The sequence below is a fragment of the Rhizobium sp. CNPSo 3670 genome (assembly GCF_057784555.1).
Genome location: NZ_JBXSOL010000019.1, coordinates 1 through 57,137 on the forward strand (window position 1 = coordinate 1; position 57,137 = coordinate 57,137).

General features: G+C 60.6%; 50 protein-coding genes and 3 pseudogenes (1 of these 53 running past the window's edge). 20 read left to right on the plus strand and 33 right to left on the minus strand.

Going from position 1 to position 57,137, the window contains the following annotated elements; genetic code table 11:
• Positions 1 to 83: 83 nt before the first annotated feature.
• The 4 genes from AC13QO_RS19745 to AC13QO_RS19760 all read right to left on the minus strand — a co-directional run bounded on the left by AC13QO_RS19745 (position 84) and on the right by AC13QO_RS19760 (position 4,266).
• Positions 84 to 1,109, minus strand: a complete 1,026-nt coding sequence (locus AC13QO_RS19745; RefSeq protein ID WP_488541585.1) for an ABC transporter ATP-binding protein — start codon at positions 1,107 to 1,109, stop codon at positions 84 to 86.
• Between the two features lie 11 nt (positions 1,110 to 1,120).
• The gene (locus AC13QO_RS19750; RefSeq protein WP_488541586.1) at positions 1,121 to 1,951 is read right to left on the minus strand and encodes a carbohydrate ABC transporter permease; all 831 of its coding nucleotides are present in this window, start codon (positions 1,949 to 1,951) and stop codon (positions 1,121 to 1,123) included.
• On the minus strand, positions 1,951 to 2,937 hold the full coding sequence (locus tag AC13QO_RS19755; protein WP_488541587.1) for a carbohydrate ABC transporter permease: 987 nt from the start codon (positions 2,935 to 2,937) through the stop codon (positions 1,951 to 1,953). Before AC13QO_RS19755 ends, AC13QO_RS19750 begins: the two co-directional genes overlap by 1 nt.
• Before the next feature lie 66 nt (positions 2,938 to 3,003).
• Positions 3,004 to 4,266 (minus strand): ABC transporter substrate-binding protein, encoded by a 1,263-nt coding sequence (locus tag AC13QO_RS19760; RefSeq protein WP_085781625.1) that lies wholly within the window; start codon positions 4,264 to 4,266, stop codon positions 3,004 to 3,006.
• 269 nt (positions 4,267 to 4,535) lie between these two features.
• On the opposite strand from AC13QO_RS19760, the gene AC13QO_RS19765 reads away from it, so the two are divergent.
• Positions 4,536 to 5,549, plus strand: coding sequence for a substrate-binding domain-containing protein (locus tag AC13QO_RS19765; RefSeq protein WP_488541588.1), 1,014 nt, complete (start codon positions 4,536 to 4,538; stop codon positions 5,547 to 5,549).
• Positions 5,550 to 5,593: 44 nt separating this feature from the next.
• Here AC13QO_RS19765 and repC read toward each other — a convergent pair whose 3' ends face one another.
• The 6 genes from repC to AC13QO_RS19795 all read right to left on the minus strand — a co-directional run bounded on the left by repC (position 5,594) and on the right by AC13QO_RS19795 (position 13,410).
• The gene (repC, locus tag AC13QO_RS19770; RefSeq protein WP_488541589.1) at positions 5,594 to 6,898 is read right to left on the minus strand and encodes a plasmid replication protein RepC; all 1,305 of its coding nucleotides are present in this window, start codon (positions 6,896 to 6,898) and stop codon (positions 5,594 to 5,596) included.
• Between the two features lie 154 nt (positions 6,899 to 7,052).
• Positions 7,053 to 8,054, minus strand: coding sequence for a plasmid partitioning protein RepB (repB, locus tag AC13QO_RS19775; protein ID WP_488541590.1), 1,002 nt, complete (start codon positions 8,052 to 8,054; stop codon positions 7,053 to 7,055).
• 1 nt (position 8,055) lies between these two features.
• Positions 8,056 to 9,249, minus strand: coding sequence for a plasmid partitioning protein RepA (gene repA, locus AC13QO_RS19780; RefSeq protein WP_085781629.1), 1,194 nt, complete (start codon positions 9,247 to 9,249; stop codon positions 8,056 to 8,058).
• A 519-nt stretch (positions 9,250 to 9,768) separates the two neighbouring features.
• Positions 9,769 to 10,794 carry an ABC transporter permease gene (locus tag AC13QO_RS19785; RefSeq protein ID WP_488541591.1) on the minus strand — a complete coding sequence of 342 codons (1,026 nt, stop codon included), beginning with the start codon at positions 10,792 to 10,794 and terminating at the stop codon, positions 9,769 to 9,771.
• Between the two features lie 38 nt (positions 10,795 to 10,832).
• Entirely contained in the window at positions 10,833 to 12,374 is a 1,542-nt protein-coding gene (locus AC13QO_RS19790; RefSeq protein WP_085781631.1) for a sugar ABC transporter ATP-binding protein, read from the minus strand.
• Between the two features lie 73 nt (positions 12,375 to 12,447).
• The gene (locus AC13QO_RS19795; protein WP_085781632.1) at positions 12,448 to 13,410 is read right to left on the minus strand and encodes a sugar-binding protein; all 963 of its coding nucleotides are present in this window, start codon (positions 13,408 to 13,410) and stop codon (positions 12,448 to 12,450) included.
• Positions 13,411 to 13,733: 323 nt separating this feature from the next.
• Between AC13QO_RS19795 and AC13QO_RS19800 the strand changes: the two genes are divergently transcribed.
• Positions 13,734 to 14,837: a LacI family DNA-binding transcriptional regulator gene (locus AC13QO_RS19800; protein ID WP_488541592.1), complete on the plus strand. Its 1,104-nt coding sequence runs from the start codon at positions 13,734 to 13,736 to the stop codon at positions 14,835 to 14,837.
• A 202-nt stretch (positions 14,838 to 15,039) separates the two neighbouring features.
• On the opposite strand, the pseudogene AC13QO_RS19805 reads toward AC13QO_RS19800, so the two are convergent.
• From AC13QO_RS19805 to AC13QO_RS19815, 3 genes and pseudogenes are all read right to left on the minus strand, one after another.
• Positions 15,040 to 15,443: pseudogene (locus AC13QO_RS19805) on the minus strand (type II toxin-antitoxin system VapC family toxin).
• Positions 15,440 to 15,673: an AbrB/MazE/SpoVT family DNA-binding domain-containing protein gene (locus AC13QO_RS19810; RefSeq protein WP_488541593.1), complete on the minus strand. Its 234-nt coding sequence runs from the start codon at positions 15,671 to 15,673 to the stop codon at positions 15,440 to 15,442. The pseudogene AC13QO_RS19805 and the gene AC13QO_RS19810 overlap by 4 nt, the downstream one beginning before the upstream one ends.
• A gap of 69 nt (positions 15,674 to 15,742) precedes the next feature.
• The gene (locus AC13QO_RS19815) at positions 15,743 to 16,495 is read right to left on the minus strand and encodes an SDR family oxidoreductase (protein WP_488541594.1); all 753 of its coding nucleotides are present in this window, start codon (positions 16,493 to 16,495) and stop codon (positions 15,743 to 15,745) included.
• Positions 16,496 to 16,830: 335 nt separating this feature from the next.
• Between AC13QO_RS19815 and AC13QO_RS19820 the strand changes: the two genes are divergently transcribed.
• The 7 genes from AC13QO_RS19820 (at position 16,831) to AC13QO_RS19850 (ending at position 24,233) form a co-directional block, all read left to right on the plus strand.
• Entirely contained in the window at positions 16,831 to 20,469 is a 3,639-nt protein-coding gene (locus tag AC13QO_RS19820) for a PAS domain-containing protein (protein ID WP_488541595.1), read from the plus strand.
• Positions 20,466 to 21,107, plus strand: a complete 642-nt coding sequence (locus AC13QO_RS19825) for a response regulator transcription factor (RefSeq protein ID WP_488541596.1) — start codon at positions 20,466 to 20,468, stop codon at positions 21,105 to 21,107. The genes AC13QO_RS19820 and AC13QO_RS19825 overlap by 4 nt, the downstream gene beginning before the upstream one ends.
• Positions 21,108 to 21,109: 2 nt before the next feature.
• Complete coding sequence (locus AC13QO_RS19830; RefSeq protein WP_085781637.1) at positions 21,110 to 21,487, plus strand: response regulator; 378 nt, start codon at positions 21,110 to 21,112, stop codon at positions 21,485 to 21,487.
• A 1-nt stretch (position 21,488) separates the two neighbouring features.
• Complete coding sequence (locus AC13QO_RS19835) at positions 21,489 to 22,181, plus strand: response regulator transcription factor (RefSeq protein WP_085781638.1); 693 nt, start codon at positions 21,489 to 21,491, stop codon at positions 22,179 to 22,181.
• A 181-nt stretch (positions 22,182 to 22,362) separates the two neighbouring features.
• The gene (locus AC13QO_RS19840; RefSeq protein WP_085781639.1) at positions 22,363 to 22,716 is read left to right on the plus strand and encodes an ArsR/SmtB family transcription factor; all 354 of its coding nucleotides are present in this window, start codon (positions 22,363 to 22,365) and stop codon (positions 22,714 to 22,716) included.
• 195 nt (positions 22,717 to 22,911) lie between these two features.
• On the plus strand, positions 22,912 to 23,577 hold the full coding sequence (locus AC13QO_RS19845) for a nitroreductase (protein WP_488541597.1): 666 nt from the start codon (positions 22,912 to 22,914) through the stop codon (positions 23,575 to 23,577).
• An 83-nt stretch (positions 23,578 to 23,660) separates the two neighbouring features.
• Complete coding sequence (locus AC13QO_RS19850) at positions 23,661 to 24,233, plus strand: NADPH-dependent FMN reductase (RefSeq protein ID WP_085781640.1); 573 nt, start codon at positions 23,661 to 23,663, stop codon at positions 24,231 to 24,233.
• A gap of 178 nt (positions 24,234 to 24,411) precedes the next feature.
• Here AC13QO_RS19850 and AC13QO_RS19855 read toward each other — a convergent pair whose 3' ends face one another.
• The 12 genes from AC13QO_RS19855 to AC13QO_RS19910 all read right to left on the minus strand — a co-directional run bounded on the left by AC13QO_RS19855 (position 24,412) and on the right by AC13QO_RS19910 (position 36,220).
• Positions 24,412 to 25,353, minus strand: coding sequence for an ABC transporter ATP-binding protein (locus tag AC13QO_RS19855; RefSeq protein WP_488541598.1), 942 nt, complete (start codon positions 25,351 to 25,353; stop codon positions 24,412 to 24,414).
• A gap of 22 nt (positions 25,354 to 25,375) precedes the next feature.
• A complete protein-coding gene (locus AC13QO_RS19860; RefSeq protein ID WP_488541599.1) occupies positions 25,376 to 26,011 on the minus strand; it encodes an ABC transporter permease in 636 nt (211 codons plus the stop codon).
• Positions 26,008 to 26,640 (minus strand): ABC transporter permease, encoded by a 633-nt coding sequence (locus AC13QO_RS19865; RefSeq protein ID WP_085781643.1) that lies wholly within the window; start codon positions 26,638 to 26,640, stop codon positions 26,008 to 26,010. Before AC13QO_RS19865 ends, AC13QO_RS19860 begins: the two co-directional genes overlap by 4 nt.
• Positions 26,641 to 26,677: 37 nt before the next feature.
• A complete protein-coding gene (locus AC13QO_RS19870; protein ID WP_488541600.1) occupies positions 26,678 to 27,496 on the minus strand; it encodes a phosphate/phosphite/phosphonate ABC transporter substrate-binding protein in 819 nt (272 codons plus the stop codon).
• Between the two features lie 5 nt (positions 27,497 to 27,501).
• Positions 27,502 to 28,506 carry an ornithine cyclodeaminase family protein gene (locus tag AC13QO_RS19875; RefSeq protein WP_085781645.1) on the minus strand — a complete coding sequence of 335 codons (1,005 nt, stop codon included), beginning with the start codon at positions 28,504 to 28,506 and terminating at the stop codon, positions 27,502 to 27,504.
• Between the two features lie 118 nt (positions 28,507 to 28,624).
• Positions 28,625 to 29,512 carry a glycine betaine ABC transporter substrate-binding protein gene (locus AC13QO_RS19880; RefSeq protein ID WP_085782052.1) on the minus strand — a complete coding sequence of 296 codons (888 nt, stop codon included), beginning with the start codon at positions 29,510 to 29,512 and terminating at the stop codon, positions 28,625 to 28,627.
• A gap of 114 nt (positions 29,513 to 29,626) precedes the next feature.
• Positions 29,627 to 31,132, minus strand: a complete 1,506-nt coding sequence (locus AC13QO_RS19885) for an HAL/PAL/TAL family ammonia-lyase (protein WP_085781646.1) — start codon at positions 31,130 to 31,132, stop codon at positions 29,627 to 29,629.
• Positions 31,129 to 31,896 (minus strand): histidine utilization transcriptional repressor HutC, encoded by a 768-nt coding sequence (gene hutC / locus AC13QO_RS19890; protein ID WP_085781647.1) that lies wholly within the window; start codon positions 31,894 to 31,896, stop codon positions 31,129 to 31,131. Before hutC ends, AC13QO_RS19885 begins: the two co-directional genes overlap by 4 nt.
• Complete coding sequence (locus AC13QO_RS19895; protein ID WP_488541601.1) at positions 31,893 to 32,744, minus strand: MaoC/PaaZ C-terminal domain-containing protein; 852 nt, start codon at positions 32,742 to 32,744, stop codon at positions 31,893 to 31,895. Before AC13QO_RS19895 ends, hutC begins: the two co-directional genes overlap by 4 nt.
• On the minus strand, positions 32,741 to 33,547 hold the full coding sequence (locus AC13QO_RS19900; RefSeq protein ID WP_488541602.1) for an SDR family NAD(P)-dependent oxidoreductase: 807 nt from the start codon (positions 33,545 to 33,547) through the stop codon (positions 32,741 to 32,743). Before AC13QO_RS19900 ends, AC13QO_RS19895 begins: the two co-directional genes overlap by 4 nt.
• Positions 33,544 to 35,094, minus strand: coding sequence for an acyl CoA:acetate/3-ketoacid CoA transferase (locus tag AC13QO_RS19905; protein WP_488541603.1), 1,551 nt, complete (start codon positions 35,092 to 35,094; stop codon positions 33,544 to 33,546). The genes AC13QO_RS19900 and AC13QO_RS19905 overlap by 4 nt, the downstream gene beginning before the upstream one ends.
• 100 nt (positions 35,095 to 35,194) lie before the next feature.
• Complete coding sequence (locus AC13QO_RS19910) at positions 35,195 to 36,220, minus strand: YeiH family protein (protein WP_488541604.1); 1,026 nt, start codon at positions 36,218 to 36,220, stop codon at positions 35,195 to 35,197.
• A 100-nt stretch (positions 36,221 to 36,320) separates the two neighbouring features.
• Here AC13QO_RS19910 and AC13QO_RS19915 point away from each other — a divergent pair, with 100 nt between their 5' ends.
• On the plus strand, positions 36,321 to 37,244 hold the full coding sequence (locus AC13QO_RS19915; RefSeq protein WP_488541605.1) for a LysR family transcriptional regulator: 924 nt from the start codon (positions 36,321 to 36,323) through the stop codon (positions 37,242 to 37,244).
• Between the two features lie 116 nt (positions 37,245 to 37,360).
• Here the strand turns inward: AC13QO_RS19915 and AC13QO_RS19920 are convergent, their stop codons facing one another.
• The 6 genes from AC13QO_RS19920 to AC13QO_RS19945 all read right to left on the minus strand — a co-directional run bounded on the left by AC13QO_RS19920 (position 37,361) and on the right by AC13QO_RS19945 (position 44,625).
• Positions 37,361 to 38,548: a galactarate dehydratase gene (locus AC13QO_RS19920; RefSeq protein ID WP_085781652.1), complete on the minus strand. Its 1,188-nt coding sequence runs from the start codon at positions 38,546 to 38,548 to the stop codon at positions 37,361 to 37,363.
• A 12-nt stretch (positions 38,549 to 38,560) separates the two neighbouring features.
• A complete protein-coding gene (locus AC13QO_RS19925) occupies positions 38,561 to 38,728 on the minus strand; it encodes a hypothetical protein (protein WP_488541606.1) in 168 nt (55 codons plus the stop codon).
• Positions 38,725 to 40,446 carry an ABC transporter ATP-binding protein gene (locus AC13QO_RS19930; protein ID WP_085781653.1) on the minus strand — a complete coding sequence of 574 codons (1,722 nt, stop codon included), beginning with the start codon at positions 40,444 to 40,446 and terminating at the stop codon, positions 38,725 to 38,727. The genes AC13QO_RS19925 and AC13QO_RS19930 overlap by 4 nt, the downstream gene beginning before the upstream one ends.
• A gap of 7 nt (positions 40,447 to 40,453) precedes the next feature.
• Entirely contained in the window at positions 40,454 to 41,575 is a 1,122-nt protein-coding gene (locus tag AC13QO_RS19935) for an ABC transporter permease (protein ID WP_085781654.1), read from the minus strand.
• A gap of 9 nt (positions 41,576 to 41,584) precedes the next feature.
• Positions 41,585 to 42,571, minus strand: a complete 987-nt coding sequence (locus tag AC13QO_RS19940) for an ABC transporter permease (protein WP_488541622.1) — start codon at positions 42,569 to 42,571, stop codon at positions 41,585 to 41,587.
• 116 nt (positions 42,572 to 42,687) lie between these two features.
• Positions 42,688 to 44,625, minus strand: a complete 1,938-nt coding sequence (locus AC13QO_RS19945) for an ABC transporter substrate-binding protein (RefSeq protein ID WP_488541607.1) — start codon at positions 44,623 to 44,625, stop codon at positions 42,688 to 42,690.
• A gap of 366 nt (positions 44,626 to 44,991) precedes the next feature.
• Between AC13QO_RS19945 and AC13QO_RS19950 the strand changes: the two genes are divergently transcribed.
• The 8 genes and pseudogenes from AC13QO_RS19950 to AC13QO_RS19985 all read left to right on the plus strand — a co-directional run bounded on the left by AC13QO_RS19950 (position 44,992) and on the right by AC13QO_RS19985 (position 52,511).
• Positions 44,992 to 45,705 carry a FadR/GntR family transcriptional regulator gene (locus tag AC13QO_RS19950; RefSeq protein ID WP_085781656.1) on the plus strand — a complete coding sequence of 238 codons (714 nt, stop codon included), beginning with the start codon at positions 44,992 to 44,994 and terminating at the stop codon, positions 45,703 to 45,705.
• A gap of 21 nt (positions 45,706 to 45,726) precedes the next feature.
• Positions 45,727 to 46,557, plus strand: a complete 831-nt coding sequence (locus AC13QO_RS19955; RefSeq protein ID WP_085781657.1) for an NAD-dependent epimerase/dehydratase family protein — start codon at positions 45,727 to 45,729, stop codon at positions 46,555 to 46,557.
• Complete coding sequence (locus tag AC13QO_RS19960) at positions 46,554 to 47,441, plus strand: SMP-30/gluconolactonase/LRE family protein (protein ID WP_085781658.1); 888 nt, start codon at positions 46,554 to 46,556, stop codon at positions 47,439 to 47,441. Before AC13QO_RS19955 ends, AC13QO_RS19960 begins: the two co-directional genes overlap by 4 nt.
• Positions 47,442 to 47,463: 22 nt before the next feature.
• Positions 47,464 to 48,408 carry a dihydrodipicolinate synthase family protein gene (locus AC13QO_RS19965; RefSeq protein WP_085781659.1) on the plus strand — a complete coding sequence of 315 codons (945 nt, stop codon included), beginning with the start codon at positions 47,464 to 47,466 and terminating at the stop codon, positions 48,406 to 48,408.
• A 115-nt stretch (positions 48,409 to 48,523) separates the two neighbouring features.
• Positions 48,524 to 48,654, plus strand: a pseudogene (locus AC13QO_RS19970) (ABC transporter ATP-binding protein); the annotation flags it as partial.
• A gap of 255 nt (positions 48,655 to 48,909) precedes the next feature.
• Complete coding sequence (locus AC13QO_RS19975) at positions 48,910 to 50,004, plus strand: hypothetical protein (RefSeq protein WP_085782055.1); 1,095 nt, start codon at positions 48,910 to 48,912, stop codon at positions 50,002 to 50,004.
• Positions 50,005 to 50,259: 255 nt separating this feature from the next.
• Positions 50,260 to 51,177, plus strand: coding sequence for a DMT family transporter (locus tag AC13QO_RS19980; protein ID WP_085782056.1), 918 nt, complete (start codon positions 50,260 to 50,262; stop codon positions 51,175 to 51,177).
• Positions 51,178 to 51,518: 341 nt separating this feature from the next.
• A pseudogene (locus AC13QO_RS19985) lies at positions 51,519 to 52,511 on the plus strand (Lnb N-terminal periplasmic domain-containing protein).
• A gap of 75 nt (positions 52,512 to 52,586) precedes the next feature.
• Here AC13QO_RS19985 and AC13QO_RS19990 read toward each other — a convergent pair.
• Positions 52,587 to 53,834, minus strand: coding sequence for a DUF763 domain-containing protein (locus AC13QO_RS19990; protein WP_097600576.1), 1,248 nt, complete (start codon positions 53,832 to 53,834; stop codon positions 52,587 to 52,589).
• 105 nt (positions 53,835 to 53,939) lie between these two features.
• Here AC13QO_RS19990 and AC13QO_RS19995 point away from each other — a divergent pair, with 105 nt between their 5' ends.
• A complete protein-coding gene (locus AC13QO_RS19995; RefSeq protein WP_085781661.1) occupies positions 53,940 to 55,475 on the plus strand; it encodes a phospholipase D-like domain-containing protein in 1,536 nt (511 codons plus the stop codon).
• Here AC13QO_RS19995 and AC13QO_RS20000 read toward each other — a convergent pair.
• Complete coding sequence (locus AC13QO_RS20000; protein ID WP_488541608.1) at positions 55,422 to 56,381, minus strand: lysylphosphatidylglycerol synthase domain-containing protein; 960 nt, start codon at positions 56,379 to 56,381, stop codon at positions 55,422 to 55,424. The two genes, AC13QO_RS19995 and AC13QO_RS20000, sit on opposite strands and share 54 nt — an antisense overlap.
• 116 nt (positions 56,382 to 56,497) lie before the next feature.
• Between AC13QO_RS20000 and AC13QO_RS20005 the strand changes: the two genes are divergently transcribed.
• Positions 56,498 to 57,137, plus strand: the 5' portion of a protein-coding gene (locus AC13QO_RS20005) for an endonuclease/exonuclease/phosphatase family protein (protein WP_085781663.1). 89 nt of this gene lie beyond the right edge of the window; the window shows 640 of its 729 coding nt (coding positions 1-640); the start codon lies at positions 56,498 to 56,500; its stop codon lies off the right edge, out of view.

Sequence of the window (57,137 nt, forward strand, 5' to 3'; positions counted from 1 at the left end):
GACAACGGTGCGTATGGTCACGTCGTTTTCTCCTTGTAGTTGACGCGGATCGAGCTTCGGGAAAGACATCGATGCCTGGAAGATCAGGCTGCCCGCATGGATTCACGTTCGAGCGCCCGGCCCGACCGGTCGAAACGGTGGATGTGCCCGGCAAGTGGCGCCAGGCCAAGCGTATGGCCCGGCTCATGACGGGCGACGCCGGCCTCCCGCACGACAAGCGGCTCATCCGCCCCAATATCCAGATAGACAAAGCTATCGGAGCCGAGGATTTCGGAATGGATGACCGTGCCTCTCCAAACCGGAGACTCGGGCGAGATGCGAACATGCTCTGCGCGCACGCCGATCGTATGGCTGTCATAGGGCTGTGCCAGCCCGCCCGACAGGAAATTCATTTTCGGCGAACCGATGAAGCCGGCGACGAAGACCGAGTTCGGGCTTTCGTAAAGTTCCAGCGGCGTGCCGATCTGCTCGACGACGCCGTCCCTCAGCACGCAGATTCGATCGGCCAGCGTCATGGCCTCGACCTGATCATGCGTCACATAGATCATCGTCGTACCGTGCATGCTGCGATGAAGCTTGGCGATCTCAAGCCTCGTCGCGACGCGAAGCGCCGCGTCGAGATTGGACAGCGGCTCGTCGAAGAGAAAGACCTTGGGATCGCGCACGATCGCCCGGCCGATTGCGACACGCTGACGCTGCCCGCCGGAAAGCTGTCGCGGCAAGCGGTCCAGATAGGATGAGAGCTGCAGCATGCCGGCCGCCTGCTCGACGCGCCGGCGGCATTCGTCTCTGTTGCTCCCGGAAAGCTTCATGCCGAACGCCATGTTGTCGAAGACCGTCATATGCGGGTAGAGCGCGTAGAACTGGAAGACCATGGCGATCCCTCTCTTCGACGGCGCGTGCCGGTTTACCGTCTCATTGTCGAAGGCGAGGGTTCCCGAGGTGATGTCCTCGAGCCCGGAGATAAGCCTGAGCAGCGTAGACTTGCCACATCCGGACGGCCCCACGAACACCATGAACTCGCCTCTGCGGATCTCCATCGTCACGCCCTTGATCACCTCGAAAGCGCCAAAGCTCTTGCGGATGTTCTCCAGTCGGATCTCTGCCATGTCCTTCTCCCTCAACCCTTGACGCCGCCGGCAGTCAGCCCCGAAATGATCCGGCGCTGGAATATCAAAACAAGCACGACAACCGGCACGGTGACGATCACCGAAGCCGCCATGATGTTGCCCCAGGGAATTTCGAACGCGCTGTTGCCCGAAAGCAGGGCGATGGCGACCGGCACCGTCCGTTGCGTATCGGACGATGTGAACGTCAGCGCGAAAAGAAACTCGTTCCAGGCGGCGATGAAAGCGAGCAGCCCTGTTGTCACCAGCGCCGGCCACATCAGCGGCATGAAGACCTGAGTGACGGTGACCCATGGCGAGGCGCCGTCGACGATCGCCGCCTCCTCGATCTCGATCGGCAATTCCCGCATGAAGGTCGTCAGCACCCAGACAGTGAATGGCAGCGTGAAAATCACGTAGGAAAAGATCAGCGCGAAGGGTGTGTTGAAGATGCCGATCCAGCGGATCAGTTCGAAGAGGCCTGCAAGCACGGCAATCTGAGGAAACATCGACACCGACAGGATGGTCAACATCAAGAGTGCCCGTCCGCGGAAGTGAACCCTGGCCAAAGCGAACGAAGCGGTGATCGAGAGCAGCAGCGATGCTGAAACCACGACGCAGGCAATCATCGCGGAATTCGCAAGGCTGCGAACGAAACTGCCCTGCCCCATGACGGAAGCATAGTTGCTGAAGGAGATCGAGGTCGGCCAATAATCGACTTGGAAAAGGGCCGTGCCGGTCTTCAGGCTGGTGAGGATCGCATAGTAGAACGGGAAAACCGCAATGATGACGATGATCGTAACGAGCAGGTAGAAAAGCGTGTTCCTGGTGATCGAAAGCAGCATCAGCGTTCCTCCCCGCCGAGCTTAACGCGGCCGAACCAGATATAGAGGACGGTGACAGAGGCGATGATAAGGAAAAGCACCGTCGAGGCGGTGGCGCCATAGGCGAACTTGTCGAAGTCGAACAGGTTCTCGCGCGCCATGACCGACATGGTCTTCGTTTGCGCATTGTTGGGCGTCAGAACATAGATCAGGTCGAAGATGCGCATCGCATCCAGCATCCGGAAGATCACGGCAACCATGATGGCAGGCCGGATCAGCGGCAGCGTCAGACGCCAGAAAACCTTGACCGGATTGACGCCGTCGATCTTGGCCGCTTCATAAATATCTCCCGGCACCATCTGCAGTCCGGCAAGGATCAGAAGCGCCATGAAGGGCGTCGTCTTCCAGACGTCGACGATCAGCACGGCGACCATCGCCGTTTCCGGATTTGCGGTCCAGGCGATCTTCTCGCTGATCAGGCCGAAGCCGAGCAAAATATCATTGAGAATTCCGAACTGATCATTGAGCATCCAGGCCCACATCTTGGCCGAGACGATGGTCGGAATCGCCCAGGGAATGAGGATTGCGGCCCTAACGATGCCACGCCCGACGAACTGCGCGTTGAGCACCAGCGCGACGATCAATCCGAGTATGGTCTCGATCGCGACCGAAAGGAGGGTGAATTTGGCAGTGTTCCAGACGGCAGTCCACCAGATCGGATCGGCCAGCAGGCCGCGATAGTTGGTCTTTCCGCTCTTCAGCGTCACCCACGACAAATAATTGGCAAAGCCGACAAACTCAGCATTGCCAAGGTCGTTGAGCGACGCATTCGTAAAGCTGAAATAGATGGTTCTGAACAGCGGCCAGCCCGCGACAACTGCCAGGATCAACAGCGTCGGCGCCAGAAAAATCCAGGCGGACCGGACGCGCTCGGATCGCAGCTCGGTAGAGGCTCTGAGCTTGGAAACCTTGGGTTCAATTGCTTGTGGAACTACGATTTCAGTCATGAAACGCCTTTCCGTTTAGCCCTCCGGAGACTGGACCGACGCCCTCTCGGCCGCCGGTCCCGCTACTCACCAGGCGTCGCCCTTAAGGGTCGTCAGGTCGGCTTCCAGGAGCTCGAGGTTCTCGGCGGCCGAGCCGCTGCCGGACAGCGTATTGTGCACTGCCGTCCAGAACTTGGAGGACACTTCGTTGTATTTCACCTTGGCTGTCGCCGAAGGACGCGGCACCGCATCTTGGAAGATGGGTTTCCAGTTGGGCATGAAGGGCTGCGCGGCGGCAATATCCTTGTCGTCATAAAGGTCGGTCAGTGTCGGCAGATTGGACAGCTCGATGGCGCGAGCCTTTTGCACGTCCTTCGACGCCAGGAATTTGACGAGCGCGATGGCTGCTTCCTGCTTTTCCGAATATTTCGACACCGCCAGGTTCCAGCCGCCGAGTGTCGAGGATGGCTTGTCGCCGGCGGCCGCAACCGGCAGCGTCATCACGTCGAACTTGCCCTTCACGGCGCTATCGGCGCCGTTGCCGAGGGAATAGGCATATGGCCAGTTGCGCATAAAGACAGCGTTACCGGTCTGCCAGACACCGCGCGATTCTTCTTCCTGATAGGCGAGCACGCCGGGCGGCGAAATCGTGCCGATCCATCCCTTGGCGCGTTCGAGCGCTGCCGCCGCCTTCTCGTTGTTGATCGAGATCGTGCCGTCCGGCTCGACGATCTGGCCGCCCCCCGACGACTTCACCCATTCCAGCGCGTTGCAGGTCAGCCCCTCATAGGAATTGCCCTGGAAGACGTAGCCCCAAAGGTCCTTCTGGCCGGCCTGACGCTCTTTATCCTGGACCTCCTTGGCGGTTGCGGCCATCTCGTCCCAGGTCTTCGGCGGCAGCTTGTCATATTTCTCGAGCAGGTCCTTTCGGTAAAACAGCGCCGGAGCATCGGTAAACAACGGCAGCGCCACGAGCCGGCCATTGACGGTCTGCGAAGCGATGATCGACGGGAAGAACTGGCCAGCCACATCTTTGGTGGCCTCCTTCAGATCAATGAACTGGTCGGCAAGCTGCGGCGCCCAGATGACATCGGTCTGATAGACGTCGATGTCCTTGTTCCCCGCGGCAAGCCACAAGCGATACTGCGAGAACTGTTCGCTGCTCGACGATGGCATGGTGACGAGCTTCACCTGATTGCCGGTCTCCTTCTCAAAAATCGCGAGCTGCTTGTTCAGGAATTCGACGTTTTTCCCGGTGGTGTTCGCGGCAAACGAAATTTCTGCGGCGTGGATGGGGCCGGCCGCGAGAGCAAGTCCAATCGCGGATAAGGCCAGAGCAAAGTTTTTCATAATCTCCTCCCAGAAATTGAAATCGATTTGGCAAACGCAACATCGCAGAAGGCTTTGATGACGTCAAGACACCAAAACCGGCTTCTGGAGGTTGTATTTGTATGATAATAATAGCCATGCTGCGCGGATAAGGGCGTATATCCGGCATCCGCAGCCGACATTTCAACGTCACATAATTGAAACCGTTTTCAATTTGAACTGAATCAGCACTTGCCCGTTGCGCATCATCAACGCATCGTCCATTGATTTCCCGGACAAAGAAGACATCGATGAAACTTCGTGAATTTGCAAAGCAGCTTGGGCTTTCTCCGACCACGGTCAGTCGCGCACTTAGCGGCTATCCGGAGGTGAGCGAAGCCACGCGCGCCCGGGTTGCGAGCGAAGCAATGCGGCTTGGCTATCGCCCCGATATCAATGCCGTGCGCCTGAAGACTGGAAGAGCCGGAGCGATCGGCGTCATGATGGGGCGTTCAGGAGAAATTCATTTTGCCGAATTCGTGTCGGGGATGGCGCAGCGCCTGGAAACGACCGATACGGATATTCTCATCACACCTATTACCGCGCATAATGACGAAGACGAGATCCAGGCGTACCGGCGCCTGGTCGAAAGCCGCCGGGTAGACGCGGTGATCATTCATTCGCCACGCCCCAGAGATCCGCGGATCGAAATGCTGAACAGCCTCGGCGTGCCTTTTCTGGTCCACGGCCGCTCGGAGACCGAGCACGTTCATGCCTGGCTCGATATCGACAATGAAAATGCCGTGCGCAGAGTGACCGAACACCTGCTCGATCTCGGGCACCGGCGCATCGGCATGATCAATGGCCTGCGTGGCAAAACCTATTCAATCCATCGCGAACAGGGTTTTCGGATAGCGCATCAGGAGCGTGGGCTCACCGCAGATCCCAGCCTGATGGTCTGCGATAAATTTTCCGACGAGAGCGGCTTTCGCCACGCCCGCTCTTTTCTGGAGAGCGCCAATGCCCCGAGCGCCATCGTTGCCGGTTCCACCATGACTGCGCTTGGTGTCTACCGTGCCGTCCGTTCGCTTGGGATGACGGTCGGACAGGACGTTTCCGTCATCGCCCATGACGACGTCTTCCCCTATCTGACGGCCGAGAATATGGTCCCGTCGCTTTCGACTACACGATCTTCCATGCGTGCTGCGGGCACACGCTGCGCCGAGCTGACACTACAGCTCATCGCTGGCCGCCCCGCAGACGAGATCCATGAATTGTGGCCCGTCGAATTGATCCTGCGGGAAAGTACCACGCCGCCGCGCTGACCGAGCAATCACTCGATGCACGACTGTGCTGCAGCCGAAGTCCATCAGCCGGCATCGCGCCGCACTCCACCATTTGCCCGCACCAGCGCCATCAGCATCGGACCGATCGCAAACTCGCCTCTCTCGGTCCTACGGGTGAGATCGCGGAGATAACCGCCGGGCGAATTGATGTGCCCGCCCCTTTCCAGAATGCAGGCGATCACCGTCGCGGCGTTTTCCGGCCCCATGCCGGCGCAGGCTTCCTCATAGGCCGAGGGGCTGACGCCGAGCATCGAGCGGACGACGACGGCCGCCGACATCAGGTCGCGCCAATTGCCGATCGTTCCACCCGGCCCATAATCGAGGATTTGCGGACAGGCCTGGAGGACGAGGCCTAACGGGAAGGATTTCAGCGTCTGTCCCGCCGCCGATTCAGCCGCGCCGGATTTCCTGCCGCTCATTGCGCCGGCCGATGCCGGATGTTTCAATCTTCGCTCGTCCTGCGGTCCGGCGACCGGGTCGTTATCGGTCGCCGGCTTCGCGCCCTGCTTCGTGTCGAAGCTTGGTTCAAGTTCAGAAGTGGAGTTGGGGTTTGAATTCTGTTTGTGGCGCTCAGTTTGAGACTCATTGGCGTCTAATTTTTGTAATTTTATATGTCTTTCCAGCAGGTTGACGGCTTCGTCGCGCAGCAGCCCCATCTCGTCGAGCAGTAAAGCCAATTCCTCGGCCCCCGCGACGCGTGGAATCCTGCGTACGAGACCGTGAAACATCAGCGACATCTGCTCCCAGTCGCCAGGCACACCTTCCTCGATCGCTGCTGCGATCAGCTTCGAGATATCCCGCCGGCACACGGTGAGGCGCTCCCTGGTCGCCCGGATGAGTTCTCGATCGGCAACCACCTCGGCGGCCAGGTTTTCGATTTCGACCGCGCGCGCCAGCAGTGGCGCGACGCTGAAGCCGAACGCCTCACCGATCTCCCCTTCCCTGTCGCGACGCGCATAGCGCTTTCCGTTCGGGCTGTCCTTGCGCAGGATCAGGCCAGCCTCGACCAGCACGGCAAGATGTCGCCGCAGCGTCGCCGGCGTCATACCCCGGGCGCGAAGCGAAAGCTGCGCATTCGAGGGAAAGACGATCAGGCCCTTCTCCTCGGAAATCTCGTCACCGGGATAGAAGGTGAGCAGCGCATCGAGCACCGTCAGCGCCCGATCGGTCACACCAAGCGCCGGCCGCGCCTCGCAAATCGCCCTGAACAGTTTCCACTTGCTACGTCTTATCCCGGGCTCGATGCTCTCGGCCAGTTGCTGGCTTGCCAGCATGCCAAGCGACATCGGCCGCCGCCCAAAGGGCGTCGTCACATATCCACTCTCCATTTGCCTTCACCTTCGTTCAGGCAAAAGAAAACAGTCCACCACTTTGGTGCCTAAGACGCTTGACTGTGATTCGTGGAAATGCGATTCTCGATGTGCTTAAGATCTGAGAAGGGCTTCCACGACGGCGTCGTTGGGGGCCTTTTTCTTTTGCGCGCTACGCTCCTCTGTGCTTTTTGAACTCCTGGAACAGAACCTGTAGCCGTTCCTGGACAAATTGGTCGAAACCGGGCGCAGTCTTGCCGTCGAAGACAAAGGTTGCGCCGGATGCTGTTTTTTTAACGGTCACCGGCACGCCGCTGACCTCGGATTTGACGACTGCCGGCTTCGATGCCGCGGCCTTTTTCTTTGCCAGAACGAATGCCCGGTGAAACCGCTCGTCGCTCGTCATCTTCCGCGCGTCGTCCGCGGACAACTCCGCGATGATCTTCTCGACATCGGCATTTTCGAGCTGCTCGCCGAGTTCCAGCCATCGCCGCCGGCCAATATCAGGCGCAGCACCTATGGCGTTGATGAGCGCCAACGGCACCTGCCGTATCACGATCAGCATCCTCGACAGCGCCGCCTTGTCGACGCTCAGCGCCGCCATGATGACGTCGCGGGCAAAGCCGCGTTCCTCGAGCCGCGACGCGAAGAGCGCGCGCTCGATATAGGAGAGATTGGTGCGGGCGCTGTTTTCCTGGCCTTGGCTGACGACCAGCTGGCCGTCGGTCAGGTCACGGACGACCGCGCGGACTCTGATGCCGATCTCTCTCGTGGCTGCCAGGCGGCGATGGCCATAGGCGACCTGATAGCGGCCTTTGGCTTCCGGATGCGGACGCACGAGGATCGGGACCTGCTGCCCATGCTCCCGGATCTGTTCGACCAGCTCGGCGAGCTCGCCAGCATCGAGCGCCAGGCGATCGCTGACGAAAGACGCGTCGATCAGGCCGGGATCGAGCTCGACGATCATCTGGCCCGCGGCAAGCTGCCGCTCCAGCTCGCTGGCGCGCTCCATCTTCTCGGTGATGTTGCCGAGTGTCTTGGTAATGCCGCCGACCGGCCCGCCACTGCGCTCCTGCGGCACGAAGCCGGCAATCGGACGATTTTCGCGCGGCGCGACCGCTTCCGCCCTTGCCGGGCTCGGTGCGGAAAATTCGATCAGGTTCTTGCGCGCCATCCTATCTCCTTCCCCAGGTGGAGCGAATATGCGCTTCGATCTCACCATTCACGAGGTTCAGCGACTCCAGCGCCCGATCATAGGTTCCGCGTGTGAATTGCGAGCGCTCGACTTCGTAGAGTGTCTGCTTGGTGACGCCTGCATCGGAAACGGCCGTCGATTTCACCATCGCGTTGTGGAGCATGCGATTGCCGAAGATCGCCCGCATGAAGCCGGTCATCTGGCTTTGCGGCCCGTCATTCGGTTCGAACCGCGTCACAAGATAGCGCATCCAGTCATAGCTGGTGCGCCCGCCGGCCTTCTCGACGACAGACATGAGTTCACTGGTCATCGTCAGGAACTGCGACATCGACATGACGTCGAGCATTTGCGGATGAACCGTGATCAGCACCGAGGTCGCGGCGCAGAGCGCCGACATTGTCAGGAAGCCGAGCTGCGGCGGGCAGTCGACGACGACGATGTCGTAAAGGCTCTCGATATCGGTCAGCACCTCGCCGATGCGGGCAAAGAACATCGTCTCGGCCCTACCCGATGTCATGGCCTTCGGTGTCTCGTGCTCGAATTCCATCAATTCGAGATTGCCGGGAATGAGATGCAGGTTCGGCGTATAGGTGGCGCGCACGATGTCGGCGATCGGGCGCGGATCGTCATAGCGGATCGCGCCGTAGATCGTTTCGCCCACACCGACGTCGAATTCCGGCTGATGGCCGAACAAAGCAGACAGGGACGCCTGCGGGTCGAGGTCAACGGCAAGGACGCGGTAGCCCCGGAGCGCCATGAATTGCGCGAAGTGGGCCGCGGTCGTGGTCTTGCCCGAGCCGCCCTTGAAATTCATCACGGAGACGATCTGGAGCTTTTCGCCCGGCCTGCGGGCCGGCACATATTTCGGCGTGCCGTTCCGCTCGTCGAGGACTCGGCGGATCCGGTCCATGTCGGTTGCGCTATAGAGCCGTCGACCGTTTGCCAGCGGATCCGGACCATGGCCATCAGCGGCCACCTGCCGGAGATAACCTTCGCCGATGCCGATGAAGGCCGCAGCCTCCGCCGGAGAAAATGTCCTGATCGTCTTCTGCGACAAAGGGGGAAAGATTTTCGCCTGATGCTGCTGAAGTTGATAGGACAACTCCTGCGCATCTGTTGCCAGAAGTGACGGGAGATGCTCTTGATCGTCTTGGAGAGCAAGCCTCGGCTGCATATTGGTTTTCCCAAATAACTGCGCAATTTTGAACGAAAGCGCCTCAGTTGCGCAGTTACTATATGCCGCGATTCGTGGCTGGATTACAAATGCTTAACCAAAACACGCATCAGAGCCACTAAAACCGGGCTCCGAAACCTGGAGGTTTGGCGGATCGGACGGCGGTGATTGGCACCGCTCGCGATGCCCACGGGCAAGGCCTTCATTCTCGTTATGAATCTGGAATTCATTGCGTTTTTGCGGCACGCTCCCGCGGCACAGACAGGCTCAAGGTAACCGTAGCCAGTCATCCGTCAGGTTTTGTTGCCGTTGATCAGCACGACACATCAAAGCGTCGTGCGGTTCGAGAATGCGTGGGCTTTCCGTCTTGCTGTTCGTACGGCAAACCGGCAATTTCACCGCGGCGATGGGCGATCGCTTTCGTCCAAATAGCGTCGGCCAACGCCACCTTTCGGCGGTATACCGATGGTCATGACACTATGTCCTTGATGAGCAGCCGACAATCCGCTTGGCTGCTTCTTAGTCCCGGTTAGCAACCACCGGCAAGCTTCCTTCGTTTGGAAGACGGGATTCAGTCTGCCGTGCGGCGGAGACGAGGCGTCGCTTTGCGCGGATCGAATGCCATTGTTGGTCGATCAGGACGCCGATGAGAATCACACCACCCATGACGGCGAAGTTCAGCGACGAGGGAATGCCGAGCAGGTTCACAAGGTTTTGCAACTCCTGCAGTAGGACGGTACCCAGCACGACCCCGACGATCGATCCCTCACCGCCACGGAGTGAAAAGCCGCCGAGCACGGCGGCGGCAATCGCGTAGAGCTCGTAGAACTGGCCATGGCTCGCCGGCGAGATCGAGCGCGTATACATGGCGAAATAGATCGCCGAAAGCGCCGTAAGCAGTCCGCAGATGACATAGGCCGTCATAACCAAACGGTCGGTCCGAATACCTGAATAGCGAGCAGCCTCTTCGTTCTTTCCAATCGCGTAAAGATAACGTCCGAAGACAGAGCGATGAAGCACCAGCCACATGGCTACGGCAATGACGACCATGGCAATGAAGGTGCTCGGAATGCCATAGAACCGCCCCGCGGTCAGAAACTCAAGCTGCGGAAAATTCTGACCGAAGGCAAATCCCGCCGTTCCGTCGGCCGTATAGAAGCGCGCCGCCCCGCGATAGATCAGGAGACCGCAGAGGGTGACGACGAAGGGCTGTAAGTTGAGCCGGGTGATGAGCCAACCGTGGACGGCGCCTATGACTGCGCCGAGCAAGAGAATGAGCGGTAACGCCAACGTCCAGGGCATATCTTGAACGGCAATGAAATCGACGAACAGTACGCCCAGAAGCGCTACGAGCGAGCCCACCGAAAGCTCGATACCGCCCGTAATAATGACAAAAGCTTGCCCCATCGATAGGATCCCGAACAGGCCGATCAGGTTGGCGGTGTTCGCAAGGTTGATCGGCAGCAAGAAGCGCGGGTTGATGATGGCGACGACGACGCCGACAACGATGATCAAAAGCAGCAGTCCAAGATCTTTCTTGATCATTCGAGACCCATCCCCGATACCCATAATGGCCGCAGCCGCTATTTTACGCTTTTGCCGACAGCAAGCAAAAGGACGCTTTCCTGACTGAATTCGTCCTCTTCGAGAATGCCGGCGATCTGGCCCTCGTGCATGACGGCGATGCGGTCAGAAACGCCAATCACCTCTTCCATGTCGCTGGAGATCATCAGGATCGCGACACCGGCATCGGCAAGCGCTCGCATCAGGCCGTAGATTTCATTCTTCGCGCCGATATCGATGCCGCGTGTCGGCTCATCGAAGATCATTACCCTCGGACTCATCGACAACCATTTAGCCAGAACCACCTTCTGCTGGTTGCCACCGGACAGAGTGCCGGTTCGCGTCGAAACGGAGGGCGCTTTGATACCGAGACGAACACGCTGCTTTTCAGCGGCCTCGATCTCCCGTTCAGCGGAGACCATGAAGCGACTTGAAATCCTGGGAAGATCGGCAAGGGTGATGTTCTGGGCGATCGGAAGATCAAGAAGAATGCCATTGCGCTTGCGATCCTCCGGCACCAGAAAGATGCCGCGGGCGACAGCGTCCCGAGCAGAACCGATCGCAATTTGGCGTCCGTCCTGCAGAATGGCTCCCCCGTAACTCCGGTCGATGCCGAAGAGTACCCTTGCAAGCTCGGTGCGGCCAGATCCGACGAGGCCTGCAAGCCCCAGGATTTCTCCGTACCTGATTTCCAGGTCAACGGGGCGGCTGGGATAGGCCTCGGTGCGCACACCATTTACCTTCAATGCGACCGGGCCTGGCGAACGCTGCGGTTTTGCCGTCCGGGCCGCGAGCAACCGGCCGATCATCAGCTTGACCATCTGATCATGGCCAATGTCCTTCTTGGCGAGCGTACCGACGAGCGTGCCATCGCGCAATACGACTACCCGGTCCGCTACGCGCTCAACCTCGTGGAGACGGTGCGAGATGAAGATCACACTGATACCATCCGCTTTCAGCGATTTGATGATGTTCAGGAGCCGCTCGGTTTCGGCCAGCGGCAGGCTGGACGTGGGTTCGTCGAAGATGACAAGCCTGGCCTTGATCGACAGTGCCTTGGCGATTTCCACCATCTGCTGTTCGGCGAGGGAAAGCGCCGCAACGGGTGTATCGGCGGAAAAATGTGCCCCTACACGCTTCAAGAGCGGGGTCACCATCTCGCGAAGCCGAGCGCGATCGACAAACTTGAAAGGTCCCGCTTTCAACGGCTCACGGCCCAGGAAGATATTGGCGGCGACGTCGAGATTGTCAAAAAGGTTGAGTTCTTGATGCACAAAAGCGATGCCGGATGCGATGCTCGTCTCCACGGTGAGGTGGCGAAGCTCTGCGCCATCGAGCAGGATCGTGCCCCGATCCGGAGCGATCACGCCGCCAAGAATATTCATCAGCGTCGATTTTCCGGCCCCGTTCTCGCCGACCAAGCCGATGACCTCTCCCGGCACGATGTCGAGCGACAACCCGTCAAGCGCCACGACGCCTGGAAAAGTCTTGCCAACGCCGGAAAGCGAAAGGAACGGCGTTGCAGGCGCGTCCGGTGACGGGATGTCTGAGCTATGATTCATTGCCTGTCCATGACTGCGGGTGCTGCGGCAAGAAACATTTCGCGGCGGGGAGTACCCCCGCCGCGAGAGGGAATTACTTTCCAGCCATGGCCTTCAGGTTAGCGGCATATTTATCGACGTCATCCTTGCCGATGATCACTGTCGGAATGATGATCAAGCCGTTGCTGGGAATACCGGACTTGTCGCCCTTGAGGTAGGCGGCCATCAGCTTCATCCCCTGATAAGCCCATTCGAATGGCTGCTGCACGACGGTTGCCGCGACCGTGCCTTCTTTGACGCCTCCGAGCGTGATCGGATCGTCGTCAAAGCCGACGACAGTGATCTGACCAAGCTTTCCGGCGTCGCGCAGCGCCTCATAGATGCGTGGCGTGTTATAAGAGTAGAAGCCGACCATGCAGGTCACGTCCGGGCTGGCCACCAGAGCATCCTCGACATTCTTTTTTGCGCGTGTCTGGTCGATATCGTCGCCGCGCACATCTGTCAGCTCGATCTTCGTGCCCTTAAGTCCGTCCTTCATACCCTGAATGCGTTCCTTGGCGTTATCGGCGCCGAGGAGCCCGACAAAACCGATGCACTTGCCGCCATCCGGCATTGCCTTCTTCGCGATTTCGGCTGCCTGCAGACCTGCGTCGATGTTGGATGAGCCGATATAAGCGACGCGGTTGGTCTGCGGCGCGTCGCTGTCGGTCGTGAAGAGAGCTGTTTGTGAGCCGATCTTGTTCAAGCCCTCGGTCTGGGTCTTGGGGTCGACTGCGGAAACCATGATCCCCTTGACGCCAGCACTGACAAGGTCTTCCATCAGGCGCTGCTGGATGGCTACCGATGCCTGCTCAGGGTACTTGAGCTCCAGTTGGTAGTCAGGCAATTCGGCCTGGGCTTTCTTCACGCCTGCTTCCGCGGCTTTCCAGAAGTCAGACGCTCCGTTGACAACGAAAGCAAGGGTCGGCTTATCGGCGGCATAAGATGCTGCAAGTGGCGCCGCGCTCACTATCAGCCCGGCAAGGAACAAGGCTGCATTCCATTTCAGCTGTTTCATGGCATACCTCCCGAGGGCCGCGGTCGCGCAGGCCCGTTTGCGATATACGGCCGGCCAAATGCGCGCCCCCTCCTAGGGCCGTCGCAGAGCGACTAGGCATTGTTTCCGATCGCCCCCTGACGGTATACAAGAATCTTAATTAGTAAATAGTATTATCAATGCGCATCAAAACATTTCATCCGGGAAGGGTTCGAATGAAGTTTTCCGCCAATGACGACCAAGAATTTCAACCCCTAACGTGATTGCCATCACTTTCGGACAAGTGCTAATATTTATTATCAAAAAATGCCTGTTACACTCAGAATCGGAGAGCGTTCCCGCGAATGCGTAAGCCCAGGACCCCAAAGAAGCCTGCAATAGAAAAGCCGGCCCGCGTGACGATGATGGACATAGCCGCGGCGGCCGGCTGCTCACAGGCGGCTGTTTCCTTCGTGCTCAACGACACGCCCGGCACCCGCATCTCACAGCAGACTCGCGACCGCGTATTGGAGGCGGCGCGCGCCCTAGGCTACATGGGGACAAGCTATACCATGAAGGCCTCTTATTCGGGCCTGGACAACGTGGTCGGTTTCGCCGTGGATCAGCTCGCTACCAGCCCGGAAGCAATTGTGGCGATTGAGGGCGCCCGCCAAGCCTCTTGGAACACGGGCAACGTGTTGTTGGTTACCCAGACGCTGGGTGATCCCGTCATGGAGCCAAAAGCAATCAGGGCCCTGACGAACGGGGGCATATCCGCACTCATATATATGACAATCTATACCAGAGAGGTCCAACTCCCCTCTTATGTCTGTGAACTCAACATCCCGACGGTATTGTTGAACTGCTACACGGCGGATCATGCCTTTCCAGCCGTAGTGCCAAGTGAAATCGCCGGAGGCCAGAGCTCCACCCGGCATCTGATCACGCACGGCCACCATCGCATCGGAACGATCACCGGCGAGATTTGGATGCAGGCTGCGCAAGACCGGCTGACGGGATACCGCCGTGCACTAGCGACCGCCGATATACCCTTCGATCCAGAATTGGTCGTTGAAGGCGACTGGTCGGCCGGTGCCGGCTACGCCGCTACGATGCAATTGCTTGCTTTGCAGGAACCCCCGACCGCGATTTTCTGCCAGAACGACCGCACTGCAGTGGGATGCTATGAAGCGCTCAAAGATGCCGGGCTTCGCATTCCCCAGGACATGTCGGTGGTCGGGTACGACGACGAAGAAATTTCGAGACATCTGGTACCGGCGTTGACCACTTCGGTCCTTCCGCACCTCGCCATGGGTCAGTGGGCGATTGAACATCTCAACCTGCAGACCATGCCCGGCAAGCGCTATCCAATTACGAAGCTCGAATGCTCGCTGGTCAATCGTCATTCCGTCGCTGCGCCGAGGGCCAAGGCGCGGCATATCTTCGATGGGGCACATGGCCCGCGATAGACTTGGGGCCGAGCCGGCGGGGCACTGCACGGCTGGAGCATGATCCCCGTCTCGGTCGGCATCACTCCCTAGTTATTCAATAGAACAGGATTCACCCTTTGGTGCGAAGACCAAACCGGCCGACAGTGTTGGAGCCGTCGCAAAAGCTTGAGCCGCCGCTGCAGGAGATTTGTTGAAATCTGCCGTCACGCAGGTCTTCGCCTCACGAACCGGGCGCTATCAATTTCAAGGAGGGGAAATAGCTGCGATAGCGGCCGCCATCTCGCGTCAGGAGCGGCAGCTGCTGCACGGCGGCATGAGCGCCGATGAAGAAATCGGCAAGCACGCCGGTACGCGTACCGCCTGCTTTGCGATATTGCGTGAAAACCTTGCCGGCGAGAAACAAAGCGGATCTCGGCATCGGCGTCATGTCGAGGGCGGCCTGTTCAACAAAGGCCTCCAGCGCCTCGATCCTCTCGTATCGAACCGCAAGTTCGGCATAGACTACATCGTTAATGAGCAGGGGCCCTCGATACTCGCGGCTTCGAGCTGCGCAACAGGCCAGTCCGACCATTCCGGGTCGTCGATTACGAGGTCCAGGAGCACATTGGTATCAACAAGGGTCACGTTTCGCCGCGCGTTAAAGCCATGATAGCGTTGGTATCGAGGCCCTTGCCGGCATGACCGCGCAGCATCTCGAAGCGGCTCGCCGGCCGTTTCTTGTCGGCACGCGTCAGGACCACACTGCCGTCGGCAGCACGATGAAAATCGACCTGGCTGCCAGGAACGATGCCAAGCATGTCCCGTACAGGCTTCGGAATGGTCACCTGCCCTTTCGCAGTAACGGTGGTGGTCATAGCGAACGCCTTCTGTAATACTCTCCAAGAAGCAGGTATTACTTCATTCAGCAAAATTCAAGAACGCCGCTAAGCCGCCATCGACTGGTAGAGCCACTCGGAGAGCTTCTGGGTCGCCACGCGCGCGCCGACATGAGGCAGCAACACGTCACCCGTCAGTTCGACCCCGAAATACGAGGTGGATGGATCGGTTATCACCTGTCGCTGGTCTTCATTCGCGGCGAGATAGATCCGGGCGATGTCATCGATGCCGAACTGTTCGGGGCCGCCGATCTCGATGATGTTGCCCAAGGGATTTCCTGTTGCCAGTTCCGCCAGGAATGCCGCGACTTCCCGAGCCGCGACCGGCCTCGCGGAGGCCGGAGGCAAACGAACAACGTTGCCCTCGGCGCCGATGTCGATCACGCCGTTGATGAATTCGTAGAACTGGGTCGAGCGGATGATCGTGTGGGGGCGAGTTGAAGCCCGAATGAGATTTTCCTGCACCGCCTTCGCGCGGAAATAATCGCTTTCGACGAGGCGCGGCGTGCCGACGACGGAGAGCGCGAGATAGTGCCGGACGCGGGCTTCCGCCGCCGCCGCGAGCAGGTTCTTCGTCGATGCCTTGAAAAAATCCAGCGCCGAACTGTCGCCGAAGGAGGCGGCATTGGTCACATCGACAACGACGTCGGCACATGTCATTGCCGCTTCCAGGCCCTTGCCAGTCACTGTATCGATGCCGAGCGACGGAGATGCGGCCGTGACGTCGTGGCCCGAGCGCCGCAGATCCGCCGCAAGTTGCGTTCCGATAAGGCCGCTTGCTCCCGCTACCACGATCTTCATGTCGGCCTCCTCTTTGCGTCATCCTCGTGCTTGCGCCGACGGAGAATGACCTGACCGCCGAGCGCATTCCATCATGCCTGAGGTCGAACGTCCGAGACGCAAGGCATAGTGAAGCCAGCCCAAAGTTTAGGATGCCTCATCGGAAACACCAAAGACTACGCCAGGGTCCGAAAAATCGGCTCTATTCCCGCGCAATGCATGGATTTCCATGAGTTGCGGTTGTGTTGCGGCAAGATTACGGTTTCAATATGAGCGCGCCGGCCCCGAAATGGAAAACACCTGCTGTAGGAAACACTGACGATCCCCAGGCTTTACCTGTCCGGCCGGAGCGGTTGATGGAGAGGGTCTGGTTGCACCGCCCGCCATTCCCGCGTCTGGGGCTTTTCTTCCTCGCCTATGTGCTCGCCTGCGGCTTCGCCCAATCTCTGGCGATCGTGCCTGGAACCGGCATTTCCATCTGGCCGGCGAGCGGGCTTTTCATCGCGACGCTTATTCTCAGTTCCGGATATAGCTGGCCCTGGTGGGTGCTGGGCGGCTGCCTGGCGGAGATGTTCAGCAATGGCCTGTGGTTTCACAGTCCACCGCTTGCCGCCTTCCTGATCTATCTCGGCAACGCTCTGGAAGCGGTGGCGGGCGCCTGGCTCGTGAACCGCGCTCTGCAGCGGCCGGTGCGGCTGGAAAGCCTGCAGGAAGTGCTCGCTTTCGTCGCGCTCGGCGCCGGGATTGCTCCGATCGTCAGCGCCACCATTGGAAGCGCAACGCTGGAGTGGTTTAGCATCCTCTCGCAATCCTTCGCGACGGCATGGCCTCTCTGGTGGATCGGCGATGCGACCGGCGTTCTCATCGTGGCGCCGCTGGCGCTCGTCGTGCTACACAGCTGGCGGGGCAGACTGCAGCTGTCGACCACGCAATGGATGGAGGCTTGCGTTCTCGGCCTCATCTTTCTCGCCATCGCCGCGCTTTCCCTGAGCGGCTACCTTCCGTTCGCCTATATCATCATGCCGCCTCTTCTGTGGGCGGCGGTCCGCTTCGAGTTCAAGGGCGCGGCAATATCGCTCGTGCTGCTGGCACTGATTACGGCGGTCTTCACGATAACCGGCGCCGGTCAATTCGCGGGCGATCCGGAGTCCCAGAAGCACAAGCAGATCATGCTGCAGCTTTTTCTGGCCATCTCGGCGCTTTCGGCGCTCATCGTCGCGGCCATATCCCGCCAGCATCAACTGGCGTCGCTTTCGTTGCGACAAAGCGTTGACGCATTGCGCGAACGGGAGAGCGAGCTATCGCAACTGGTGGACATGGTTCCGAGCCACGTCTGGCGTCTGACGCCCGCGGGCGAGCCGACCTTCTTCAACAAGCGCATGGTTGATTTCCTCGGCCTTGACGTGGCCGATGCCGACAAGCCGGATATGAGCCGGCTGGAAGCAGTCCTTCAAGCCATCATTCATCCCGATGACACCGCGGCGTTGAGAGAGTCGCTCAGCCATTGCCTCGTCACGGGCGAGAATTTCGCCATGCGGTATCGGCTGCGCCGCGCCGACGGCGTCTATCGCTGGATGTCGAGTCGCGCCGAGCCGATGCGCGATCAGGCGGGAAGCATCGTTCAGTGGTACGGGCTTTGTCACGATATCGACGATCAAGTCCATGCCGAAGAGACGCTGCGCCGGAGCGAACAGCAGTTGCAGCAGATGATCGACGCCGTTCCTGTCCGCATCTGGAGCGTGGAGCCGGCGGGCGGATCAATCTACTTCAACAAACGCTATCAGGATCACTTCCGCGCCGTCATCGCCGATTTCGACGCCGACGGCGAACCCCGCATCGACGAGTTGCTGCAGCAACTGATCCATCCCGATGAGGCGCCCGACGTTCAGCGCACGCTGCGCAAATGCTTCGAAAGCGGCAGCGGCACCGCCATGCGGTTTCGCTGGCTTGAAAAGGACGGCGTCTATCGCTGGGCGGAATGCAGGGTGGAGCCGCGGCGGGACGACGACGGCAAGGTCGTGCAATGGTACGGCGTTTCCCTCGATGTCGACGAAGAAGTGCGTGCGCTCGAGGCACTACGTGACCGCGAGCGCGAACTGTCACAGCTCGTCGACATGGTTCCGGTTCACATTGCCCGCATGGCGCCGAATGGCGAGCCAACCTTCTTCAGCAGGCGCACCCTGCAATCCATCGGGATGGATGATGTCGCAGCCTGGGACAAACCCGATCTCAGCCGTTTGGCGGTGCTCATCGGAGCAACCGTGCATCCCGACGATGGACCTCGCATGCGCGAGGTGCTCGGTCGTGCGCTCGCGACCGGCGAGCCCTATACGATAAAGTATCGCCGGCGCCACGCCGACGGTGCGTATCGGTGGATGGAGGGGCGCGCAGAGCCGTTGCGGGATCAAAATGGAACGATCGTGCAATGGTATGCCGCTGCGGTCGATATCGATGACGAGGTGCGAGCGCAACAGGCACTGCGCGAGCGGGAACGGGAGCTGTCGCAGCTCGTCGACATCGTCCCGAGCCTTCTCTGGCGCTTGAATGCGGATGGCGAGCCAACTTTCTTCAATAAGCGGCTGATCAATTTTCTCGGCCCGGACATTGCAAACCCAGAAAAGCCCGGCATGAACCGGCTGTCCGCCATAATAGAAGCCGCCATCCATCCCGACGATGCGGAGAGCCTTTCCGAGGCGCTGAAGCATTCCTTCGCCACCGGCGAGCGTTTCTCGAAGCAATATCGCCTGCGGCGCGCTGACGGCGTCTATCGCTGGGTCAGAGGCAGCGCCGAGCCGCTCAGGGACGAGAGCGGGCAGATCATTCAGTGGTATGGCCTGACGCATGACATCGACGATCAATTGCGCATCGAGCAAGAGTTGCGCGAGAGAGAGCGTTCGCTTTGGCAGATCGTTGAAACGCTGCCGGCAATGATCGATTGCGCGGCGCCGGATGGGGAGCCGGTCTATCGCAATCCTCAGCTGCGCGACTTCCTCGGATACAGGCTCGAAGCGCTTGATGGAACGGGAAAAAGCCGGCTGGACGGCACGCTCGATGCCGGCGTTCATCCCGACGACGTGGCAGGGGTCAAGGAGAACTACGCCCATTCATTGCGCACCGGTGAGCCCTATGCGCGCAGGCATCGCCTGCGGCGGTTCGATGGCGAATATCGCTGGGTCGAGACGCGCGCTGCGCCGATGCGCAATGCCGAAGGCGCCATCGTCCAATGGAATGTCATCTGCCTCGATATCGACGGCGAGGTTCGGGCGGAGGAAGATCTGCGTCAGGCGCGAGAGGGTCTCGCGCGAGCGAGCCAGGTCGCGAGCCTTGCCGAGCTTTCGGCCTCCATCGCCCACGAGGTGAACCAGCCGCTCGCTGCCGTCGTCGCAAACTCACACGCCTGCCAACGCTGGCTCATGGCCGAACCGCCGAACATGGAGCGTGCCCAAAGGACAATCGAGCGCATCATTCGGGACGCCAACTCGGCCGCGGATGTCGTCAGCCGCATCCGCGCCCTGTTCAAACAATCCGCAGACAGGAGGGTTCATACGACGATGCCAGACATCGTCAACGAAGGGCGCAACCTCATGGCTGACGAGATGGCGCGCCGTCACGCCCGCATGGTTTTGCAGATCGACGGCAACCTCCCGCCGATCTCCGTCGATCGCACCCAGATCCAACAGGTTCTGATCAATCTCATCCGTAATGGCATGGAGGCAATGGAGGCCATTGCCGGCGACAGGGTGATCGAGGTGCGCGTGCGTCACATCGGCAATGCCGTACAGACGGAAGTCAGCGATCATGGCCAGGGGATTGAGTTTCCCGAAAAAATGTTCGAGCCGTTCTTCACGACCAAGGAAGACGGCATGGGCATGGGCCTGGCGATCTGCCGCTCGATTGTCGAACTGCATGGTGGACGGTTGTGGGCGGAGCAGAACAATCCGCGCGGAGCAACGTTGATCTTCACATTGCCCATTGTAACACAGGTGGCGTCATGACGGCGGACGACCATATTGTCTTCATCGTCGATGACGATGAGCGCATTCGCGAGGCGCTCGGCGAGCTGCTGGACTCGCATGGCATACGCGCCATCGCCTTCGAGTCGGCCTGCAACTATGTGAAAGCGGACAAGCCGGATGTTCCCGCCTGCCTCATCCTCGATATCGAACTTCCCGATATCAACGGCCTCGACCTGCAGAGGCAGATAGCCGACGGCGATCATCCGCCGATCGTTTTCATCACCGGACATGGCGATATCCCCTCCTCCGTGCGCGCCATTAAGCGCGGCGCAGTGGATTTCCTGACGAAGCCGTTCAGCGACGAGCACCTGATGACGGCAATCCAGGCGGCGCTCGCCCAGGATCGGGAAAAGAGGACCGAGCGCGCCGAACTCGGCATGCTGAGGCAACACTATCTCGACCTGACACCGCGTGAACGCGAGGTGTTGCCGCTCGTCGTCAGCGGCCTTCTCAACAAGCAGGCGGCGGCAGAACTGGGGATCAGCGAAGTCACGCTGCAGATCCACAGAAGAAACGTGATGCAGAAGATGGCGGCGGCATCGCTCGCCGACCTCGTGCGCATCGCGGAGAAACTGGAAATACCGATAACCCACTCGCGCCGGGTGGGAGGGAATTGAACATGAACAAGACAAGACATGTCGTGGCAATTGTCGATGACGATCCAAGACTCCTTGAATCGATGAGCGACCTTCTGGAATCGGCGGGCTATGTCGCCCGCGGCTTCTCGTCGGCAGGCTCGCTGCTCGTCAACGGGCTGTCGGACCTCGATCTGCTCATCACCGATATCGGAATGCCCGGCATCGACGGCTTCGAACTCCGCGATCTCGTCAGGAAGTCACGCCCGGAGCTGCCGGTTTTCCTGATTACGGGCCGCCACGAGATCGCAGATCAGGGCCGCGCTCAAGGCGCCGGCGGATTCTTCCGCAAGCCATTCGATGCCCAGGCCCTGATCGCGGCCATCGCCAATGCCTTACACAAATCGAGAAATGGAGGGTGACATGAGGGTTGACCAGCCGTTTGTTCGTAGATCGGCGCCTTTGTCAGCGCAGCGTGAACGTGAAGAGGATCAGCCGCTCGTCATGATCGTGGACGACGACGCATCCATTCGCGAGGCGCTGTCGGAGCTGATCTTGTCGGCCGGTTTTCAGCCGGTCAGCTTTGCTTCGACGCGCGAACTGCTCGACGCGGATATATTGAACAGACCCGGCTGCCTGATCCTCGATGTGCGCATGCCGGGGGCAAGCGGTCTCCATCTGCAGAGCCATCTGGCCGAGAACGGCATTGCCAAGCCGATCATCTTCCTGACCGGCCATGGAGATATCCCGATGACCGTCCAGGCGATGAAAGCCGGCGCCGTGGATTTCCTCACCAAGCCGGCGCGGGACCAGACGCTACTTGATGCCGTAACCGCCGCCATTTCAATGGACGGCGAACGACGAGCGGAAGCGGCGATCGCCAATCGCAATATCGAACGGCTGGAGACGCTGACGCAGCGCGAACGGGAGGTTCTGCACGAAGTGGCACGCGGGCGCCTAAACAAGCAGATCGCCTTCGACCTTGGCATCAGCGAAGTGACGGTCAAGCTGCATCGCAGCAACGTCATGCACAAGATGGAGGCCGCCTCTATCGGCGAGCTGATCCGGGCCTGGGAAACATTGCCAGTGCAGATGCGTCAGGCGGGGGCGCGTTAGCTTTTAATCAAGGCGCCAAGAACGCCGGCTGTCCATTTGATGCACGCCGTATCCGATTCACGCCAAAAAAGACGATTCGGCGCCATCAATGGGTTTCGGCCCCGCACGCTTGCGTTATCTCTAAATTAAAGTTCGGGGATATGACACCGTACCGCTTCGGTTCCCCATAGGAGATCTCGCCTTGAACAATCAATCGTCCGTCGCGCCTTCCCCTAAAACCAATGCCTTCGACACCGAAGCAATCTTCCTGTCGGCCATCGGGAATTCCAAACGGCTTCACATTCTGCATCTGTTGAGCGAAGGAGAAATGTCCGTAACCGTACTGGCTGACGAAGTGGGATTGAGCCAATCTTCGACGTCTCAGCATCTGGCAATTCTTCGAGACCAGGAACTCGTGCAAACACGAAGGGCTGCGCAGACGATCTACTATTCACTTCAATCTGACGGGGTCAGGGCAATGCTCGATACGCTCGCGGACATCTTCGGATCGCATCGCCGTACGGCGGCAGAACGTGCCCGAGCCGTCCGCACCTGACGCCAATGGCGGAACGCTGATCTTGCCGCTCATGATTGGTCTCCAATTCTGCTGACATGCCCTTCGACCGCATCGATCGCTGATGTACGTTTGATATACGCCTCCTAGACCACGGTGTGATTACGCCTCCATTGCGAATGGAGATAATGAACCACATCGGGAACGGAACGAACGGCCTGGCGCATGGAGGCGATCATGGACGTATATGAGGCAGTCACAAGCCGACGGTCGGTGCGCGGATTTAAAGACCAGCCTGTGGCGATGGAAATACTTGAGCGGGTGCTGGCTGCCGCGGCATGGTCCCCGTCAGGATCGAACATCCAGCCGTGGAATACCTACGTGATGACCGGCGCGCCGCTGGCCGAACTCAAGACATCAGCCGTCGAGCGCGTGACGCATGGCGACGCATGGGACAAGCGGCAGTATGAGATGTACCCCTCCGTGCTGAAGCCCCCCTACGGCGAGCGCCGCTCCGCCTTCGGCAAGGAACGCTACAGCGCGCTCGGCATTGCGCGCGAGGACTGGGAGGCACGCCAGCGGGCAGCAATCGCCAACTGGAACTGCTTCGGCGCGCCAGTCGCTCTGTTTTGCTACATCGACCGCGATCTTGGCCTACCTCAATGGGCCGACGTCGGCATGTATCTGCAGACCGTCATGTTGCTGCTTCGCGCCGAAGGACTGCACAGTTGCCCGCAGATGGCATGGTCGCAGGTTCGCGGGACGGTCGCCGAGGTACTGTCGCCGCCCGATGGGCTGATCCTCTTCTGCGGCATGTCGATCGGCTACGAAGACCCTGCGGTAAGTTACGCCCGTACGGGCCGCGCCCCACTGGCCGAGACGGTCACGTTTATCGGCGAATAGTTGCTTGAACCCAAAGGACAGAGACCTCGTCGAGAATTCCGCGTATGATATGTCCTTTATCATGCGGGATACTGGAGAACGCCATGACCACGCATAAAGTAGGCTATCTTATCGGCAGCCTCGCCAAGGGTTCGATCAACCGCAAGCTCGCCAAGGCGTTGGTGCGCGTCGCCCCGCCGGAACTTGAAATGTCAGAGATATCCTTCAAGGACCTGCCACTCTACAGTTACGATTACGACGCCGATTACCCTCCGGCCGGCAGGGCATTCAAGGCGGCGATCGCGGCCGTCGACGCCGTGCTGTTCGTCACTCCCGAATACAATCGATCCATCCCCGGCGGGCTGAAAAACGCAATCGACTGGGCGAGCCGCCCCTACGGCACCAACTCGTTCACACGCAAGCCGTCTGCGGTGATCGGCACCTCGCCGGGCGCGATCGGCACAGCCGTCGCCCAGCAGAATCTGCGCAGCGTGCTTAGTTTTTGCAACTCTCCGCAGATGAATGCTCCGGAAGCCTACATTCAATTCACCCCGGGGCTGATCACCGATGACGGCGAGGTCACGAACGAGAGCACCGCCGATTTCCTGCGCACGTTCATGCGGGACTTCCATGCCTTCGTCGCAAGGGTTCGCTCAGTGCTGCCGAAAGACGCCTAGACAAGCGGAGAGTGAACGAGCGGAGTTGACGTCAATCGAGCCGGCACCGACAGCCTGAGACAGGCCATCGGCAAACCCTTTCCGCACGCGTGGGTAGCATTGGTGTATTGACCCTTCGGCAAGGGAGGTAGCCTTGTTCACGTCGAGCAAAGCGCTGCGGACTTTAGCCGGAATTGTTCTACAGCCGATTGGCGCGCAACAAGGTGGCTCGCGACAGATAGCCCGCAAGCGTTCCATCGGCTGACCTGACATGGAGGCCCGGCATCTCGCCGGAGAGGATGAGCGCCAAGGCATCGTGAACCGTGGCGTCAGCGGCGATCTCGGCATCGCCGTTGGACGGTTCCGGCGCTGTCATGATCGTCGATACGGCAATCAAGCTCAGCCTCTTTATGGCTCGGTCAGGGCCGAGGAAGTTCTCGACGAAGTCGTTGACGGGATGCGCAAGAATTTCCTGCGGGCTATCATATTGGAGAAGGCGGCCATCCCGCATGATCGCGATGCGATCGCCCATCTTGATGGCCTCGTCGAGGTCATGCGTGACGATGACGACGGTCTTCTTTACCTTCCTCAGAATATCGCGGAATTCGTCCTGAAGCCTAACACGGGTGATCGGATCGATCGCGCCGAACGGTTCGTCCATCAGCATGATTGCGGGGTCTGCTGCGAGCGCACGCGCGAAACCGACGCGCTGACGCTGCCCGCCCGACAATTCGTGCGGCAGGCGCTGCCGCATGACGGTCGGATCAAGGCCGACGAGATCCAGGAGCTCGTCGACGCGGCGATCGCTGCGCGCCCTGTCCCAACCGAGAAGCCGCGGGACGGTCGCGACATTGCGTGCGATCGACATATGCGGAAACAGACCGACCTGCTGGATGACATAGCCGATGCTGCGGCGGAGCTCCTTCTGATCGACCCGGGCTATATCTCTTCCGTCAACCAGCACGCGTCCCGCCGTCGGCGTTTCCAACTGATTGATCATCCGCATGGTCGTGGTCTTGCCGCAGCCAGAAGGACCAATCAGGGCAACCGTCGTGCCGGTCTCGATCAGCAGATCGAGATTGTCGACCGCATGCGGGCCGCTTCCGTCGTATTTCTTGGTAACATGATCGAGATGAATCATCCTGATATCCGCTTTCGGCCGCTCAGCGCCGTTGAGTGAAGAGGCGCTCCAGGGTGCCGAAGGCCAATTCCGCAAAGATTGCGAGCAGGGCTATTGGCACCGCTCCGACGAGAAGGCGCGGCATGTTCATGATCGCAATGCCGGCATTGATGAAATCGCCAAGCCCGCCGCCGCCGATAAAAGAGGCTAGCGCCGCCCCACCGATGACCTGGATGGCGCTCGTCCTGACGCCCGACAGAATCGCGGGAACGGCCAGGGGAAGTTCGATCTCCCACAGCATCTGCCCCGCGCTCATGCCCATTCCATCCGCCGCATCGATCACCGAGGCGTCGATCTCGCGGATGCCGATGATCGTGTTCAACAATAGCGGCGGCACGGCCAGGACGATGAGGGCGATCACGGACGGCAGCAATCCGATGCCGAGAAAGGGCATCGTCGCCGACAGGATCGCAAGGCTGGGGATGGAGCGCAAGGCGCCGGCAATATTGACCACCGCAAAGGCGGCGCGCGGTGCCCGTGCGACGACAAATCCGAGCGGCACCGCGATGACAAAGGCGGTGCCGAGCGATAGGACGCACATCAGAAGATGGCGATTGAAAGCAGTGAGGAAGATACCGGAATTGTTGAAGATCCAGCTGAATGCATCGATAACGATCATGCTACCTTCCCTCCGCTGCGCCGGCGCAGCAGCTTTTCGAGCGAGGCAAAACAGTAGTCGGCAAAGAGCGCCAGAAACGACGTCAGCAACCCGCCTGCGATTATCTTTTCAGGAAAGCGCTGGTCGATGCCTTCGAAAATTATGACGCCGAGCCCGCCGGCATTGATATAGGCGGCAACAGTCGCAATGCCGATGACCGTCACCATGGCGATGCGAAGCCCGCCGACGATATAGGGCACTGCCAGCGGCAGTTCGACTTCCCAGATCCGCCGCGCCGTGCCGTAGCCCATGCCATCGGCGGCCTCCAATATGTCACGCGGAATAGCCTGAAATCCCATGCCGATATTGCGGATCAGGATCATCAGCGAATAGGCGGCAAGACCGGTTATGGCGGGTGCCGCGCCGATGCCCATGATGGGAATGAGAAGCGCAAACAGCGCCAGGCTCGGCACCGCAAACAGGATACCAGTGAAGATGACGATCACGGCAAAGCTCCGCGGCCGCCTTGCCGCCCATATCCCGACGATCAGCGAGATCACCAGGGCAATGCCAACCGAGGAAAAAACGAGATAGAGGTGCTCCAACAGTGCTTCGAATAGCCGGTCGAGATGTTTAGGGACCCATTTCATCGTCGAGACCTCCGCATCGGGGCGCTCTTTCGCCTGTCTACCATGAGATCCCCAATCTGCGATCGGCGTCGTCTGCTCTCTGCGGCAGAATATCGTAGGCCGAGGGAACGACCGTTGAGAACCGCTTGAGGCCGAGCTGCACCAGAACCGCCGCTCCCTCAGCCGTTCCCTGCAATGTCACGAGGCTTTGCTGCAACGCTGCGGCGACGCCCGACGGCAATGTCTGCGAGGCAACCAGCAGCGGCGCCGGAAGCGGTTCGGTCGTCGCCAGAATACGCAGACCATCGATCGCATCGGGTTCGTGCATCCGCAACAATTGGAAGGCGTAAGCGTCGATCGCACCCGCATCGATCCTGCCGTCCTTGAGGGCGGCGACGATGCCCGACGGGTTGAGCAGCGGTCCGACCGTCATGCTCTGCTTCATTTTCCCGGCAAACCGGTCGGCAAGGAAAGAACGCGCTGCGTGATAGCCCGATTGGGAATCGCGCACAGTCCAGCCCCAGCGTGCCGCTGCGAGATCCTCCACAGCGTTTACCGGCCCGGTGGAGGCGACGAGAATGTGGCTGGCGTAGAGCGGCTGGTCCAAAGACCATGCCTCGCTCGAGACGGGTGCGGCAAGCACCGTCGGTCGCGCAGCCTCGGGCATGTGCGAAAACGGATAGCCGCACATGAAGACCGCTCCCATGTCCGGCCTCGCCCACAGCTCCGACAACGGTGCCGGTGCTGCGTGAGCGATGATCTCGAGTTCGATGCCGGACTGCAGACTGACCTGCGCAAACAGCGCATCCCACAGGCCGCGAATGCACGGACTGAGATTATACATTCTCGAACAGGCGATCGGCTTGGACAACACCATGGCAATTATGCGAACCGCAGCCGTTGGCCGATGTTCATCTCTCTTGCCTTGTCGACCATGGCGGCGCCGAGCGCCACATCGGTGGTGCTGAGGCCGCGGTGCCAGAACAGGATCGTCTCCTCATCGCTCTCGCGGCCGGGCTTCCTGCCGCAAATGATCTGGCCGATTTCGGCGTGCAGGTTCTCGGCCGTCACCTTGCCCTCGTCGACGTGACGGCGAAGCGCCCCGAAAGGCTTGCCGGGGCCGCATTGTCCCCAATCGTCGACGACGACCTTGTCCATGATGTCCGTGAGATCGAATTCGAGTGCGCTCATCGTGCCATAGGGCACAACGAATGCTCCCTTCTTGACCCATTCGGTCTTGAACAGCGGCGCCGGTTCCGGCAGGCGGCTGGCCTCGACCATGATGTCGGCGTCCTTGAGGCAATCCTCCCAATTGTCGGTAACGACGATCTTCTTGCCGAGATCGGCCTCAAGACGCTTGGCGAAGGCATTGCGGCTTTCCGGGCGGCGCGAATGCACGCGGATTTCCTCGAAGTCGAAGAGATGGTCGAGAAGTCGGACATTCCAGTAAGAGGTTCCGCGCGCACCGATATGACCGAGCACCCTGCTGTCCTTGCGAGCGAGATATTTCGCGCCAAGAGCGGTGACGGCGCCGGTGCGCATGTCGGTGATGGCAGTCGCGTCGATGATGGCCTTCGGCACACCCGTATTCGGGTCGAACAGGTTGAGGACCGCAAGCTCCGAAGGCAGGTCCACCTTGTAGTTGTCGACGAAGTCGCCGACGACTTTGACGCCGGCATAATTCAGCGCTTTGACATAGCCGCGAAGCACATTGAAATGGCCTTTGTCGGAGCTCTCCGGCACAAGATGAACCCGCGGCTCGATGACGGTTTCACCCCTGCCCTGCGCATCCAGCGCCTTCGACACCGCATCGAGAATCTCGTCATTGGTCAGCCCCAGCGCCTTGGCATCGAGGGCGTTGAGATAATCGATCCAGATTTCCTGCATTTCCCGCTTCTCCACATTCCTGCCCGCTGCCGACCGGACGGATTTTCGAACAACCCCTTGAAAGGATCGCCGCCCCAGACCGCGGCCGGATGGATATCCGGCCACGGGGGCATGACAATCATTTCGGCAGCAGGCCGTTTTCCTTCAAGAAGTCGACCGCCACGTCCTTGGCTTCCTCGTGATCGGTCTCGACCTTGGCATTGAGGACCCGCATTTTCTCATTGTCGAGATGGGAGCCAACCGCTTCCAGCAGTTCGGCAACCTTCGGGTTGGCCTTGAGCACGTCCTGGCGAACAACGGGCGCCACGTAGTAGGGCGGAAACAGACCTTTGTCGTCTGCCAGCGGCACGAGGTTCTTCGAGCCGATCTGCCAGTCGGTCGCTGCACCGTTGGCAACGTCGATGTCCTTTTGTTCCAGCGCGTCGTAACGAAGACCAAGCTTGGCGAACTGCTTGAACTCCTTGAACTCGGCGTCGTAGACGCGCTTCAGACCGGGCAGGCCGTCGGCGCGATCGGGAAATTCAGCACCGCCGCCGAAGACCAGTGTCTTGGAGACCTTGGCGAGATCCGACAGGCTCTTCAGATTGTTGGCCTGCGCCGTTTCCTGCCGGACGACGATGACATAGCCGTTGTTGATGCCGCTCGGCTTCAGCCATGTGAGGTTGAATTGCTTGGCGTAGAAGTCCTTGACCTGGGTGTAGACCTTGTCGGCATCGGTCGACATCTCGCCCTTGACGACAGACGCGAGCGCCGTCCCGGTATATTCCGGATAGAGATCGATCTCGCCGGCCACCAATGCCTGATGCGCAATCAGCGTGCCGCCGAGATTGATCTTGCGCTCGACCGTGAAGCCGGCGTTTTCCAGAACGGCTGAATACATTTCAGCGAGGATGAACTGCTCGGTGAAATTCTTGCTGCCGACCTTGATAGTCTCTGCGGATGCAGACTGGAACATGACGGCTGCGATGATGCCGGCTGCAAATATGCCCTTTGTCCAATTTTTCATAATCATTCCCTCTTGTTGACTTTTCAATGAACGAACCGGCGGCATCCCCAGAATAACCGTCGGCATGACCGGTCGGCGCCCTGCCCTTCTTGGTGGGGCAGTGGCGAACCGGGCTTATTGCGGGCCAAGCCCGATCAATGCGGCGATCGTCGCAAAATCCGGCCCCTGCGCGCGGTCCTCTTCAAGCGCCGGGACGTGGCTGCGGACGAATGCATAGGCCCCGGCCGATCCCTTGCCCAATTCGCCTGAGACGCCGCGCAGCTCGAGGGCCTGTGCCGAGGCAATCAGTTCGATGGCGACGAGATAACGCAGGCGCTCGACGATCGCCTGCGTCTTTGCCAAAACGCTCGGGGCCATCGACGCCTGATCTTCGACACCATCGGCGACCGGAAGGGGCGAGAGCGAAACTGGCATGGCGAGATGACGGATTTCGGCTTCCATGGCCGAGACGGTCTTTTGCACTGTCGCAAAACCGGTCCGGCTCTGGCCCATCGGGGTCAGGAAGCGTGGAAGGTCGGACATGCCAGGCGACATGATCTTCATGATCCGATAGGCGGTGCCTGCCGCACAATGCGCCATCGCCTGCCCCAGCCGTTCCCAGGCGAGGACAAAAGCGGTCATGTCGAAATTGCCATGCGCAAGAATGACGCCCTCTGAGGCGATGACGACAGGATTGTCGCTGGAGCTGACGAGATCTATCTCCGTCGCCTGCCTTGCCTCATCGATCGCATGCCTCAACGCACCCCAGACCTGCGGCGTGCAGCGGTAGCTCAATGGATCCTGGAGACGTCTTGCGGCATCGGCGGCGAGCAAGGAGCTTCCCGAAAGCAACTCCATCAGCTGAGCGGCGACGCGGCGCTGCCCGAAGGCCGGTCTCGCAGCCAGAGCGCGGTCGTCGAAGACGCTGACATTGGCCCTGAACGCTTCGAAATTAACGGCAATCGCCTTCAGAGACCAATCGAAAAGCCGCTCGATATCCTCAAGCGCCAAGCAGGCGAGGCCGATGGAGAGGCTGTTGGCCACGACAAGCGCATGCCCGTCCTTCGGCGCCAATTCGAGAGGTTTCAGGCCGGCCCTTTCCAGGGCGATGCCGGCCGGCAGCACTTCGCCGCCAAGCTCGATCTCGCCGAAGCCGAGAAGCGCCCGGCTCATATGGGCAAGCGGAGCCAAATCCGCAGCACCGATCGAGCCCAATGACGGGACGACAGGATGGACACCTGCGTTGATGGCGGCGATCAGACCACGGAACACGTTCAGCGAAATGCCGGAACCGCCCGCCGCCATGCCGACTGCCCTGACGGCCATCATCGCCCGCACGGATTCCTGGGCAAGCGGCTTTCCGACGCCGACCGCGCGGGCTTGCGGCACACGCATCTGAAACGCCACCAGATCTTCCGTTGCAAGTCGTGTATCGACCCCCGCTCCCAGTCCCGTCGTCAGGCCGTAAACCGGCAGATCCCTTTCCGTATAGCGATCGACGACGGCGCGCGCCGCCATAATCCGGGCCTCGACCTCGGCGGAGATTTCGATCCTGGCGTGACGACGGGCAATTGCCGCGATGTCCTCGACCGTCGGTGGCGACGCGCTGAAGGTGATCGATGGAGAATGGGTGGCGCTCACTGCTTCTCTCCGAGAATGGCGACGGGCTTCGAAGGACCCTTGGTGGACCGCGCTTCCAGCCGATATTGCGCGCCGGGATAGTATAACAGCGCGCAGGTCACGACGGCCTCGCCCGACCAGGTCCTTCGAAAGACGCGCAGGCAAGGGTGATCATTCTTCAGGCCAAGATATTTGCGGATCGTCGTGTCCGGTTTGACGGCCTGGACGATATGTTCGAACGCCGTTATCGGCGCCACCTTCGTCAGATATTCGTTCGGCGTCATGCTGCTGAAATCGGTCGAGAGATAGTCTGGCGCGACCAGCGGATTGACGTAGCGCTCCTCGACCTGAATGGGCTGGTCGTTTTCCAGGTGCACGATCAGCGAATGCATCACCTCAGCGCCGAGGGTCAGTTCGAGCGCGTCGGCAACATTGGCATCCGCCTTCATCAAACCGGCCTGGACAACCGCCGCCTTGTGCGTGTGACCCCGCTCCAGTATTTCGTCGGCTATGTTGCGAATTTGAAGCAGATCGACGTCAAGGTGCTTTGGCGACACGAAGGTTCCGATGCCGGCAGATCGCTTGAGGACACCCTCGAACATCAACTCCCGCAGCGCCCGGTTCGCCGTCATGCGGCTGACGCCGAATGCCGCCACCAGTTCGCTTTCGGAAGATACCCGGTCTCCCGGCTGCAGCTTGCCCTCGGCAATCTCGGCCAGGATCTGCTCCTTGATCCTGATATATTGGCGCGCCTCGCTGGCGGCCGGCTTGACCGCTTTCGTCATGACAGCCTCGCCATGCCATTGTCGAGGATGGTCACGCCCCGGGAAGCAACGATCCCCCGGAAGCGAATTTCAGCGTCGTTGCGCCACATCTGCAGGGTGATCGTTTCTCCGGGAAAGATCGCTGCGCTGAACCGCGCCGCGATCGCGCTCAAACCGGTAGCCATCCCTGGATCGATGGCGGCGATGATGGCGTAGCCCGCATAACCGAAGCTGCATAGCCCATGCAGGATCGGCCGATCGAAGCCGCTGCTGCCCGCTGCCCGTGGATCGACATGCAGCGGATTGCGATCGCCGTTCAGGCGATAAAGCAGCGCGGCGTTACCGGGGATGTCGACATTGAATTCGACGTCCGGCTCTCTGTCCGGGACTTTGGACAGAGGTTCAGGCGCCGATCCCGCCGAACCGCAGCCACCGTCGCCGCGGCAGGCGTTCGTCTGCACGATCGTCGCGATCGGCTCGTCACCGTCCACGGTTGCGATCATGCGCTCGAAGCTGACGAACATGGCTTTCTCAACGCCGCGATCGACCACTGACAAGACGCGCGACCGGGAGATCAGCGGCACATCGAGAGGGACCGGCCGGTGGATCGCCAGGCGATGTTCGGAATGCACCAGACGCGCCCAGTCGACACCCGTCTGCTGCATCCAGGGGCCCGGATGCGCCACGATATTGGCAAGCGTCGGTGCAGTGACCAGATCGCGTTCGTAGACGTAGTTCAACGCGTTTTCGTCGAGCGGGTTGGTGCCGTAGCCGACCGACAGGGCGTAGAGGATGGCATCCCTTGCGGTGACCACATGCGTCGCTTGCGGCACCGGGAAATCGAGAATGGATTGGGCCGACAGCGTCACGATGCGGCTCCGCTGGATGCCACGGGTTTGCGAATGCCACCGGACAGGCGGATGCCGCCGTCGACGGAAAGCAATTCGCCAGTGACGAAGTCTGCCCCCTGAACAAGCCAGACAATCGCGCCGGCAACGTCTTCCGGCGTTGCGACCCGGCCGAGCGGCGCGGATTCCGAAAATCGCTTGGCAATGGCGCCATAGGCATCCGGCCCGAGCGTATCGCGCATCCAGCGCGTATCGATGATGCCGGGGCAAACCGCGTTCACCCGGATATCGGGACCGCAGGTGCGCGCTAGCGCCAGGGTCAGCGCATTGAGCGCGCCCTTGGAGGCCGTATAGGCAAGCGAACTGCCGCCGCCGGTAAAGGCAACGTTGGATGAGACATTGACGATCGCACCGCCGCCGCTGTCACGCATCGCAGGCACCGCCGCCCGGCACATCTGGTAGGCCCCGATGACATTGACGCCGAAAACACTCTGAAAATCCTCTGCCGACAATGTCTCGAGATCGAAAGGATCCGATTTGACCGTCGTTGCGGCATTGTTCACCAGGGCGTCGAGCCGCCCCCACCGTTTAACGGCCGTCGCAACCATCCGGCGGCAGGCCGCATCGTCGGCAACATCGGCCTGGACGATCTCGACCTGCGCGCCCAGGCTGCGGCAGATATCGGCCGTTTCATCGGCCTCTTTCTTGCTGCGGCTGTAATTGACCACCACCCGGGCACCGCCGTCGGCGAACTGCTTCACGCATGCGGCCCCGACGCCTGTTGCCGAGCCCGTGACGATGATGACGGCTCCATCGATTTTCATGGGGCAGAGTCCTTCATGGCGTGGGTGGAAAACAGGCGCGCATCCATCTGTTTCAGCTGGTCCGACACCGCGACGCCCTTCGGCAGGCGGTCGAGAACGTGGGCGGCGAGATCGATGCCGGGGGCAAACTCCGCCAGCGTCAGGCATCCGTCGATCACCCGAAAGACCGCCCGCTCGGTGACGACGAGCTGCGTCTGCCCTTCCGGCGCAAAGGCCGGGCTCGAACTGATCTGGTCGACATGGTCGACGATCTTGCAAACTCTGCCGTCCCGGATGATGTCGAGCCTGCCGTCGGCAACCGCAATTTCCGCGCCGCCAGCCGAAAACGCGCCGAGATAGACAACACGCCTCGCCGTCTGCGAGATGTTGGTGAAGCCACCGACCCCAACGATGGAATTGTTGAAGCGGCTGACATTGACCGCACCGTACCTATCCACCTCGGCCATGCCGAGAAAGGCGATATCGAGGCCGCCGCCGTCGTAAAAGTCGAACTGCGAAGCCTGTGGGACGATCGCGGTCGGATTGACGGCAGCGCCGAAGGATAGTTCCTCGGCCGGCACGCCACCGATGACGCCGGATTCGATCGTCACCGTATAATCGTCAAATCCCTCTTCGCTGGCGATACGGCCGATCCCGGCGGCAATGCCAATGCCGAGGTTGATTGTCGGACGGTGGAGCGGCGCCAGCTCCAGAAAGGCGCGGCGCTGAATAATCTTATCGGCCGACAGCGGCGCCGGCTGCAGACGGCTCGCCGCCATCCGGACGCGCCCGGTATAGGCGATATTGTCCGTCTCGGCGAAATTGACGCCGTGCTGGGCCGGATTTTCGCAGATGACAACATAATCGACCAGCGCCGCCGGGATGCGAACATCGCCCGGCGGCAGCGAGCCACGCTCAGCAATCCGCTTGACCTGCACGATGACGATACCGCCGGAATTATGGCCTGCTTGTGCCATGGCAAGCACGTCGAGGGGAAAGGCTTCGTCCTCGAGGGTGATGTTGCCGTCTTCGTCGGCCGTCGTACCGCGCAAAAGCACGCAATCGAGCGGCATCGAGGGATAAAGCAGCCATTCCTTGCCGCGCAACGACACACGCTCGACAAGCGCGCGCGGCGTCGTCGCATTCATGCGGCCGCCGCCATGCAGCGGATCCATGAAAGAACCGAGCCCGATATGGGTGATCACCCCAGGCTGACCGGCGGCAATCGCTCGATAGAGCTGGGCGATAACGCCTTGCGGCCAGCAATGCGCTTCGATCTTTTCCTCGATCGCCAGCCTGCCAAGGCGCGGCGTTCCTCGCCAGCCCCCGGCGATCACGCAGGCGACGAGCCCTTCATAGCCAAAATGCCCCATGCCGCGCGTCTGACGATCGCCCGTGCTGGCAGCAAACAAGAGCGTGAGATTGCGGGGTTTTCCAGAGGCGACGAAACGCTCCTCCACCGCAGCCGTGATGGCCTCGGGGTGGCAGAATCCTCCAAAACCCGAAGCAGCGACCGTCATCCCGTCTTCGAGGAGATCCGCAGCTTGCTGTGAAGAGATGACCCGCATGACGATCTTTGTTTCCAACCGACCTGTATATACAGGCTAACGGCCGATCGTTTGGAAGGCAACCGGAATCTTTGCCGGTATTTTGGGCAGATCGCCTCGATCAGCCGATGTCAAGCAGCCCCATCAAGCAAAACCCAAGAGCCGCCAGAGCCAGCAGTGACAGCGCCGCCGCTGCAAGGACCCGGCCGCCGGCACGGGTGATGGATCTCACATCGACAGAGAGACCTAGCGCGGCCATGGCGGTGACGGTGAAGGCAGCGGAGACAGCCGACATCCCGGCCAGCAGCGGCGCCGGGATTGCGTCAAAGGAGCGAAGCGCCGCCATGGCTGCAAAACCGAGGATGAACCATGGCAGAAGATGGCGGAGATTGACTGCGGAGCCACCGGGACGGCGGCGATGAACTGCGCCGAGCACAAGAATGACGGGTCCGAGCATCATCACGCGGATCAGCTTGACGAGCGTGCCTACCTGGGTGCTGACGGCTCCGGCAGAGGCTGTGGCTGCCAACACCTGCGGCACGGCATAGGCTGTCAGCCCTGCGAAAACACCATATTGTACGGTGCTGAGCCCCAGGACCAGATGCAGAAGCGGCAGCGCCAGCACCGCACCAACGCCGAGCAGCGCGGTAAAGGCTATCGAGGCAGCGATATCCTCCGGTTTCGCGCCGATGACAGGGGCTGCAGCGGCAATCGCTGAATTGCCGCAGATCGAGTTGCCGCAGGCAACCAAGGTCGCTAGGCCGGTTGACAGCCCCAGCAGCCGCCCGAGCAGAAAGCTGCCGGCCAGGGACAGAGCAACCAGGACGGCAATTCCGCCGACAAGCGGCAATCCGGCCTGCCGGATAGCAGCCGTGCTGAGCGAGGCGCCCAGCAACACGACGGCAATCTCGAGCAGCGTCTTGGCGGCGAGGTTAATGCCTGGAGTGAAAGTCTGCGGAAGACGGATCGAGGAGCGCACGGCAATGCCGATCAGAATGGCCAGCACGAGGCTCTCGATCCAGTGCGCGCCGAACATCATCAGCTGCAACCGCTCGACCAGCTGCGCAACGATCGCGACTGCCGCGCAAAAGAAAAGTCCCGGCAGGACAGCAGGAAGCGACGAGGATCGTGAGACGGAAACGAGCATGGGCAAGACCTTGCGGAATGCTTCACTGTCCCATACTCGATTGTCACCTTCCATTGAATAGTTTAAAATAGTTCATTCGGTGAAATCGAACGATTGCGTCATGACCTTCGAACAGCTCTCCATTTTCGTCGCGGTTGCCGAACGCGAGCACCTGACCAACGGCGCCTCGGCGATCGGCCTCACGCCATCAGCCGTCAGTTCGGCCATCCGCAATCTCGAGGCCTCCTATGGGGTCCAGCTTTTTCACCGTGTCGGACGGCGCATAGAGCTGACATATGAAGGGCGGGTGTTTCTGGGGGAGGCAAGAGCCACTCTCGCACGCGCAAGAGCCGCAGCGCTCGTCTTGTCCGATCTCGGCGGCCTGCAAAAGGGTGAGCTCGTTGTTTTTGCCAGTCAGACGATCGCAAGCTATTGGCTGCCAGCGATGCTGATGCGTTTCAAGACCCGCTATCCGAGCATCGACCTGAAGCTGGTGATCGGCAATACGGCCACGGCGGCAAAAGCGGTTCTCGATGGATTGGCGGAAGTCGGTTTCGTCGAAGGCAGCGTTGATGAGCCGGCACTGAATGTTCAGCCGATTGCCAAGGACGAACTCCTTGTCGTTGTCGGTCCGCGCCATCCCTGGGCGCGTGGCAAACCGATTGCCCCGGCGGAGCTGGTTTCGGGCACAAAATGGGTCATGCGGGAAAAGGGGTCCGGAACCCGGTCGGCTTTCGAGGCGGCGATTTCCAATCTTGGCATTGGCTCCGGAGATCTGACTGTCGCGCTTGAGCTGCCATCGAACGAAGCCGTCATATCGGCAGCAAGAGAAGGCCTCTGCGCAACGGTCGTTTCCGGAGCCGTGGCCGCGCCGCTCTTGACGCAAGGTCTGTTGGTAAAGGCGCGTTTTCCCTTGCCGTCCCGCCAGTTTGCAATCCTGCGGCACAAACAAAGACACTCCAGCCGTGCCTCGTTGGCGCTGGAAACGATTTGCCGCGAAGACAGAGCTGCCGAAGTCCAAAATCGCGATGACTGGGTCCTCTAACATGCGAGATGTTGGAGAATGCCATCATCAGGCATAAGGTCGGTCTCGCCTGATAACCAGGGAAAAGGCTGCTGCCATGCGGCAGCAGCCTGTCCCGGTTCTTTCGAGCGGCGTCTCTAAGCGAAGGCGTAAGAGCCATCCGGCCGCTTCGGCACACGCCGCTGCCAGTGGATATAGCCTTCCTCCTCCATTGCCTTCTCGTCCATCTCGACGCCCCAGCCGGGCCGGTCGGGGCGCAGCTCGAGATAGCCGTTCTTCGGCAGATAGGGATCGACCACATAGCGGGTTTCCCCCTGCCGCTTCTCGATATCGAGGCCGCCGTAGACATAGGCTTGGCCCTTTGGCAGCCGGTATTCGAGGATGCGGAAGTTCTGGGCCGCGGCCGAAAAATGCACATTGACCGCCGTCGCCAGCGGTCCCATCGGGTTGTGCGGAGCAACGCCGACGAAATAGGCTTCGGCAAGCGTGGCGATGCGGCGCATTTCGCTGATGCCGCCGACGACGCAGATGTCGGGCTGGATCAGATCGGCGCCCTTGACCTGCAGCAGCCGCAGGAATTCGTTCCTGTTATAAAGCGACTCGCCGGTGGCCAGCACGCAGTTGAGCCCCTGTTTCAGATCGCCCCAGGCATCGATATTCTCCGGACGCAGCGGCTCTTCGTAGAACAGCGGATCATAGGGCGCCAGCGCATTGCCGAGTTGCCTTGCGGCGATCGGTTCGAAAATCTTGGCATGAGCGTCGAAGGCGATCTCATATTCGTCATTCACCGTCTCGCGCAGCGAGCGGAAATAATCGGCCGAGGCTTTCACGACATTCCCCCAACGATGGGAATGCATGTCGATACGCCAAGGGCTGAGTTTGAAGGCCGTGAACCCCCATTCCTCTTTCAGGCGATCGAACTCGTCGCGAGCAGCGGGCGCGTCGGGGGCGGTATAGACCCCGGCATAGACCTTGATGCGGTCGCGCACCTCGCCACCCAGCAGCTTGTATACGGGAACATTCGCGGCCTTGGCCGCCAGATCCCACAGGCAATGGTCGAGCGCCGAAATCGCGGCAAGGCCGAGTGCGCCCGGCGGGAAGCGGCTTTGCTGGATCAGCAGGTTGACGAGATAATCGACGCGTGTCGGGTCCTGGCCGGAGAGAAAGCCATAGAGATAGTCGAGCAGCGGCGGCAGCGCCTTATCAGGACCGTGGTTGTAGCATTCGCCCCAGCCCGTCAACCCGTCGTCCGTGTCGAGTGCGACGATTACGCGGGGACGGTCCTTGTCGCGGGTCATGAACACCCGCATCCGGTCGATCTTCATCAGTCTGTCCTTCTAGCGATTGAAATAGCAGTAGCGCGCCACGCGTGTCTGCACGTAGACCTGCTCGTTATAGGTTTCTGGATTGTAGGAACCCGAGGTCTCCGGCACCGGCACGGAGACATTGCCGCCGCTCGGCTGACCGACATGCATGAGAAAAGTTTTGATGCCGGTGATCTTCATCGCTGCGAGCTCCCGTTCCTCAGACTGTCTGGAGCGACATAGCGGAAGCGCCGCGAATGATCGCGGTCGCGTGGATCGGGGCGCGGAATGGCTGATATGAGCGCTTGCGTGTAGGCGTGCTCGGGCGTGCGGCAGACCTTTTCCGCTTCGCCGATTTCGACGAGCTGGCCCTTGTACATGACGCCGACGCGGTCGCACATGTAGCGGATGACCCCGATGTCATGACTAATGAAGATATAGGCAAGCCCGAGCTGATCCTGCAGACGCATCAGCAGATCGAGCACCTGCGAGCGCACGGAGACGTCGAGCGCCGAGGTCGCCTCGTCGGCGACGATGACGCGGGGGTTGAGCGTAATGGCGCGGGCAATGCCGATACGCTGGCGCTGACCGCCGGAGAAGGCGTGCGGATAGCGTTCGCGCGCCCTCGGATCGAGGCCGACCTGCTCCATCAGATGGCAGACGCGCTCGTCCAGCGCCCGTCCCTTGGCGATACCGTTGACGAGCAGCGGTTCGCCGATGATCTGGGAGACGGTCATGCGCGGATTGAGGGAGCCGAAGGGATCCTGGAACACCATGCGCAATTCGCGGCGCGCGGCGGCAAGCGTCTGGCCTTTTGCCATTGCCAGGTCGATGATGCCGCCATCGGCCCGGCGATAGAGAATCTCGCCGGCTGTCGGATCGATCAGCCGCATGATCGAGCGGCCCATGGTCGTCTTACCGGATCCGCTCTCCCCGACGATGCCGAGGGTTTCGCCCGGCAGCAGCGAAATGGAGACGTCGTCGAGTGCTTTTACCTCGCCGAAATCCATCGAAAGATTACGCAATTCCAGGATCGGCGCCGCCGTCCGATCGAGCGGCGCCCGCGCCAGGCGAATCTCGGCCTTCTGCTCAAGCTTCAGCACGGAGCCGATCAACATGCGGGTATAATCGTCTTTCGGTGCGTGAAAGATCTGCTCGACCGGTGCATATTCCTTGGCAACGCCATTGTGCATCACAAGCACATCGTCGGCGATCTGCGCCACGACGCCCATATCATGGGTAATGAAGAGAACGGCCATGCCGTTGGCCTTCTGCAGCCGGGCGATCAGGTCCAGAATTTCGGCCTGCGTCGTCACGTCGAGGGCCGTGGTCGGCTCGTCGGCGATCAGCAGCTGCGGCTTGCAGGCGAGCGCCATGGCTATCATCGCGCGCTGGCGCATGCCGCCGGAATATTGGAAGGCATATCGATCCAGCGCTTTCTCAGGCGCGGGAATTTCAACCTGTTTGAGCAGCGATATGGCTTCCGCTCGCGCTTCGGCCTTGCTCATCCTGGTGTGAAGGCGAAGCGCCTCGATAATCTGGTTGCCGACAGTATGGATGGGCGACAGCGACGACATCGGCTCCTGGAAGATCATGGCGATATCGCGGCCGCGGATCGCCCGGATCTGGCGTCCGCGCGGATTGAGGCTGGCTAGATTGATCGAGCCGCCCTTCGGGTGATTCAGTGTGATCGAGCCGCCGGCGATGCGACCGGGCGCATCGACGATCTGCAGGATCGAGCGCGCCGTCACCGACTTTCCGGATCCGCTTTCACCGACCACGCAGAGCGTCTTGCCCGGCTCTATTGTAAAGGACAGGTCGTTGACGGCGCGAAAGACGCCGGTGCGCAGCGGGAACTCGACGGTGAGGTTCTTCACTTCGAGCAGCGGCCTGCCGGCAATGGGAACGATGTCGATCATGCCGGCCTCATTTGTTGTAGGGGTCGGCCGCGTCGCGCAGACCGTCGCCGAGGAGATTGAGCGCCATGACGGCGACCACGACGGCGCAGCCCGGCAGGAATAGCCAGGGCGCCGTGGCGATCGAACGAATGTTCTGGGCCTCGCGCAGCAGCACGCCCCAGGAAATGGTCGGCGGCTGCAGCCCGAGCCCTAGGAAGGAAAGAGAGGTTTCGGCCAGAATCATCGCCGGCACTGCGAGGGTGATCGACGCGATAATGTGGCTGGCAAAGCTCGGCAGCATGTGGCGAAAGATGATGCGGCCTTCGCGAACGCCATCCAGTCTGGCGGCAGCGACGAATTCCTCGGTGCGCAACGACAGGAAACGACCACGAACGACGCGGGCAAGCTGGGCCCAGCCGGTCAGCGACAGGATGATCGTGATCATCATATATTGCAGCGTCGCCGGCCAATCCTGCGGCAGGGCTGCAGCCATGGCGAGCCAGATCGGTATCGTCGGCAGAGACAGCACGAAATCGATCACACGCTGCATGAAGAAATCGATGCGGCCACCGTAATATCCGGAGATACCGCCGATCACGATGCCGAGCATCAACGACAGGAAGACCCCGACGAGGCCGATCGACAGCGACACCTGCGAACCCTGCACCGTCCGGCTGAAGACATCGCGGCCAAGCCGGTCGGCACCGAAGAGAAGCAGCGGCGTCGTCTTGTCGGGCGAGGCGATCAGATGGATGTTGGTGTTGAACAGGCCAAATACGGAATAATCATAGCCACGCCCGAAGAACTGGACATCGATCCGCTTCGTCGTGTCTTCCTTGAAGATGGCGGCGAGCGTTTCTGGATCGCGGGTCAGCTTCATCGGATAATAATGCAGGCCGAACGAAAACCCGTTCTCGGTATCGATCAGATGCACTTTCTGCGGCGGGTGAAAGGTCGCGCGCGCATTTTGCAAGTTCGGATCGTTGATGGCGAAGAAGCCGGGAACCAGTGCAACGATGTACATCAGCACGGTAACGACGAGCGCCACCATGGCCAGTTTGTGGCGGCGAAAAGCCCACCAGATCAGCTGCCACTGCGATGCGACGGCGGCGCGGTCCGGCTGAATATTTGTAACGGCGATGTCGGCCATATCGGGCTCCTATTCCAACCGGATGCGGGGATCGACCAGCGCAAGCAGGATGTCGCTGATCAGAGAGCCTATCAGCGTCAGCGCGCAGATCAGCAGAACGAAGGCGCCCGCCAGATACATGTCCTGGGCCATCAGCGCCTGCAGCAGCAAGGGCGCCGCCGTCGGCAGGTTGAGAACGATGGCGACGACAACCGAGCCGGAGATGAGATTGGGCAGCAACCAGGCAATCGTCGAGATGAACGGGTTGAGGGCGATCATCAAAGGATATTTCATCAGCAGTCGGAACTCCGAGAGCCCCTTTGCCCGCGCCGTCGTCACGTAGGGCTTCGGCAGTTCGTCAAGCATATTGGCGCGCATCACGCGGATGAGGCTCGCCGTCGAGGACACGGCAAGAATGATGACGGGAAGCCAGAGATGCGAGAAGAGATCGCCCATCTTTGCAAAACTCCAGGGCGCATTCTCATATTGCGGCGAAAACAGCCCGCCGACATCCTGGCCGAATTCGACCGCCGCGACATACATCAGCACCAGCGCCAGCAGGAAGGACGGAACGGCCAGGCCGAAGAAGGTGAAGGCGGTGAAGAAGTAGTCCCCAATCGAATATTTGCGGACGGCGGAAAAGACGCCGATCGGCAGCGCGATTGCCCAGGTGGCGATCAATGTCGAAAGAGCGAGAACCAGGGTCAGCGCCATACGCTCCCAGATCAGGTCGGACACCGGCTGCTGCCATTCGAAGGAAATGCCGAAGTCGCCGCGCGAGAGGATGCCCCAGATCCACTTGAAATATTGGATGAGCATCGGGTCATCGAGTCCGAAGCGTTCGCGCAATTGTGCCGCGGTGTTCTGATCGACGATTTCGTTGGAAGCCGCCAGCGTCGCAATGTAGGTCGTGACGTAGTCACCCGGCGGCAGCTGGATCAGCACGAATGCGAGGAAGCTGACGGCAAAGAGCGATGGAATCATCCACAACAAACGTTTGGCGATAAAGACCAGCATGGGCGCCTCTTGCATTGAGTACCGCCCTCCTGGCCTTACCGGCTCTCATCGCCCGCAGGCATCTCGGAAGGCGAACCGAATAAAGCGCCGTACCGTCGGTACGGCGCTCGATCAAATCAGCTCGTGAAGGTGAACTGCTGCGGCATCGCAGGTCCCGGATTGGGCCAGGACCAGCTATCCGGCTGCTTCTCGGGAACATTGCGCAGATTATTGCGGATGATGCCGAAGCCGCCGACGGCGAGGCAAAGTCCGACAGTCTCGAATTCCTCCGCCGCGATGTCGAAGATCTGCTTCATGATTGCGCCGCGCTTGTCGAGATCGGCCGTCGAACGCGCTTCGTCGAACAGCTTCATGCGCTTCTTTTGGCTTTCCGGCGGCTCCTCGCCACGTGCACCGTTGGATGTGTACCAGAGCGTCCACGGAATGGCGTAACGCGAACCCTGCGGATGGAAGGCGAAGAAATCACGCGGGTCGAGCATCGGATCGAGACCACCCGGCCCCGGCCACACCTGCGCATCATGGGCATTGTCGTCGCCGCGGGTATAATAGAGCGCCCGCTCGATCGTATTGACCTTCATGTCGATGCCAATCTGCGACCAATGCGTCTTTACCAGCTCCAGGGCATCGACGAGATCGGGATAAAGCGTCGGAATGACGTCGACCGAGAAGAACACCTTTTGACCGTCCGGCCGAAGGCGGAAGCCGTCGGGCCCCTTTTTGTAGCCAGCCTGATCTAGCATCGCGCCGGCTTTATCGACGTCATATTCGGTGAATTGCCGAGCGTATTTCTCGTGATACCAGGGATGGGTGGGACGTGGCCCCGCCTGATAGGGCTCGCTTTGGCCGAAATAGACGATGTCGATCAGTTCCTGGCGATTGATGCCGATCGAGAGCGCCTGCCGGAACGATTTGTCGGCAAACATCTTGCGCAGGGCAGGATCTTTATGGGTGATGTTGAAATAGATCTGGCACTGCTGCGAGGCGGAAGGAACGAGCGTCAGCAGTCGATAATCGCCCTTCTGCATGTTCTGGGACAGCGTCGGCTTGTTCGCCAGCACGCTGATGTGACGTTCCTGGATATCGATCTTTCCGGAGATGACGTTCAGCATCAGCGATTCGACATCCTGCGAGATGCCGAAGTTGATCTCATCGATGTAGGGAAGCTGGTTGCCTGCTGTATCGACCTGCCAGAAATAGGGGTTCCGGGCCATGACGACGCGCGTGGCGCCGCCGACATAGGGCTCCTTGACGACCCAAGGATCGAGCGTCGGCTTGTCGACATTGCCCCAGCGCGTCGGGATCTCGATATCGCCGCAGCGGCTGCGGAAGAGCTCCGTCCAGCTGGTAACGCCAGCCTTCTTCGCATCGGCCTCGATGTTGGGATTGTACTTCGGCAAGAACTGGCTGCAGTAATGCTTCGGGAAGAGCGTCGGATGCTGGCCGAGCGGCGTGGCGAGATTTTCGAGATAAAGCGCGTTCGGCGCCGCGAAGGTGAACTTCACCGTATAATCGTCGATCTTCTCGACAATAACCGGCTTGCCGGCAACGGAGAGCTGCGACGGTGTCGCGCTGTAAAGTTCGGTGTTCTTGACGCAGTCTTCGATCGCAAAAACGATGTCGTCGGCCGTGAAGGGTTGGCCGTCGGACCAGCGCACACCTTCGATCAGATGGAAGGTGAATTGCGTCGCGTCGTCGCTGACCTCCCAGCGCTCGGCAAGGTTCGGCTGCACGGCGGTGAACTCCAGATTCCAGCGCACGAGGCTCTGGTTGCCGACCATGCGCAGGATGCCGTTGTGGTCGGATGAGCCGCGCAGGCCGCGGCGCAGCGTGCCGCCATAGGTGCCGACCTTCTCGAACGGCGTGACGACCATCGGCTTCTTCGGCAGGCGCTCGGTAAGAGGCGGCAGTTTGCCGTCTTTGACCAGCTGAGCCAGCGCAGGCGCTTCGCCGCCAGCCGCGAAGGCGCGACCGGCGATGGACAATGCTGCAGCACCAGCCATGCCGCCGAGAACGGCGCGGCGGGTGACACCGCGAGACAGAAATTCATTGGGCATCGATTCCTCCCCTTTATGCCGGTACAGGCTATTCCCGGCTGGTGCGGCGGGCTCCCGACCGCCATTTTGCGCCCTCCTCGGCGCTAGGACGAAACCATAGACACGTTCTCAAATGATTACAAGAGTTGACAGATAATTACAGATTCTATAGCGATACAATATCGAACCAGGCGCCAAGCCATTGGAAGTTCTACCGTGACTGGCAGATGAAGCTCAAGCTGTCAGATGCTGTAAACGGGTTTTATCACGGCCGGCGACGGGGCGACGCCATGCCGGCGCATGGTCTGGAAGGCATATCTGGCTTCTATTCGCCGGAAGAGCCGATGGGCGTGAATTTGCCACTTGGCGGGAGAGAAAAGAGCGATAATGTCGTTTGCAGTCGATGCCGTTTCGACCCGGGGCGCAACACGCTTCAGCGATATCATCTACGAGAAGATCGTGGAAATGATCGCGGACGGCCATTTTCCGGTTAACGAGCGGCTGCCGTCGGAAACAAGGCTAGCCGCCGATTTCGGCGCCTCAAGACCCGTCGTGCGTGAAGCGCTCGAACGCCTGAGGGCCGATGGTCTCGTCGTTTCACGCAAGGGCTCCGGTTCCTATGTCCGGCAACGGCCGGATTCGTCGATGCTGAAAATGGTTCCGGTCGGCTCGCTCGCCGATGTCCAGCGGTTCTTCGAATTCCGCGCCGGCCTCGAGGCCGAAGCTGCAGAGCTTGCCGCGCGAAACTGGCAGCCGGCCGACAAGGAGCGGATCACCGAGGCGCTTCTTGCCATCGAGCAATGTCTGAAGAACGGCGAACTCGGCGCCGACGAAGACCAGGCCCTGCACGATGCGATTGCGATGGCGACGGGCAATCAGTTTCACATCACCGTGCGCGAATGGTTCAAGCCGCATTTCGCCATCGGCCATTCCGTAACGCGAAGCCTGAGCCTGAAGCGGACCCCGGAGCAGATCCGCAGCGTCCAGGACGAGCATGCGGTGATCGTCGAGGCGATCTTCGCACGGCGGGAAACCGAAGCGCACGACGCGATGAAGAGACACATACTGAATGCGCGCGCCCGCATGTTCCAGGGGGTTTGAGCGACAATGGGAGGAACGACGATGAGACGGATCGCGATGACGGGCGCCGCCGGACGTGTCGGGACGCTGCTGCGCCCGTTTCTCCGGCAGCATTTCGAGCATCTCAGCCTCATCGACATTCATGAGCCCGAGGAACTGGCCGAGAATGAGAGCTTCGTCCGTGCCGATCTGTCGAAGCTCGACGAGGCCACGGCCGCTTTGCGCGGTGTCGACGGGGCCATTCATCTTGCCGGCATCGCCAGCGGAGTCGACATGAATGCCATTTTGCAGGCCAATGTGCTCGGGACGTACAATCTCTACGAGGCGGCTCGGATCAACAAGGTCGAGAGGATGGTCTACGCCTCGAGCAACCATGCCACGGGTTTTTACCCGCGCGGCCAAGTCATCTCGCCGCTCGATCCCATGCGGCCGGACAGCCCCTACGGACTGTCAAAATGCTGGGGCGAACTGGTGGCGGGTCTCTATTACGACACATCGGGCATCCGCTCCCTTTCCATCCGCATCGGCAACGCCGGCACCTACCCGAACAGCGAGCGCTCGATCGCGATCTGGATCAGCGCCCGCGATCTGGCGCAACTGGTGCTGATCGGCCTCACCCACCCGCAGATCGCCGCAACGGTTGTTTACGGCGTTTCCGATACCGACACGAAATGGTGGGACAATGATCTGGCGACACGGCTTGGTTACCAGCCGCAGGATCGGCCGCGTGATCACGCCCGTATCGAGGACCGAGCGGAGGGGCGGGTCGCCCTTGCATTCCAGGGCGGCGGTTTCTGCGAATTCAATCACGACGGCAACATCCGCATGCGCGATGCCGAGGGCCTCGTCAAAGACCTGGAGAAAATCTCGTGACGGCGCCCCGGCTCATCGAGCCGAAGGCTCGTTCGGTCCTGCAGCAACCGCTGACGGTCGGTGAATCGCCCGTGTGGGACGAGCAGACCGGCGCTCTCTGGCTCGTCGATATCCTCGCGCCGGCGGTGGTCCGGTGCTCGGCAGACGGCAAGGTGGAGCGCTTCGACATGCCTTCCGCGGCCGGTAGTCTTGGACTTTGCCGCGACGGCCGGATCGTTGTCGGCCTCCGGACCGGCGTCCATCTCTTCGATCCCGTGTCTCGTGATCTCCAATTTTTGTGCGATCCGGTCGGACGCGAGATGATCGGCCGCCTCAACGACGGCAAGGTTGGGCCGGATGGCCACTTCTGGGTCGGCTCGATCAGCGAGGCCAAGCCGCAGGTGAATGACGCGGCGCTCTTCCGTGTCGGGCCGGATGGCAGCACGCGGACCGCGGCAACGGGGCTGACGAGTTCCAACGGCCTTGCCTGGTCGCCGGACGGCCGGCGGATGTATCACTCCGACAGCCGGCAGTGCTTCCTCCAAGTCTTCGATTTCGATTCCGAGACGGGCGAACTCGGCGAGGCTCGGCAGCTGCGCAGTTTCACCGAAGAGCAAGGCCGTCCCGACGGGGCGACCACCGATCGCGACGGGTTCTATTGGAGTGCCGGCGTCTCTGCCGGTCGTCTCAACCGGATATCGCCCGAAGGCGAAATCGTCGAAATCTACATTCTGCCGGTCGCAGCGCCGACAATGCCGTGTTTCGGAGGGCCTGATTTCAGGACCCTCTACGTCACGAGCCTGTCGACAGACCGCACCGGACGTTTCGAGGCTGGCACGGTCATCGCCTTCGACGTGGATGCGGAGGGCCTGCCGCCTTTCCGCTTCGCCAAACAATCATCCTGATGGAAAGCGACGGGGGAGAAAAATGAGCATCGCGATCATGCGCAAGGCGCTCAGGGGCGTGTCGGGCGTTCCCGTCACGGCTTATGACGCCGGGGGCGAAGTCGAGCCCCGGATTACCGCGAAGGTTTATGAACGGGTAGCCGCGGCCGGCATTCACAACATCGTCGCAGCCGGCAATACCGGGGAATTCTATGCCCTGACGCCGCAGGAGATCCGGATCGTCCACGAGGCGGCGGTTTCAGGCGTCGACGGCCGCGCGCCGGTGACGGCGGCGATCGGCCGGTCGCTGCGCGAGGCGATAGGCATGGCCAGGGATGCAGCCGCGATCGGCGCCTCCGCCGTGATGTCGCATCAGCCCGTCGATCCTTTCGCGGCACCATCGGCCCAGATCGATTATTTCTGCAATCTCGCCGATGCTTCCCCCCTGCCGCTCGTCGCCTATGTCAGGGCCGAAGGTTTCAGCGTCGCCGAGATCGTCCGCCTCGCCAACCACGGCAATATTGCCGGCATCAAGTTCGCCACGACTGATCTGATGCTGCTGTCGCGGGCGATCCCCGCCGCCGATCCGAATGGCGCGCTATTCGTCTGCGGCCTGGCGGAGAGCTGGGCGCCGACATTCACCGCAGCCGGCGCGCGCGGCTTCACCTCAGGCCTCGTCAACGTCGCCCCGAAGCTTTCGCTCGCCGTCCACGAAGCGCTTGAGAAAGGCGATTTCGCCGCGGCGAGAGCGATCGTCAACAAGCTTGAACCCTTCGAGCGGATGCGCACCAAGTTCCGCAACGGCGCGAACGTCACCGTCGTCAAAGAGGCCGTCACCTATTCCGGCCTCGATGCTGGCCCGGTGCGCGTGCCGGGATTGACGCGGCTAGACGCGCAGGATCGCGACGAGCTGCATCGGCTGCTTCGCGGTTGGGAGGCCGAGGGCGACATTCAAACGGACTGGCGGGACGTCAAGGCAGCGGGCTGAATTCGAACATCATTCCCGCACCCCTATACGCATGGGCTGCCGGCTTCCCTGCCGAAGATCGAGTATCCGCCGGCCCGACTGCCGATCCTGAAGCGCGATCCCGATTTCGCAGTGGAGCCGCGTCGCCATCATGGAAACGGGTGAGATCGTCGAACAGGTCGATATTGAAGCCTTGTGAAAGGCGCGGTCGAACATCCCTATTCGCAACGCTTGCTGCGGGCGAGCCGTATGTATGGTCGGGTCTAGCTCTCCTCCTCTTCCAGAGAAAAGCTGGCAGTCCGCTTCAGCCTCAGTGCACAGTCCCCAATGGTCACCGCCCGCGTAGCTCCATAGTGCCCTCAGTTTTTTGTGAAGAGGTGCCGGCATCGAGAGACAACCAGAGTGACACTTGACCCGCGCACAATGTATCAATGCGATCATTACCGCGAAGCTGTCACCCGCTTCGATCAAAATTCTTATCGGGCGTATTCTCAGCCCCAATATTCGAAAGGCGTCATTCTCGTGCCTGCCCTCGTTCTTCCCAGCCGCCCTTTATCGCTTGCACCTGATGTGATCTCCACGCCGCGGGCTTACTTCTGGGCCACTCCCGTCATCGCGGCACTGGCGGTGTTTATAGTCACCTGGCAAGCGCCCGGCGTCATCAGGGATTTTCAGATCAGCCAAAATCCGTTGGCCCTTGAGAATGGTGACGTCCAAAGCGGGAGATGCACGACACGCAAGCTCTTCTTTACTGACTGTGAGGCGCGCCTCGTCTACAATTACGACGGCCGCAAATACGACACGGAAGCCGAAGTGATGTTCGTCGATTTTCATACCGGCGACTATGAAACCGGCGTGGTGATCTCGGCCGATCATCCGGAATTGGCGACAATGAGCCTCGGTCTTGACAAGCTCTGGAACCGGATCATAACCCTCACCGTATTTGCCCTGTTTCTTGGCAGCATGAGCCTTGGAACACTGTTCCAGGCCCTGCGGATATGGAGGGTCAAACGGCATCTGCGCCAGCCGGCGTTCTTGGATACCATACCGGTGGAAATTGCTGCGTTTCATCGCAAGCGCAACATTCTTTCCGTCACCTACAATGACAAGATCGCCAACGGTCGGACTGGTCGATCAGCCTACACCCAGATGAAGGGAGGTCAGGAGCCTTTGATTGTGGGGGAGGCAAACGGCAAAGCCGTGGGCTTGGCGGTCCGGCATGGCAGGACAGCGCTGCCAGTGCTTCTGGATGATCGTCTGCAGCGTATCGGGCTGACGGATGACGAGCGAAAGGTTGCGCTTGCGCAATTCTCCCAGCTCGGCGGTGGCCAGACTGTGCCGGTCTTGATCGGCAAGCGCGGAAAAACGATGTCAGTCGCGGGCCGGCTGCGGCTGTTTTTCGGCACCCTCCTCTTGATCCTGGCCGGCTTCATCGGTTTCTGGCTTTGGTATGTGACGAGTGCCAGCACACCTTTCCAGTCGCCGGGGATGGATATCAACAATCTCATGCCGACACCATTGAACAAATGGGGATGCATTCAATTGCGGAAGCGGTTCGGCCAGGATCGAGCTCCGTTCGGATGCGTTGCTGACGATTACACAAGCTGGAAATACTGAAGACAGGCCGGGCCTCCCGCTCGCGCTCAACCTGACGGACACTGGCGCAGTTTGGCCAGCATAGAGCGCCGTGCGTCCTTCGGACGCACGATGGACGCTCTAATACTATAGAACAACGCATCGTGTTTTCCGAAAACCGATTCCGCCTTTCGAACCTATGCGCTGATGCAGCGCAGGATGGTTGACATCGGCAGCGTTAGGGTCGAATCCGCACCTGGCCGCGCACGCGCGGCCGTTTTTGCGAGGATGCGAGAGATGAAGACGAAGGCGGCTGTCGCCAATGCCGGAAACCTGATCATGACGGGCGTCGTGCTGATGCTGCTCGGCGATCTGCTGTTTGCCCTGAATGATGCGATGGGCAAATGGCTGGTGGCAAGCTTTGCCGTCGGCCAGGTGCTGGTGATCCGCTCGGTCGGCGCCTTCATCGTCCTGGGGCCGATGATCCTGCGGCAAGGGCCAATGGCCCTCCTCCGCGTCGAGCAGAAAGGCTTGCAGTTCATGCGGGTCGTCCTGGCGACCGGCGATGTCGCGCTGTTCTACGCGGCCGTCGCCTATCTGCCGCTCGCCGATGTCATGACCTTCTATATGGCGGGGCCGATCTATATTGCGGCGCTCTCGCATTTCTTTCTCGGGGAAAAGATCGGCTGGCGCCGCTGGCTCGCCGTTCTGGTTGGCTTCGCCGGCGTCGTTATCGCACTGCGCCCTTCGACGGCGATGCTGTCGCTTCCCTCTCTCTTCGGCCTCGCCGGCAGCTTTTCCTTCGCGCTGTCACTGGTGATGAGCCGCTACCTTCGCTCGACCAGCGACACGACGCTGGTGACATGGCAAACGGTCGCCGCCCTTGCCACCGGCATCGTGCTCAGCATCGGCAACTGGCAGCCGGCAACATCAATCGATTGGGCCGGCATGCTGCTGCTCGGCATCGTCGCCACCTGCGCGCATCTGCTCATCACCCGCTCGCTCAAGCTCGCGCCGGCGTCGCTGCTGGCGCCGCTGCAATATACGCTGCTGCTCTGGGCGATCGTACTGGGCTACATCTTCTTCAATGACATTCCCGATGCGCAGATCATCGTCGGCGCCGCAATCATCGTCTTTGCCGGTCTTTTCATCTTCCACCGGAAGAACCTGAAGGAGACGGTGCCGTCGGAAGCCGTCCCCCCGGACGGGCACTGACAAACCGGATCGGCGTCTTGCCGGGAAGGATCATCTTGCTGGCGCCGTTCCGGCGGGCAAGGACCTAATATTCGACTGTCGTCAGCACGTAACACCCTTTTGTTTTGTCCGATACGGACTGGACAAGCGTCCTCGGTTCAAGACAGATTGTTCTGCCCGTCACGAGAGCCGCGTCTCCGGATAAATACGCCTTCTCGGCCCTCGTCACATGCCCGGGACATCGAATTCATCGATTGACCTTCAACCAAGGCTAGGAAGGCGTCATGAGTTTCAACAACAGCCAAAGTGCATCAAGATCTGCAGGCCGCGGACGGCGGCAAGCGCCCCTGCTCGTTCGCATAATGTTCTGGGCTGCAAAGGCTGTCTTCTGGTTAGCGTTTCTGCTGGCGACCATATGGGCCTCTCTCGCGCTATTTTATCGTCTGCCTGTTTCCCTGCCGATCCGACAGGTCGCAGCAGGAGTCCTCGCATCGGTCGGTGTAGCCGCGGCAGTTTCCATAATCTGGAAGCCACGCTCCTTGGTTATCCTTCCTTTCGTCCTATGCTTTGCAGGCATCGCCGTGTGGTGGAACTCAATCAAGCCGCCGGTGACGGCCGACTGGGCGGGAGACGTCGCCAGGCAGGTGACAGGCACGGTCAACGGCAACATCCTCACGCTGACCAATGTCAGAAATTTCACCTGGAAAACGGATGGCGGTTTTGTGGAGAAATGGAAGTCGCGCACCTACGACCTGAACACGCTCAGGAGCCTCGATTTGTTCATGTCATATTGGGCAGGGCCCGAGATGGCACACATGATCCTGAGTTTCGGGTTCGATGACGACCAATACCTGGCATGGTCGATCGAAGTGCGGAGGACGGCGGGGGGCAAATTCTCTCCGATCGGCGACCTCTTCAAAAGCAATCCCCTCGTCATCATCGCGGCCACCGAAAGCGACGTCATTCTTGTTCGATCCAACATACGCGGCGAGGACGTTCAGCTTTTTCGCATGGGCGTTCCGCCGGCCAATGCCACTCGCCTTCTCCTGCAATATGTGAGCGATGCGAACACGCTCGCCGAACACCCGCGCTTCTACAACTCGCTCACTACCAACTGCACCACGACTGCCGCCAAAATGATGCGGGCCGTCGGCGCTGCATTTCCGTTCGATTGGCGGCTGATCGTGAACGGTTACCTTCCGGAATTCGCCTATGACCGGAAAGCACTCGACATGAAGCTACCTTTTGAGTAGTTGAAAGCGGCGGCGCATATCGCCGCACGGGCAAAAGGTGCCGGCGCCTCCGACGATTTTTCGAAAGTGATCCGTGAGGGTGTGCCTTCACCGGGCGATTGAACAGCGCATCGGCCTGAAAATCCGAATCGATGGCATGATGCCGCCCGAAATCGCTGAGACATTCGCCGTCATGCCCTAATCCTCACCCCCGGGAGGCTCCCAGCCGAAGACGCTGCGGCCGCCGAAATCGGCGGATTGGCGGAATTCGCCGGCGATGATCTCTTTGAGATCGGGACCCGTGACATAGCGTTCCATCTGCCGCGATTGCTCGTCCAGGCGCTTCAGCGCCTGCAGCTCCTCTTCACGCCCGAGCCTGCCCTTCAGCACCGCCGATTTCATCACGCCGATCGTTTCGTCATAGACCTTGAGCGGTACCGGGAAGGGATGGCGATCCTTGCCGCCATGGGCGATCGAGAAGCGCGCCGGGTCGGAAAAACGGCAGGGCGCGCCGTGTACCACTTCCGCCACCATCGCCAGCGCCTTCACCGTCCGGGCGCCGACGCCTGGAACGAGGAGCAACTCCTGAAAATCCACCGGCCCGCGGTCGGCCGCTGCCGCCAGATTTCCATGCAGGCGACGCATGTGGACATCGCTCTCGCGCACGTCGTGATGAGCGGGCATGATGAGATGCGGCAGCATCGGCTGTGCAGCGGGTTCGGGCGCCGGCTCCTCCACACGCATCAGCGCGGCCGCCTCGCGGATGATTCTGTCGGGGCCGAGGGTCGCGAGCAGATCCAGCTGGCCGCGCCGCGAGCGCTCTGCGCGTTTGTCGGCGAGATTGACGATTTCGCCCTGACTTCTGCCTTCAATTGCTGCATGCGGCGAGTCGACGAAACTTTCGAGCCCTTCGGAGAGCCAGTGATAACGCCGCGCCTGCCGTCTGTCACCGTTCATGCCCTGCTGCACCACCACCCAATGGCCGTCATCGGCGACGATGAAGCCGTGAAGATAAAGGTCGAAGCCGTCCTGAAGCGCGGCGCTGTCGACCTTGGCGATGAGGCGGCTCGTCGTCGCAAGCCCCTCGCCGTCGAGACCGACGCGCTCGCCGATCGAGACGAGCTCCTGCGGGGTTCTGCGCGAATGCGCCCCGCGTCCGCCGCAGACATGCAGGCCGAGCTCACCGGCGCGCGGCTTCAGCCCGCGCTTCAATGCACCGAGAACGCTTGTCGTAATGCCGGAGGAATGCCAATCCATGCCCATGACCGCGCCGAAGGACTGGAACCAGAAAGGGTGGGCGAGCCGGCGCAGGAATTCATCGCGGCCATAATGATGAACGATTGCTTCTGTGATCAGCGTTCCCAGCCGCGTCATTCGGTCGCCAAGCCAATGCGGCACGCGTCCCCCGTGAAGGGGAAGGTCGGCACTGCCTGCTCGTCGTGACATTTCTTTTCCTACATTTTCTATGCCCGTCCGCCCCGGCAGCAGCGTCCTGATCGGAACCGCGCGAAATTTCAGGCGTTTGCATTCAGTCAAATCGCAGAGGCAAACATGACCGCATTTCAAACCATGTCCGATCAACCGTACCTAACCCGAACAAAAGCGCAACATCCGAGCGGCGAAAAAGAGGGATCTACGGCATTGCGGCTCCAGGGACGTGCGGACAAAGCCGCCTTTCTGATCAATGGCAACACATATTTCGCCGAAGTCTCGCGGGCGCTGCGGCAGGCCCGCCGCAATGTGTGGATCATTGGGTGGGATTTCCATCCCAATATTCGGATGGAGCCCGAAAAGTCCGACGAAACCTTGGCCGACCTGCTGCATGCGCTGGCAGCGGAAAATCCCGAGCTCGAAATTCGCATCCTTATCTGGGCGCTTGGGCCGATCTATTCGGACAAATCGATCGATCTGCTTCGAAAGAAGAATTTTCCCAGAAATGCCAGAATCGATTTGCGTTTTGCTCTTCAAGGGGCGCTGCGCGGCTGTCATCACCAGAAGCTCGTCTGCATCGACGACGCGGTCGCCTTCATCGGCGGCATAGACTTGACGGCACGACGATGGGATACGAGGCGCCATCGTGCCAGAGACAGGCTGCGGCGCGATCCCGAGGGCGCCCCTTACGACCCGCTCCACGACGTGCAGGCAATGGTCACGGGTGACGCCGCCCGGCTGATCGGCGATATCGCCAGGCGGCGCTGGGAGGAAGCCACCGGCGAAAAGCACCTGGCGCTCGCCGACAACATGCCGTTCGCCTGGCCGGATACCCTTTCCGTTTCGCTGCGGGACGTCCCTGTGGGTTTCGCCCTGACAGAGCCGGCGACCACCTGGCGTAGCGGCATCAGCGACGGCATCGCCTCGACCTTGGAGATCATCGCCCGAGCCCGGCGCCAGCTCTACATCGAGGCGCAATATCTCGCCTCCTTCCGGGTTGCCGACGCCATCGCCGCACGATTACAGGAAAGGGACGGGCCGGAGGTGGTCGTCATCTGCACGCGCAGCTCTCACGGACTGATCGAAAAGCTCGTCATGGGCGGCAATCGCGACCGTGTCATCCGCCGCCTCAAACGCGCCGATCGCGCCAACCGCCTGCGGGTCTACTACCCCGTCGTGCCCGGGCCGAAAGTGCCGGGGCCTGAAGCCCCCCGGCAGTCAGCGCAGGCGGACAGCGAAGTTGAGGTGCTCATCCATTCGAAACTGATGATCGCCGACGACGAGCTGGTCCGCATCGGCTCTTCCAATCTCAACAATCGTTCGGAAGGGCTTGATTCGGAATGCGATCTGCTGTTCGAGGCTGTAAACGCAGACCATCGTCGCGCCATTTCGGAGCTGCGCGATCGGCTGCTGGCGGAATATCTCGGGACGGCCCCCGAGACTTTTGCCGTCGCCTTCGGGCGAAGCGGCTCGATGATCGGGGCGATTGACGCGCTGAACGGCGGCGCTCGTGGCCTCAGGGAATTTGCCGTCGAATTGTCAGGCAGCATCTCGCCGATCACCGGCACCGCGATCTTCGACCCGGCCCGGCCCTTCCTCCTCTTACACCGACTGGGCCTCGGCGCTCTCGTCCGCCTCTTCACCCGCACGGCTTGAGCGCCGGAAGATGAGTTCGATGCTCAGGAGAAGCGTCGTGCCGAGCGCCAGCGGGATGAAAAAATAGGCGCAGCGGAAGGCGATCAGCGCACCGATCGACGCCTGCTGCGGCACGACATGGGAGACGGTCGCCTCCAGCACGCCGAGACCGCCGGGGACATGCGTCGCAAGGATCGCCGAATTGGCCAGCACGTAAGCCGTAACCGACCGGAAAAAAGCAACGTCGCCGAAGGTCGAAAGCATCTGGTGCAGGCAAGCGGACACCAGCATGAAGTTGACTGTCCCGACGCCCACCTGCGCCACGGCGATCGAAAAGCGTGGCAGTTGAAACGACCAGCGCCAAAGCCGCAGCTTGCCGCGGACGAAAAACGCCAGGCCCGCATAGACCACAGGCACGATCAGGGCCAGCACCCCGAAGATGCGGGCGCTTCCCGCATCGACGCGCATGAGGCGTGCCGCGTCGGAAGGATTAATGATCAGCGCAAGGCCGCCGAGCGTGACGAGCCCAAGTCCGACGGTGACGCCGCAAAACAGGATAATCTTCGCCACGTCCTCCGTCGTCAGCCCCCAGCGCGAATAGTACCGATAACGGAAGGCGCCGCTGCTCAGGCCGGCAAAGCCGATATTGTGGCCGAGCGAAAGGCTGATGAACGATGCCAGCACGATTTTGCGATAGGGCAAGGATTTGCCGAGCGAACGGATCGCCAGGAGATCAAAACAGCTGAGGCAGAGATAGGATGCCGCCACGAAGACGAGCGCCGTGAGGAACGTCGAAAGAGGAATGCTTCGAACCGATTGAACGATCTCATCGAGGCTATATTGTTGGAAGATCCGGTAGAGAAGAAAGACCGCAAGACAAAGGGCAGCCACGAGCAGTCCGTTCATGATAATGCTTTTCAGGCTCATCGATCATCCATTTTAAAAGTGCGGGCGACAGGCCCTATCATCCGGAACGATCAAATGAGTTCCGTGTTCCCCCGGGGGAAGAAAACCTCCCGCGCGATCAAGCTTCCAACGGGCCCATGCCGGATAAATCAATCAAATTGCTCACTTATAACGTGCACAGCTGCATCGGCAGCGACCGGAAACTCGATCCCGGCCGCATCGCTTCCGTCATCGCCGCGACGGAGGCAGATATCATTGCGCTTCAGGAGGTCGACGTCGGCAGGCGCAGGACCGGCGGCATCGACCAGGCGCACGTGATCGCTTCGCTCTTGAAGATGCAGGCGCATTTCCATCCGGCGCTGTCGATTGCCGAAGAACAGTACGGCGATGCGATCATCACCGCCCTTCCGACAGGCGCGATCAAGGCAGGCCCCCTGCCCTCCGTCGGCGAAGCCCGGGGCGCGCTTTCCGTCGAAGTCACGGCGGGCGACAGGAAGCTGCTCGTCGTCAACACCCATCTCGGCCTTCGCGGCCGCGAACGGATCCGGCAGATGACGACGCTGCTCAATTCCGGCTGGCTGCACGGCACGGCAGAAGCGCCCCTTCCTGCCGTCCTCTGCGGCGACTTCAACTCCATTCCCTCTTCCGCGAGCTACCGGCTCGCCGCGCGAACGCTGAAGGATGCGCAACTCACCGGGCCTGGCGCGCCGAGAGCGACCTTTCCCTCCCGCTATCCGCTGATGCGCCTCGACCACATCTTCGTCACCGACGACCTCG

What these genes read in the sequence shown, in the direction of transcription:
- AC13QO_RS19745 (WP_488541585.1), bottom strand. Translation starts at nt 1,109, where the DNA reads ATGGCAGAGATCCGACTGGAGAACATCCGCAAGAGCTTTGGCGCTTTC.
- AC13QO_RS19750 (WP_488541586.1), bottom strand. Translation starts at nt 1,951, where the DNA reads ATGCTGCTTTCGATCACCAGGAACACGCTTTTCTACCTGCTCGTTACG.
- AC13QO_RS19755 (WP_488541587.1), bottom strand. Translation starts at nt 2,937, where the DNA reads ATGACTGAAATCGTAGTTCCACAAGCAATTGAACCCAAGGTTTCCAAG.
- AC13QO_RS19760 (WP_085781625.1), bottom strand. Translation starts at nt 4,266, where the DNA reads ATGAAAAACTTTGCTCTGGCCTTATCCGCGATTGGACTTGCTCTCGCG.
- AC13QO_RS19765 (WP_488541588.1), top strand. Translation starts at nt 4,536, where the DNA reads ATGAAACTTCGTGAATTTGCAAAGCAGCTTGGGCTTTCTCCGACCACG.
- repC (WP_488541589.1), bottom strand. Translation starts at nt 6,898, where the DNA reads ATGGAGAGTGGATATGTGACGACGCCCTTTGGGCGGCGGCCGATGTCG.
- repB (WP_488541590.1), bottom strand. Translation starts at nt 8,054, where the DNA reads ATGGCGCGCAAGAACCTGATCGAATTTTCCGCACCGAGCCCGGCAAGG.
- repA (WP_085781629.1), bottom strand. Translation starts at nt 9,249, where the DNA reads ATGCAGCCGAGGCTTGCTCTCCAAGACGATCAAGAGCATCTCCCGTCA.
- AC13QO_RS19785 (WP_488541591.1), bottom strand. Translation starts at nt 10,794, where the DNA reads ATGATCAAGAAAGATCTTGGACTGCTGCTTTTGATCATCGTTGTCGGC.
- AC13QO_RS19790 (WP_085781631.1), bottom strand. Translation starts at nt 12,374, where the DNA reads ATGAATCATAGCTCAGACATCCCGTCACCGGACGCGCCTGCAACGCCG.
- AC13QO_RS19795 (WP_085781632.1), bottom strand. Translation starts at nt 13,410, where the DNA reads ATGAAACAGCTGAAATGGAATGCAGCCTTGTTCCTTGCCGGGCTGATA.
- AC13QO_RS19800 (WP_488541592.1), top strand. Translation starts at nt 13,734, where the DNA reads ATGCGTAAGCCCAGGACCCCAAAGAAGCCTGCAATAGAAAAGCCGGCC.
- AC13QO_RS19810 (WP_488541593.1), bottom strand. Translation starts at nt 15,673, where the DNA reads ATGACCACCACCGTTACTGCGAAAGGGCAGGTGACCATTCCGAAGCCT.
- AC13QO_RS19815 (WP_488541594.1), bottom strand. Translation starts at nt 16,495, where the DNA reads ATGAAGATCGTGGTAGCGGGAGCAAGCGGCCTTATCGGAACGCAACTT.
- AC13QO_RS19820 (WP_488541595.1), top strand. Translation starts at nt 16,831, where the DNA reads ATGGAGAGGGTCTGGTTGCACCGCCCGCCATTCCCGCGTCTGGGGCTT.
- AC13QO_RS19825 (WP_488541596.1), top strand. Translation starts at nt 20,466, where the DNA reads ATGACGGCGGACGACCATATTGTCTTCATCGTCGATGACGATGAGCGC.
- AC13QO_RS19830 (WP_085781637.1), top strand. Translation starts at nt 21,110, where the DNA reads ATGAACAAGACAAGACATGTCGTGGCAATTGTCGATGACGATCCAAGA.
- AC13QO_RS19835 (WP_085781638.1), top strand. Translation starts at nt 21,489, where the DNA reads ATGAGGGTTGACCAGCCGTTTGTTCGTAGATCGGCGCCTTTGTCAGCG.
- AC13QO_RS19845 (WP_488541597.1), top strand. Translation starts at nt 22,912, where the DNA reads ATGGACGTATATGAGGCAGTCACAAGCCGACGGTCGGTGCGCGGATTT.
- AC13QO_RS19850 (WP_085781640.1), top strand. Translation starts at nt 23,661, where the DNA reads ATGACCACGCATAAAGTAGGCTATCTTATCGGCAGCCTCGCCAAGGGT.
- AC13QO_RS19855 (WP_488541598.1), bottom strand. Translation starts at nt 25,353, where the DNA reads ATGATTCATCTCGATCATGTTACCAAGAAATACGACGGAAGCGGCCCG.
- AC13QO_RS19860 (WP_488541599.1), bottom strand. Translation starts at nt 26,011, where the DNA reads ATGATCGTTATCGATGCATTCAGCTGGATCTTCAACAATTCCGGTATC.
- AC13QO_RS19865 (WP_085781643.1), bottom strand. Translation starts at nt 26,640, where the DNA reads ATGAAATGGGTCCCTAAACATCTCGACCGGCTATTCGAAGCACTGTTG.
- AC13QO_RS19870 (WP_488541600.1), bottom strand. Translation starts at nt 27,496, where the DNA reads ATGGTGTTGTCCAAGCCGATCGCCTGTTCGAGAATGTATAATCTCAGT.
- AC13QO_RS19875 (WP_085781645.1), bottom strand. Translation starts at nt 28,506, where the DNA reads ATGCAGGAAATCTGGATCGATTATCTCAACGCCCTCGATGCCAAGGCG.
- AC13QO_RS19880 (WP_085782052.1), bottom strand. Translation starts at nt 29,512, where the DNA reads ATGAAAAATTGGACAAAGGGCATATTTGCAGCCGGCATCATCGCAGCC.
- hutC (WP_085781647.1), bottom strand. Translation starts at nt 31,896, where the DNA reads ATGACGAAAGCGGTCAAGCCGGCCGCCAGCGAGGCGCGCCAATATATC.
- AC13QO_RS19900 (WP_488541602.1), bottom strand. Translation starts at nt 33,547, where the DNA reads ATGAAAATCGATGGAGCCGTCATCATCGTCACGGGCTCGGCAACAGGC.
- AC13QO_RS19905 (WP_488541603.1), bottom strand. Translation starts at nt 35,094, where the DNA reads ATGCGGGTCATCTCTTCACAGCAAGCTGCGGATCTCCTCGAAGACGGG.
- AC13QO_RS19910 (WP_488541604.1), bottom strand. Translation starts at nt 36,220, where the DNA reads ATGCTCGTTTCCGTCTCACGATCCTCGTCGCTTCCTGCTGTCCTGCCG.
- AC13QO_RS19915 (WP_488541605.1), top strand. Translation starts at nt 36,321, where the DNA reads ATGACCTTCGAACAGCTCTCCATTTTCGTCGCGGTTGCCGAACGCGAG.
- AC13QO_RS19920 (WP_085781652.1), bottom strand. Translation starts at nt 38,548, where the DNA reads ATGAAGATCGACCGGATGCGGGTGTTCATGACCCGCGACAAGGACCGT.
- AC13QO_RS19925 (WP_488541606.1), bottom strand. Translation starts at nt 38,728, where the DNA reads ATGAAGATCACCGGCATCAAAACTTTTCTCATGCATGTCGGTCAGCCG.
- AC13QO_RS19930 (WP_085781653.1), bottom strand. Translation starts at nt 40,446, where the DNA reads ATGATCGACATCGTTCCCATTGCCGGCAGGCCGCTGCTCGAAGTGAAG.
- AC13QO_RS19935 (WP_085781654.1), bottom strand. Translation starts at nt 41,575, where the DNA reads ATGGCCGACATCGCCGTTACAAATATTCAGCCGGACCGCGCCGCCGTC.
- AC13QO_RS19940 (WP_488541622.1), bottom strand. Translation starts at nt 42,571, where the DNA reads ATGCTGGTCTTTATCGCCAAACGTTTGTTGTGGATGATTCCATCGCTC.
- AC13QO_RS19945 (WP_488541607.1), bottom strand. Translation starts at nt 44,625, where the DNA reads ATGCCCAATGAATTTCTGTCTCGCGGTGTCACCCGCCGCGCCGTTCTC.
- AC13QO_RS19950 (WP_085781656.1), top strand. Translation starts at nt 44,992, where the DNA reads ATGTCGTTTGCAGTCGATGCCGTTTCGACCCGGGGCGCAACACGCTTC.
- AC13QO_RS19955 (WP_085781657.1), top strand. Translation starts at nt 45,727, where the DNA reads ATGAGACGGATCGCGATGACGGGCGCCGCCGGACGTGTCGGGACGCTG.
- AC13QO_RS19965 (WP_085781659.1), top strand. Translation starts at nt 47,464, where the DNA reads ATGAGCATCGCGATCATGCGCAAGGCGCTCAGGGGCGTGTCGGGCGTT.
- AC13QO_RS19980 (WP_085782056.1), top strand. Translation starts at nt 50,260, where the DNA reads ATGAAGACGAAGGCGGCTGTCGCCAATGCCGGAAACCTGATCATGACG.
- AC13QO_RS19990 (WP_097600576.1), bottom strand. Translation starts at nt 53,834, where the DNA reads ATGTCACGACGAGCAGGCAGTGCCGACCTTCCCCTTCACGGGGGACGC.
- AC13QO_RS19995 (WP_085781661.1), top strand. Translation starts at nt 53,940, where the DNA reads ATGACCGCATTTCAAACCATGTCCGATCAACCGTACCTAACCCGAACA.
- AC13QO_RS20000 (WP_488541608.1), bottom strand. Translation starts at nt 56,381, where the DNA reads ATGAGCCTGAAAAGCATTATCATGAACGGACTGCTCGTGGCTGCCCTT.